This is a genomic window from Mesorhizobium sp. LSHC420B00 (assembly GCF_000503055.1).
Classification (GTDB): Bacteria; Pseudomonadota; Alphaproteobacteria; order Rhizobiales; family Rhizobiaceae; genus Mesorhizobium.
On sequence record NZ_AYVY01000017.1, the window covers coordinates 1 to 57671 of the forward strand.

Genomic DNA, 57671 nt, shown 5'->3' on the forward strand with positions numbered 1-57671 from the left:
CCGCTGCCCGGCACGCCGAAGATCTCCGCGGCCTCGGAGCCGAGCGGGTCGTCGAATCGATCGAGCTCGCCGAAGGACTGTTCTCGCTGATTGCCGAGTCGGTCGGCGGCAATAGCTTCGCCCACGCGATCGAACGGGTGGCGCCCGGCGGGACGATCGTCATGTTCGGCTCGAGCAGCGGCGAACTCACGCCCATCGGCTTCCGCCAGTTCGTTCCGGGTCACGAAGGCGCGCGGCTGCAGACCTTCGCCTACTACGCTTCCGGTCCCGAGGTAGGCGCCGATATCGCCTCGCTGCTCGCGCTGATCGCAGCAGGCCGGCTCGAAACCCGCGTGGTCCTGACCGTGTCGTGGCGGGACGTCGGCCGGGCCCTCGACGCGCTGCGGCAGCGCAGCATCAGCGGCAAGGCAGTGCTTACCATGACCGAATGAGCAGGCGGTGGCCGCCGGACGGAACGGTGTCTGTCTCCCCGGGGCTGCTACGACAACGTGAGCCCGCCCGCGATTGGCCGTTGAAGCCGGCGCCTGCTTCCGCTAAGAAGCCGTGGCTGGCCGGTTACCCGGCTGGTTCGTTTTCCGGATCACCGATCCTGAAAGCACCCGTAGCTCAGCTGGATAGAGCGCTGCCCTCCGAAGGCAGAGGTCACAGGTTCGAATCCTGTCGGGTGCGCCAAGATATCGAACGAGATCAGCGAATTATGGCTTAGAGCTATCGCCCCTCCAATTCTGTCATCCTTCAGGTAAGCGTAGGGTAAGCAGAAACCTAAGTTCGAACCGTCCCTTGGGCGCGCGGGACACTGGGGATCAAATCATAATGCTGTTGGCTATGATCTGGGTGACAATCAGCCCAAAGAAGTAGGGAAGCGAGATCGAGACAACGAAGCTGGTGACCCCTGAAAACCACAAGAAAGCCTCTCGAAAGCGGGCCGGTAGCTCAAAGTGCTCGGCGGCTGCGTGCAGACCGTAGCGTATGTAAGTTCCGATAAATAGGAACGCGCCGCCATAAGCTAACAAGTACAAAACTAACACCGCAGGCGAACCACTCTTTTGCCAGGCTAGTTGTAGTGCGCTCATAATAATCAAGCTTTCGATCGTTACGAAGATGAACTCATGCACCGCTTTGGTGTTGCCGAGCCATTGTTCAAAAAATGATTTCGGCTGATCGAAGTCTCGTAGTGTTCTAAACATGCGAAATAAGATCATCATGCACCTTTTGCTGAGACGCCAACGCGGCCACGGTCCCTCGCCGAATCTTTGCATCCGTGCGCTGCATTAGACAAGCGAGGTATTAGCAACGAGGCCACAAACGTCTTGTTATAATCCCCAACTTAAGCCATCCTGATTATGGGTTTGGGGGATCAATCATGAAAAATTTTGTTACGTCAGTTCTCGGCATCGTCGGCGTCTTTGGCGTGATGGCGATCGGGCTTGGAACGCTCGCGTTCTATACCGTTGCATTCGAAGCTGGTGCTGATGAATGGTTCGGATGGCATGGATGGTGGGTGCCGGTTCTGTTCTTTGTCGCTGTGATCATGTTTCGATCAGGCCTGCTAATCGCCGCCGCAATGGTGATTGGCGGCTACGGAGCATACTATACATGGGAATGGCCGATTTGGATCGTTGTCCCGGTCTTCTTCCCAGCACTTGCGTTCATGCTTGCCGGCTTGCTGGTAGCGGCTGTCGGCGGGGTGACGGAGCGCGTGCGCGGATGATTAGAATTGTCGCGATTTGCGCTGCGGTAGCGCTCACCATCGCAACCCTGTCCTTGCCATACGGGTACTATCAGCTGCTGCGTCTGGGAATTTTCGCTGCCGGCATCTATTGCGGCATTAAGTTGAAATCAGCCGATGACGAGAAACTTGCCTTCTCTCTTTTCGCCGTCGCGCTGGCCTTCAACCCATTCTTGCCGGTATTTCTTTCGCGGGAAATTTGGTTGCCAATTGACCTCATTTGTGCGGCCTTGTTCGGCTTCGTCGCATATCGATGCGGAAAGAAGATCCCGGCAATCGGTTCAAAGTAGCGGAGCCGTCTCGCTACCTTCGCCCCTGTAGCTGGTCGTTCTCTTTCTTCGCGGCCTCGACGCGCTTGTCAATCCAGGCGGCAAGGTGGGGCAGATACACGCCCCTAGCCGCCTTCTGGCTGTTCTCGATCCGCACCACCGGCAAATCGATCTCGCCCTCTGTCGTCTTGCGGATGAACTGTTGAGGCGTGAGGTGGCTGAAAAAGGACGCGCACACCTTCTCGACGGGGATCACAGCTGCGCCGTCGAATTGCGCCATGAGTAAAAAAACGGTGTTCATTGGTCTCCTTTAATGCCGTTGTCTAAGGGCGCGACGAAATCGCCCCACACGAAAGATGCGCGCCATTGGGCCTCCTCGACCCCGCAAACGAACACAAATAAGGCCTTGTCGTCGGCTGGATGGGTTTCCCAATCCGGATCGTTCCCCATGACCTGGACGATCTCCCAGTTATCACACGGCGTAAGCTCGTCGCCGTCTACGGTCCCGTCCGCGGCTGTTCGCCATTTCGCCCAGTAGTAGCCGGGCTCAAGCGGGATCTGCGGTACTCTGTGGCCGTATGGAATGCACATCTGGTGAACCCTAAAGCTGATCGGAATCAAAGCCCGGATGTTCTGCCATCACGACGGCCAAGCCGACACCTGTCAAGTTACCCAGGTTGCGAACAAGAATTCGGTCCCTCTCAATTCAATGTCCCAAGTCCAACGTCCGCCCAGTAGGTTCCGTCGATCCAAGCGGCAGCTGTGGCCTTTATCCGGATTTCCGTTTCGCTCTGCGCCGGCAGAGACGAGATTGTTTCCGCAATGGCGAAGGCCGGCGCGCTCGCAGCGTCGATCGCCGCGAACTCCTCATCAACGCTGATGTCCTCGGGCAACGCGTCGATCTTCGCTTTGGAATAGGTCATAGCCTGATGCAGCAGGATGCCGAGGAAATTCATTTCGCCTTCGAAGACAATGCCGTTGCGGTCCATGATGCCCGTCCTTCCGTTTTGGTTCAGTCAACGGTATCCTTTATAGATATTCCGTTGTCCCTTATGGTCAATGATGCAAAACCAGTTGTCAAGCCATTTCGGATAATCTATTATCTTTTTTAGACACCACGAGGGGAATGCGAGAATGATCAATGCAGAACAGATGCGCGCCGCCAGAGCGCTGCTCGACTGGACCCGTGACGACCTCGCGGAAAAGTCTGGAGTGTCCGCGCCGACAATTAAGCTTATGGAAACGCGAGGCACCGAGCGAAGTGTAATCGCTACGGTGAATGCTGTTCAGACGGCCCTTGAGGTTGGCGGGGTTGCATTCATACCGGAGAACGGCGGAGGCGCTGGAGTGCGCAGGAGGGACAGGAGGGCATGACCTCGCCACTGCGTGAAGTCGTCCCCGCCAAGGATGAGGGATAACTTAGCCCCCAATCCGGCCGAGCAGGTATTCAAGCGGCGAAACGTCCTTGCCCTCCGCTTGTCGCCATGCAGCATCGACAAAGCGATTGATCTGAACAGCCGGCAGGCCGGTAGCGAGGCAGGTCGCGTTGATCACCGCCTTAAGATCAGACGCATTGACCTTCCCATCTTCTAGGAATGGGGCCGTGAGAATATCAGCTACGCCCTTGCCGCCGCGCACCACGTCCTTGACGAAGCTGCCGTATGCTCCTCCCGCCTCAAAGCCCTGCATTGCGCTCACGCTGTCGCGGATGAACGGCAGCGTTCCCATGACGGAAAACGCTGTTTGCTTGGCGAGGAACGCCGCCCATTCATCATCCTTGTCGTCTTCGTCGTCAGGTAGCCGGCCACGGATCGCAGCGCCCACAACTGCCTCAAGCGTGAACAGGAAAGCCATGTCCAGCGTCCAGGACAGAGCCTCTTGTGCCGAGCGCGCGGAAAATCCGTCTTGACCGATTAAACGCTTGGCCTTCGCCGTCCGCTCATAGGCGACATTGAACTTGGCGAACATGTACGAGCCGAGCGCCGTAAACAGCCGTACAACGTCATTCTGGCGCGCGGTGCGTGAGACCGAACCGCGCTCGACCGCCGAGCGATCGGCGAACAGGCCAGACGCCTGGGCGCGCTTCACCACGGCGTCAGCATGCGCCACGGCCTTGGCCTCATCGTTGCCGTATTGCCGCAAGCCCTGCCGATAGCCGGCCAGCCATGTCGGCACATCGGCGAGATACCATTGCACCTTTGTCATTAGCCAGAAGGACATTGGCCCGACGATCTCAGCCTTTATCTCTCCCCAGCGCGAGGCGACCGGCCCCGTCTTCGGATCTGAATAGAAATCGAAGATATCCTTGTTGAACGTGGTCTGACGCGAGGCCATGAACGGCGACTTGGCCGCAATGTCGCGCGCCATGCTGACCGGGTTTTTCGCCGCCTGCATGATGCCGACAGCCATGTCCTTTTTGCCGACAACGACCATGGACTGAGACAAGCCGGTCACCTGCATTGCGACTGTCGAAATGTTGAACGCCAATTTAGCCGCGGTGAAGTTAGATTTCAGTGTGCGCGCCGCCCGGCCGACCAGATCGGCGGATTTCAACTCGCCCTCAGCCACGTCCTTTAGCCAGATTTCCAGCGCGTCAAAATCGGCCTGCTTTCCGGCTTCCATGAACGCCGAACGGATTTCACCGTTTTGGAGAATGCGCCAGGAGTTCGCGACCGGCTCACTAAGCTCCAGGTCATAGATCACCTGATTGACGTGACGGTGCAGGACCGACATATCAAGCTCGACATCGCGGCCAGAGGATCGCACGCGCTCTTTGAGGTGCCCTTGCCGTGTCTGCGCTTTGCCAAACCGGCCGGCCTGGAGCGCCTGGGCGATGTTGTTCGCCTCATCATCGCGAGCAAGCGACGACAGACGCGGATCGTATTTGAGCGGGTAATAGCCGCCCTTCAACGTCTTGCCGGCGATCTCGACCGGCGTTGCCTCGACCCACTCAGGTTCAACGCCCGTGGCGCGGCGCTCGCGAGCCGCGATATCGTCGCGGAACGACCCGACATAATCCCACACCGATTGCACGAAAGCGGCGTCTTTCGCGTCGAGCGTGGCGATCACGGCAGCGATTTGAGCCTCAGTCAAGGATCCTCTAACTTTTGGATCGGTGAGCCTCGCCCGGTTGCCAGCGTTGCCGAGATTGAGCGCAACGGCGATCCGCTCCCACTTCGAAAGCGCATAGCCGAGTTCGGGGATATGATCGCGGACGGCCATGCGACGGCGATCCGCCTTGTCATAGACGGCATACAGGCTTTCGAGATCGCCCGCCGCTTTCAGCTTTCGCACTGTCAGACGATCCATTGCCTCATCGATCGGCGTCTTGATGTTGCGATAGGCCGCGCCCAAGTCCTTGAACCCGTCGATCTCGCGCAGGATCGTGCCGGCGTTCAGCACCAGGTCAAAGAACTGGCGAACCGAATGGCGCAACGCTTCGCCCTTGGTCCCGACGCGGCCGGGCGGGCGCTTCGGCATGTTGGCGTCAAAGGCCGCGACGACATCGGTAACGACCGCCTCAAGCTCGCGCTGCTTTTGCGCGTCGATCAGCTTGTTCCATCGTGTCGCCATGTGCTCCAGGTTCTTGAGGCTGTCGACCACGCCGCGCATTTCTTCGACCGGCAGGGTTTTGTATGGACGCCTCGCCGCGTCACTTAGGACGGCCTCAGGGATGGCAAGCTCATTCTCCCGGCCCGCAGCCGTCATCGCGGCGACGAACGCGTTCAGCGCCCCGCGCCGGCCCTCAGCGGCCCCACTCAGCTTGCGGAAGTCATAGCGCTCAAGGATTTCATCGATAGCGCCGAGATAGTCCACCTGGGCGTTCTCGCGCCGGCCAGCGCCCGCGATCCGTTCGCGCGTCGATTTCTTGCCGAGCTTGGCAACGAAATTCTCCGCCTTCTCGACTTCACCGGCCACATTGCGCGCTTCCATGTAGAGCGCGTGATTGACCAGTTGGCGGCGCTTGGTCTCGACCAGCTTCGCGACCAGATCGTTATAGCCCAGCGATGTTGCGGTGCGCTCGCCGCCCTTGATCGTGAACGCATTGCCCGACTTGCTGACGGCCTCGCGATCAGGGACCGTGAACGTCGATTGCGTCGTTTCGAACTTGGCGTTGTAGGCGTCAATCGCCGTGGCGACGGTATCGGGCGAGGTGCTGCCCTTGGACGCGGATCGAGCTTTTGTTTCGATGCGACGGCGCGAGGCGTCTAGCCAGACCTTTTCACGAGACAACATCGCGCCGAGCTTCGCAGCGTCGTCAGCGGCCTTGCGTTCGGCGGCGAGGAACCGGCTGGAGTTTACGGCATCGCGGACGCGCATGCGGGCAATCGACGCGCGAGCCGACGCGCGAGCCTCTTTCGCGGTCATGCCAAGGCCGGCCCCAGCCACCTCGACAACGGCCTTGAGTTCGGCCGCGATCCATTGCCCGCGCTTGTCGCTGTGCAGCGCATCGAGTGCCGCCGCCTCGACCGAGCCGTCAGTCAGCACGTCGCCATGCCGCTCGCGCATGAGCTTGTCCGTTTCAGCCTCAATGGCTTCCTTGCGCGGCGGAGCCTTTTCGAGAGCCTGGACAAGCTCATCGCCGCTATCGAACCCGAACCAGCCGGCCGCGTCGTCGGGGTCAACGCCGCCCTCGACCGCGTAAATGGTTTGCATGCCGCGCGGCAGCGTCTTCAAGACGCCCTCGCCGTAGCGCTGCACAAGGATTTCCTTGGACAGCCGGATATCGGGCATTCCTTCCGGCTCCGTTTCGGCGTCCCACCAACGGCGGTTGCCCATCCATTCCCATGCGCGATAATAGCGATAGGTGTTGACTTGGCGCTCGACTTCCTCGCGAACCTTGGCGCGTTCTTCCTTGAACCACTTCTCTTGAGCGCGCTTCACCGGAGCCATCGCCTCGCGCAACAGCCGCGCCTTGGCGTCATCCTCAGCCTGATCGCGCAGCTTGAGGAAGGAGGCAAATTCGCCCGGCGTCAGGCCCATTTCGTCAGCCGTGGCGAAGATCGGCCCGCGATCGCCGGCCTGCTCCTTGGCTTTGGCGATCTCATCATCCGAGGCAACCATGCGGTCGAAGACCTCGCGAATGCCGTCCGACACCGTGACGTTGAGGCCAGCCAGCCGGCGATAGACCGAGATCAGCCAAGACCGGAATTTCTCGAATGCGCCGCGCAGTTCGATGGACGGCGCTTTGCCTTCCATCAAATAGGCTTCAAACCCGCGCGCCCATTGCTCTTGCATGCCGACGTCAACCGCCGCGTCCTTCATCAGATCGCCGGTCGTTCCGTTGGCGAGCGCCGCGTTCACATCATCGGCGGTCAAGGTGACATCGGGCATAACGCGCATGCCGTCTTTCGCCACGGCGTCGGCGTTCTCGCCCCACCATGCCTTGACACTTTCCATGTCGCCGGAAGATGACGCCTCGCCCTTGGCCGCGAGATCGCGCAGCACGGTCAGGAAGTAGTGCCCGCTCTCATGCAGGAACGTCGATAGGTCCGCGCCTTCGAACAGGCGAACAACCGTGTCGCCATTGCCGACGCCGCCGCCTGGGAATTGGATTGAGCCGCGCGGGCCGCGCACGTCGCCGGATTGGCCGTACTTCTTCCCCTCATCTGCCTGATCGGCTTGAACGGCAGCACGGATCGCGGCGTCGTCATCATCCAACCCGACGCCCAGGCTCGACAGATACGCCTCGATTTGGTCAAGCTGGGCGGAGTGATCCGCCGCAGCTGCATCAGCCGGAACCGCATAGTCAGCTTCGCCGCGCAATTCGCGGTCGATGGCATCGAGCAACGCGTTACCGATGTTAGGAACCTCGCGACCTTCCTTTACCGCGTTGCGATAGTCGGTCGCGACCGGATCGTTCACCAGATAGCCGGCCTCAATCGCCGCCTGGGCCACATCATCAATGCCGTGCTTCTTGCCGCTCGTCTGCCCGAACATATCGCGCACGCCGTCGACTATGCCGCCGCGCGCCAACTTGAGCGACTTCTTGCCCTTGCGCTTGATCACGGCGGCATCGCGAGCCTTCAAGTTCCCGCCTACGTCATTGATGCCGCCGTAATCGGAAATGAACTCAAGCAGCGATTGCCGCTTGTCGAAACCGGCAGAGCGGCGAGCTCGGGCCTCCGCGAGCGTCCGGTTCAAGGCGTCAACGTCGCGGAACTGCATGCCTTCCGGTATCGATCCGCTCACCTGTGGCAGCGGATAAGCGGCCATGAAGTCTTCGACCGTCTGCCCCGAGCGTTCGGCCATAGTGCGATAGAACGCCGGATAAAGGGTGGCCTCAGTGGTGGCTACATCGGTCGACCGGCCTGCCTCGCGCAACCGCGAAACCATCGTGTCGTAGATTTGCTGTTCGAAGGACCGCGAGCCCTCATCCTCCAGGCGTGCGGTCTCAGCGGCTTGGAATGCTTCATCCATTGCGTCTTGTGCGCGTTCGTTGAACTCCTTGGCCTCCAGCGCCGTGAACTCATTCGGATCGAACCGCATGTTTTCCATGAGGAAAGCGTCGTGTTCGGTGCCGGCGATCTTGGCCGCGTAGGTGGCAGTCGGGATTTGCAGATCGCCGCCGCCCGCAAGCGCAATGTCGAGATCGTCACGGCTCACGCCGTCGAGTTCATCGACCAAGGCGTAAGGATCGACGCCGAGGCTTTGGAAATACGTTGAGAACTGTTCGGCCGGGACATAGACATTCTCCACCGGCCCGTTCGCGGTTGCGGCCTCGACAAACTGGCGGAACTTGTCGGGCGTGCGAGCGCGCACCGCCGACGCCTGGGCGTTGGCGGATATCTCGCCAAGCTGGGCGACCGTTCCCTCAGCGGTCTTGGCCTTGCGCCGATTGGCTGCAAACTCTCGACCGGCCACGCCCATGTCAACGGGAGCGGTGGCGATCTCCGCGACACCCTCCGCAACGATGTCGTTCCAGTCGATTGGCTGACCAGATGCAACCCGAGCGCTGTATTCGCCGGCAGAGCCGAGGATCGCCTGTTGAGCGCTTTGCGCTATCGCTTCGACAATGGGATTGTGAGACGCGGCCTTGCCGGCGAGACCACCGGACAGCAAATCGAAAGCGCCAACGATTGCGCCGCGAATGACGCCGCGCTTTGCCGCTTCCTCCAAAAGTTTCGGATCAGACAGAACGCGCTGCACGTCCTCAGGCTTGCCGAGATCAATCCCCTTTTCGGCCAGGAAATCGGCCGGCGCAGTGTAACGTTCTGTGGCGTAAGAACCGCCGCCGAGAACGCCGACGCCAAGCGCCGGGTTGAACCGGCTAGCAACGAGCGCCGCCGCGAGTTGCGGTGCGCTTTCGCCGGCCGTCTCCATAGCCCACGACAGACCGCCGATAGGGTTCTGTAGGAACGCGGTGCCGAAGTTGGCAATCGCTTGGCCGGCCGTCGCGTCCTTGACGATTGCGGCCTTTTCGAACGACTGTGCGGTCGCTGATTTTGGCGTTGCCGCAAGTCGGTCTTGGCTGGCTTTGACGCCTTCCGCGAATTGCACCGCAGCCGCGTTGTCATCCGCGCCGATCATGTCGGCGTAGCGGGCATCTACCCAGCGTCCGAACGCGCCGAGGTATTCCGCGCCCGTCCAGGTCTCAAGCGGGTTGCCCTGCATATCCTTCAAGCCGGAACTGGTTTTCTCCTCCTGGAGGATTTGCCCGAACAGCTTAGAGCGGTCGCGGTCGCGGCCGGCCGTCTGTTCGAACATGAATTGATTGCCCATCTGGCTAAGGCGATCACCAGAGCGTGACAGCGTGTTCGTCACACCGCGCCCGAAGCCTTCGAACCAGGACAGGTTTTGAAGATCGTCGCGGGCGAGCGCCGCATTGTCGGGGCTGCGCAGCCATTCGGTCAGGCGCGGCTTTGATGATAGGATCGTCTTGTTCTTCTGTTCTTCGATCTTTTGCTGAAAGACGTTCCGGTACTCGCGGACCATTGGCAGCGGCGGAACCGGGTTGCCTGTGGCCTTGCCGAACTCGTTTGCGAGGTTCAGATCGCCGGCTATTTCGTCGGGCTTCTCGTTAACCGAGCCGAGCACGACTTGCGCCGCACCGACGCCGTTCTGTTGCTGCTTATCTTTCCAGGCGTTATAGTCCGCGATTGTATCCAAGATTGATCTCCTTTAGGCGAATTTTTCTATGGGTGCAGAACGAGCCGGAAGCCTTGCCGATAGCCGACTTCGACAACGGAGACGCCGGTGTCCTTCAGTCGAGCGCTCAGGCCGTCAAATGCTTTTCTAAGCGCGCGGTACATGACCGTCGGCGATGGCCCGCCGTCTGGATCGTCGGCGTACAATGCGTCGAAAACTACATGGCTCATCACCGGCATGCCCTTGCCGCGCCAGACAGCTTCAAGAAGGGCAGCGGCGTGGCCGCTGATGCGACGCTCCGCAATCAAGTCGCCAAGTGCCGGGGCAGACACAGACTGGTTGCAGCAGGGGCAGGTCACCGTATCGCCTTCGACTTCCGAGCCTTTGCCCGGCGTGCTGCGGCCTCGCGGATTTCCGGCGCACGGGCAAGCAACGCGTCCTCTAACCGTTGAGGCTTCGGCGGCTGTGGTGGTAGCGTCGAGCGCAGCCATGCGATGTGTTTCACATGGGCCAAGAAGTCATCCAGCGGCCAGTTTAAAGCCGCCTCACCCAGCCCCTCTTTGATGTCGTCAAGCGGCCCAGGCATCAGCGGTATCCCCGACGCTTGGCTTCCTTGATGGCCGCTCGGACCAGTTTCGGGTTATTGCCTGCACCATGGCGCTCCAAGCTTGCGACGACACCAGGACTGACTAGCTCCAGGTCTCGGATGAATTGCCGCGCAATGGTAAGATCGGCGTCTGTTACACCTGCCGATGTCAATTCGGTCATGCTTGCAGCAAAGCCTGCCTCGATCTGTTCGGGTGTTGGCGGCGAGAAGCTATCGGCGCTCTGGCGAACGATAGTGAAAGCTTCCTCAATCGTCGCAGTATCGGTTCCAGACGCGCGGAAATCCTCAGACAGCGCCGCCGTCGCCGCTTTCAAGGCGCTAGCCCGCTCAGTGTCGCCGTCCTTCATTGCGTCAAGCGTGAACTGATCCAGTTCACCGCCAACAGCGCGCTCATAATCTACGTCCTTCCGAGCCGCATCATCCCTGAAAAGGATCGACGCGGCGTCGTCGTCTTTACCGGCAGGAGGCGAGGCCTCGGCCTTGCGCTCGCTCGGAAACATCGCGGCGGCGGCAGGGTCAGGCTTGCCGTGATTTCCCGTCAAGCGCTGTTCCGCAGCTGCATGTTGCGCCTGGGCCCATTCCGGCACCGACGCAGGCTTTGACGGCGCATCATTTGGGAACAGGATGCTTGCGTGATCAATCTCAGCCATCACGCAGTCTCCTGTTCGTTTTCGGCTGCGAGCAAAATGACCCATGCCGAAGTCGCGATTTCTGTCACGGACTTGCCCGGGCCGGAGAGCCGCGCACGGCCATCAGCCAGGCGGATCAGCTTATCGATCGCCATTACTGCGAGACCCATCTGCCCTATGGGTCCGACCGACAAATTGACCTGCGCGCGTCCCAGGTTTTGCCGGATAAGTAGTTCTTCGGCTGCGATCTCAGGCAAGGATGCGGTTATTTCCGCAATCGCCGCATCAATGCGCTTGGTGGCGGCAAGGAGGCGCTTTGCATGGCCTTTCGCGGCGTCGAAGTGTTTCCGGCGCTCAGCTTCCGCCTTGGCCTCGCGAGCGGCGGCTTCGGCCCGCTGCGCTCGTGCCAATGCGCGATTGAGTATCAGGCGATCGACGGCCAACCGTTCGATGCGCTGGTTTATCTCAGCGGCCTTCTTGCCAGCTTCGGGTGCGCCGGCCACGGCGTCGGTCGAAACTTTGCCGAATTCGGCGTCCAGATCAGCAACAAGGATGTCGAGTGCGCCGATCTTCTCCAGGATTTGCGATGACGTGATGGTGGTCATCTTAGGCCACTCCTGCCCAGGCATCGGCAGCAAGCGCCGCGATGGTCCTATCGCCCGCGATCGAGGGCTTGCCCATCTGGTCGAAGGCCACCAACGCAAGGCGCTCTTGGTAGGCGCGGCTTGGTTCCGATACGGGCCGTTGCTGCCTGATTTCGGCCTCAGCGGCGTCGACGGCTGCCTTGGCAGCGCGGACTTGACCAATCAGCGTGTCAAGCTCAGCGGCCTTCGTCTGGATGGTCGCAATATTGGTGGCTATGTCAGTCATCGGTTTCCCTTTCTCTCACGTGTTGCGGCGGACACTCAAAAATCCGTCCTCAGCGTTGTCGTAATCTGTGTCGGCAAAGCCCTGCCGATCCGGGTATTGCAGGATGGGTTGATACGGAGCCGGCAACCTCGGTGCTTCCCAATCGGCCGAGACAGCCGGCGAAGGCGCGGGGGCCTGTTCCGGCTTCGGCGCGACCTTCGTCTTTGGGACAGGTTCGGGCGCTGGAGACACCGGCTTATCTTGAGGCGCATCCGTCGCCGGCACGTCCAAAGCTTGAGCGCGCGATAAGCGCGCAAGCCGATCGGCAAGGCCGTCCAAGCCCTTAACCTCCAGCGTATCGCGGAATGCGGCGACCGATACATGCCGCCCAATCGCCTCTAGGCGGCGCACGCGATCAGAGAGCTTAACTTTCCTGGCTACGCCGATCTGCTTCCGGTCTTCACCTCGACCGTCGAACAATTCCTCAGTCTCGACACCAGCAACTAACCCGCGCCGCCAGACTTCCGGCCATTCGTGGACCGGCAGAAGACTGCCCGTCTCCTCCTCGTAGAGGTCTGCAAGATCGGCCTCGACTTCCTCGTGCAGCCGCTTGAGAAGGTAATCGGCATCGACCCCGACGCGATCAAGCCGCTTTTGCTGTCCTTGCTCAATCGCAGCCAGTATCTCAGGATCGTCCAGGAGCCGAGAGGCCATGGCATGCGCCGACGACGATGCATACCCAGCGCGCAACGCGGCTTCTGTGGCCGTTTCCGACCTCAGATATTCTTGAATGAACCGCCGCTGACGATGCGTGAGTGCCATAAGGCAACGGGTATCAGCGCATGGTTGTTGGCAGTTTCCGCCTTGCACAAATTAGCACTTTTCCGTCTCAGCATGAAAAAGCCCGCCGTCGCGGATTATCGCGAAAGCGGGCAAGGAGGAGAGGCGCGTCAAGGCATCTTCGCCCTGACGCGCTCAACAGCGATTTGCGTTATGCCGCTATATCAACGCGACGCCACGGAAGACGGCTCGGAGATACATTCCGTAGAAAACGGACGATATCCGACCGGCCATAGAGACGATGCCGCTGCGCGCCCAAAAGCACTACAGGCTGACCAAGTCGGAGGCTAAGTGCTCCGATTAGGTCGTCGGCTTCATCGTGGTTTTCAACGACATGATCCCGTACCGAGGCTACGGCAAAGTTCACGCCTTGCTCTTTCACAAGAGCGATCTGCCACTGTCCCATTATGCAGCCCTCCGCTTAGCGGCGGCGAGTGCCTTACTTTCAGGGAAACGATGGCCTTTCAACACTTCATTGACCCGCCCAGGGTTTACCCGGTACGTCGCCGCGATGTTGTGCTGAAATTGTCCATCCCAATGACGAAGCCAAACGTCGATGGCGTCATCAAGGGTTAGTTGGTAGGGTGGTTCATTCTCATTCATCGTATAAGACTTTCTTTATGTCCTACACGGTGGGGACGTTTTTCCCTCTTGACACGCGGACTCTGGATGTCCAATTAATGCCGGAGTGATCACGACCCCACCGCAAGGTGGCTTCAAAAAGGCCCGGTTGGCGTTGACGCGCCTTCCGGGCCGCTCGTTGTCTACCGTTAACTTCCGGTAAACCTTGCGAATTTGGGAGAGCTCGTGCGATTCTGCAAGCCCCCCTATGCAAAATTATTAGAGTTGGCAGACGAAATCGTACGGCGGTGCGAAATTTTGCCGCGATCCGACGGGGCGTCACCAGCCTCCCGTGCCAATCAAAATCCTCGACCAACCACATAGCGATCTGACGAATTGGACGCGCGCAAGCCGCCTTCCGGGCGGCGCGCACCAGCGCGGCGGGGGAGTATGAGGGGGGAGTTCGGGGAGGGAGTTCGGTGGGAGATCGCTGGGAGTTCGGGGAATTCATGCGGGAGATCGGAAGGGAGTTCGGGGGAGATCGGGCCGAGAGATCGGGGGGAGATCGGGACTGTCAGAAATGAATTCGTAGCCTCGACAGCCCCTTGTCGGTAAGCACGAGTTGAGTACTGCCCTTGCCGTTCGCCTCATAGGAGACTGAGGCGATTTCTTCCTTTGTAAACAGCCGCTCCATTGCGCCCTTGAACTTCGCGCGGCTGATTGTTTTGCACATTTCGGCTAGCACTTTCGGCGCATAGTTCGGCCCAGACGACGCATTCGCGCGACGGCCTTCCTTCTCCCGTTTGGAAAGCAGCTGTAGGAATGTGAATTCTATCTCTCGGTCTTGCTGATCGCGGTCGAGGGTCGCAAGGGCTTCCCGGTCCGGTCGGAACATGCCGCGATCCCATCGCAGCACGACCTCAGCGCCGCTAGGTCCGTAGTTCGCTTTCTTGCTTGAGAGGACGCGAATGTCTGGATCAGGGTCAGTGTCGCCCTCTGACTTTGGCGCCGTAAGGTACAATCGCGACCGCACGGAATTGCCCCACCCGGTCGAGCCAGATTGCCCAGAGCCGGACGCCATCCCTGAAACGGACGGGTGCGACAGAAGGACGATCGCCATGTTGTGGGCGATGCACAGTCGCCGCAGCGACCGGACGAACATGCGGACTTGAACGCGAGACAATTCGTTTCCGCCGAACACGTCCGCGCGCGTATCCAGGACGGCGCATTTCGGGCGCAATTGCCGGATCGTCGCCTCGAACCGATGGTGTAGCGCCGTCAATTCGAGGGTGAGTTTGCCCGGCGCTGCCAGTTCAGTGGCATCAGCATCCGTCAGATCAGCCAGATAGAAATTGCGTAAATCGCCGGGCGTTAGCCCCATGCCGGTCAGGACCGCATTGCGCCGCCGAAGTATTTCGTTCGGCTCGTCCTCGCACGAAAGGTACAGAAACCCGCCCGGCTCAGGCATCGTGCCGAGCCAATCACGACCGGCAGTCATGGCGATGCCGAGTTGCAGCGCGAGCAGGGATTTGCCTAAGCCGCCGTCGCCGGAAATGTCTGTTACATTGCGATCAGGGATAAGGTCGGGAACGATCCAGGCGCGCGGTGCGACGTCATCAACGGGCACCGTCGACAGGTTGATTGTGGTGAGCGGCGCGACCGTTTGCCGATTAAACGGCCGGCGCAGCGTCTCACTGGAAGGTGCGAGCGCGGCGGCATGCTCAGCAGGGCCGGCAGGAGGGAGAGGGCCGTCATCGGCCATCCCTGCCCTCTCAGCTGCCTCCGCTTCATATACATCAAGCGGAGGCAGATCACGCACAGCGCGCCGCCCGTCTCGATATGGGGCGCTCTGCACAAGGCGGCAACAGGCCGCGCTGTTCTAATTCGCGGCGACGGCGCAATTCCGGCTCCAACCCATAGCGGGAGATTAGGGCGATCAGCCTCTCGCGGGTTTCGGCGGTATCCTTCGGATGCGTCCACCCATCCCAGAACCAGCGTTGTCGCTTGAAGGTTATCCAATGATCTGGACGGACGATCTCAACCGCGCCGCCTGATCGAACACGGCAGATGGGCCGGTAGGCCCTGTCGAATATCACCGACGCGCCGCCAGCCTCCGTCCATGCTCCATAAGGGAATATTTTCCAGCGCGCGCCGCGCCATAGTATCCGAACGGCTCGGATCGTGTTTTCGTCGGGGAGAAACTCCCCTCGATCAATTTCCGGTGTCATGTTTGCCTTCGTCAATCTTGACGAGGCGGCGATCTGTTGCTAAACCCACAACGTCGATTGTTGCTTAGCTTCGCCGTCTCGAAGTTATTCGAAAGCCCGAGTTGCCGCTCGGGCTTTTCGTTTTTCAGATGTCATCGCCGGGTTCAGGAGGCCCGTCCTCTGCTGGCGTCGGCTGGCATGTCAAAGCCTTGGCGACTTTAACAACGTCCACAGCAACCGGCTTCATGTGAGGAGAAGGGAACGGGATCACGTTATCGCCAACGATCCGGTGCCCGGTCCTCGCGCAGAAAACTATTTCTTCGGCCATGGCGATCACGCGGCGGCGCTGGTCGACGCCATCGGTTCCGAAGTGATGCTGTTCGCCCACCGGTCCAATTCAGAAACGTCATAGACGACACGGCGTGGGCCAGCCTTTCGGAAGGCTGGCCCACCGCCGAGCACGGCGAGCTTTGCNAGCCTTTCGGAAGGCTGGCCCACCGCCGATCACGGCGAGCTTTGCCAGCGTGCCGTTGGATCGGCTGATGCCGTGCCGTTCCCTGAGATAGAGCGAAGCCTCAGCGCGCGTTAGGCGGGGAGGAATATTCGCGAAGGTCAACATTGGTCATGCCTTTCTTTCGATTACCTGACATGACTTTTCGTGACCAATGGTTGCTTCCACCAATCGGAAAACTGCAATAACATCAATGATCGCGAACTAGGCCGATGATTTTTCTCGCATTGATGGATGATCAATTACAATCGCAGTGCGCGCGTCGCCCATCATCCGCGATACTTCATCGGCGACTTTGTCGGCGGCGGCTGTCAGCACGGCATCAACGCGTGCCACGTAGCCGGCTGTGACGCCACCGGCAGAATGACCGAGCAGCGTGGCCACGGTCGGGAGCGTCATGCCCAAGCCGTCCGCTGTCGTCGCAAAGCCATGCCGCAAACCGTGAAGCGTCAGATCGGCCAGCGCATCGCGGTCGGCTTCGCCCAGGTCGGCAGAGCGCACGATCCGCAAATAGGCCTTCGGCAAACCACCAAACGGTGCATCGGCCTTGCGTTCGGCCGGAAGCACAAAGTCGCCCTTCTCTTTGCGTTCGCGGATCGAGCGGAGTAGATCGATAGCGGCCCGGCTCAACGGGCGAACGCTCTCCCCGGTTTTGCTGTCCGTTAGGTGCAGGCAGCGGCCACTCAGATCGACTTCGGCCCAGCACAGGCCTATGACTTCGCCACGCCTCATGCCGGTCAGGGCCGCAAGCCGAACCGCACTGACAGCCTGCCAGGGTTCAGCGTTCGCCTCAGCTACCGCTAGTGCTCTCCCAAGCGCAGCATATTTCGCAGGGAAATCGGAGAGCTTGCGCTTGCCGTCTGCCGGCAGACGAAGCCCGTGCGCCGGGTTCCGCTCAATCAGGCCAAGCGAGACCGCATGAGCGAGGATGCCGGATAGCAAACCGGTAGTCCGCTTCGCCGTGCCCTGCCCTCCGGTGACGATGGCGCGCCCGCGTTTCTTACTGGTCTTCACGTTCGCCGCTGTCTTGCCCGCCTTCACCGATACGAAGAACGCGCGAATGTCCGAGGGCTTCAAATCACGTACGACACGATGCGCTAGCAGAGAAAGAATGTGCCGCTCGATCCGGCCTGCATCGGTCGCTAGCGTTGATGCCCGCTTGGCGGAATGGCGGCGTGTGACGATGTTCCCGGCCTCTGCCTGGGTAAGATAGTCCGCGCACAGGTCTTTCACTGTCCATGCCGTTCGGTCGATGCCCCGTTGGTCGGCGGGATCAGCCCCGCGCGCAGCCGCCGCGAGCATCTGTCGTGCTTCATCGCGCGCTTCGTCTGGCGTCAGCACCCCATAGCGCCCTACCGTCACGCGGCGCGACCGGCCATGTCTGTTGCGGTATTGGACGAGGAAGGACTTCGCACCGGATGGCTTCACCCTCAGCCCGAAGCCGGGCAAGCCATCGTCCCACACAAACACATCGCCGGCAGAAGGCGACACGGCGTCGATGATGCGCTTGGTGAGCTTAGGCATGGAACCAAATTCCCAGGTAAGCAATAGGTCAGCATGGGTAAGCAATCTTGGGTCATGTCAGGTAATGACCGCTGCTTACCAACTACGGGAATTTTGCCGTCTTTACAAGGCCTTGGTTATGTCAATCCACTTGGGGTAAGCTTGGGTAAGAACTCGTCTCCTGCCCTCCGAAGGCAGAGGTCACAGGTTCGAATCCTGTCGGGTGCGCCAACAAAATCGATAGCTTAGTTACACCAACATTCAGTGCGACGCTGCCCCGAATGTATTCGGCAACAGCGTTTTGACAGACCCTTTCTCCCCATGACGTAGCTGCTCTCGCCATTTTGCAAAGAAGGAAACCAAGGGGGTTGAAAAAAATGCCGCGATAAGGGCAACAGAAACCCGCCGGAACAATGACTGTACCGATAGCGCTAGCGCAGTGGGATTTAGTGTGAGATCGAACTGAATCCTTAGTTCAGTATCTGCGACTACAGTATGGGTGGACAGCAAGCCAGACAGGGTCGAGTTGACCTCTACAGCATCATCCGGCACCAAGACATATCGCCAAGGCTTTGAGCCATAAGCTTTTGAGTGATGCTCGGTGGCGATCATGCACCACAGCGTCGCTGCGCGTGCCTTACGCCGAACGTCGGCGTCGTCCATATCCGACCGACGTTTCGTCTCAATGATTAGCTTTTCAGTCTTGGTCTCGACGACGAAATCCGGCTGATAGGCGTGTCCCTCGGAATCGAAAATCTTGAACTGATTGGGTCCCGGCTTCATCCAGAGTTCGACGGAAGGATCCGATTCCAAAAGGACAGCCAACTTGCGCTCGGTGTCGGAATCAAATTTCGCTTGCCAATAGCAGCCGCGCTTAAAGCCGGTGAAAATAAAACGCTTGATCTCACTGAGCCGTTCTGGAGGTGTTCGGAAGTCGCGAATTGCGTCCTTGCCCGATCCGTCGAACGCCTGCGGCTTCAACTCGCCAAAGGCCGCATTCAAGGAGACACGATGCGTGGTTTGCGTCCGCCACATATGCTTGCGCATCTGGACCAGAATAGCCGTGGCCATTTCCTTGCCACGTCCTTGCATGACGTTCCGCACTTCCTCGTCATCCTTCAGGTAGGAGCGGAGCCGGGCCACCACTTGGCCAGCCAGATCGTAGAGAAGCTCAGCATGGGCGTCATAGTCGATCTCGTCGAAGTCAATCAACTTGGAGACCAGATAGTCTTCGAGCCGGGTGGGCCGATGGCCCCCATCGTCCCCGCTGATGACTGTGCGTTTCTCCGTCCTTAGAACCTGTACAAGAAGTTCACGGGAAAGGGGCTGATAGTTCCAACTACCTACATCCAATGTGAACGACCGAAACCCAAATGAAACCTGCTCCTGCGGCGTTAGCGTCAGGCTCGGAATTGCGATGGTACGGGCCACATACGCAGCGCAGAATTCTGTAACGATAGCCTCGGCACGTTCGGGCGTCACGTTTGAGAACAGGCCTTCCTTAGAGCGCTGGATGGCCATCGCGTCGGCAACGATGCGCTTGACGATCTTTTTGTCCTGCAACTGTTGAATGGTCGTGAGCTGCGATTTGATCGACGGAAGAACGTCCGTCAGCACAGTCTGTGCCAACGCCAGTTCCTCGGGTTTGTCGAACGTGAAAGCTGGTGCTGGCGGCTCTGACATGCCCTTCGGCACCGCTTCGGGTGCAAACTCCTGTTCCGGAGTGTCGGGCGTATGGGAGACTTGTTGAAGCATCTGCTGGATGATCGAGGGAGCCTCGACCATAACCGGCTTCCCTGCCGATACATCCCCGCCCTCTCCGATTCTTACCTGCTTGAGTTTGTGGATCACGCCGTCAGCTGTCTTGGCGCGTTCGATCAAATCGTTGAAGCGGTCATGAGCAATCACTGTCAGCGTATCGACCGCCTCGACACCAGTCCGTTTGCCGTAGGGAAGGCGAAGGCCTCGCCCTAGTGTCTGCTCGGTCAATATGTCTGAGGCCGAGGCGCGTAGGGGAACGATGGTGAATAGATTGGAGACGTCCCAACCTTCCTTCAGCTTGTTGACGTGAATCACGACGTCGGTATCGCCGCTTCGCTCGATGTTCAGCAAGCGCTGGGCATTTTCATCGCTTTCCTCGCCGGTTAGCTTGGAATGAATTTCAGCAACGCGGCCTTTATAACGGCCATCGAAGAAGGTTCCAGACTCAACGAATTCGCGTACCTTGCGGGCATGTTCTGTGTCTTGCGTCACCACCAGCATGAAGGGATGTACTGTACGTACCTCGTTCTGCTTAGCGTAAGTCTGGAGCGCGACCTTGACGTGCTCATGGTAGTGAATGCCGTCTTCAAGCTTGATCCGTTCGAGCATGTCCTCACTGACCGACCTCGGATCGAAATTGGCGCGGGTGCCCACCGCTGGCTCTTTGACATAGCCGTCTTCCATGGCACTGGGCAGGTCATAACGATAGACAACATTTTTGAAATCAGCCGATTTTGCCCCCACGCTTTTAGGCGTGGCCGTTACCTCCAGACCGAGAATTGGCTTCAATTCGGCGATAGCAGCAGCGCCCGCCGATCCACGATACCTGTGGGCCTCGTCCATAAGAAGCACGAGATCGTCCAGGCCAGCGAGATACGCAAAGTAACTATCGCCGATATATTCCGATAAGCGCTTCATGCGAGGTGAACGGCCACCTCTCGCCTCCGAGTTGATTTTTGAGATGTTGAAAATGTTAATGATGGCACCTTCCTGCCCCAACATGTCCGTGCCACGCACGCCCCGTCCTTCCTCGTAATTCTCGGCATTGACGATGAGCGGTGGCTGATGAGCGAACGCTTCGACCCCCTTGAAAACATACTTCGGACTAGAGGGTTGGAAGTCGGCCAGAAGCTTCTCATAAATCGTCAGATTCGGCGCCAATACGAAGAAGTTGCGGGATTTGCCGATCATGTATAGGTAGCTAACGAACGCTCCCATCAACCGCGTCTTCCCTACACCAGTTGCTAAAGCGAAGCAGACGCTGGGGAAATCACGCTCGAAGTCGTCGAAATCGGCATCCTCCAGATCGCCATAAGTTGCCCGGATTGCCTCACGCGCAGATTCTATGTCCGTCTCCTTCGTCGGCGCGACAAGGTCCACGATATCAGCCAAGCGTCGTAAGGATTCTGTCTGCGGCCTCCGAAGCGACAGACGCTGGTTAATCTGAGTAAAAGCTCGCTTCGGATCGACAACTAAGGCGCTCAAGCCTCCTCCTCATCGCGGTCAAAGAGGGTCGGTTGGTTAGACACCGAACCGGACCTCCGGCGCGGTGCTTCGTCGACCTCGAGGTCTTCCTCGATCGACGGCAAGCTCTCGATCTTCAGCGAGTAGTCGTCCTTGCCCCACTCGCAGCTGTCGAGGATGGCTCCCGGAATCTTCCGGATGGTTAAGTTATCGAAGCTGTCAGTACTGGCACCTTGAAACGCCTTGCAGCAGATCAAAAGGGTGCGCTCCAGCCCGACATCTTCCGAGATCGCGCGAAGCTGGTCATGGGTCAAACTGTTGGTCGTAACATAGATAAAGTCCGTCTCCGACGAATGGCCGTGCTTCCAGTAATGTTCGGCTGAAGGCGCATAAGTGAAGCCGAAATGCTTGCACATCGCCTCGGCCAGCATCTCAGGATTATAGGATTTTGAAATCACCCATTGGCCGAACTGGTCTTTTTCGAGAAGCGAGGGCGCCAGCGCAAAATACCGGTAGCCACCACCACCCGTCCATCCAGTGATGTCGCTAATGCCGCCGGAATCTTTGCCATCGATCACACTCTTCAGTCGAGGCACGATGTGCGTTTCACAGTGGTCTCCGGCCTCGATCATAATCCACCGCCTCTTCATTTTGTGGGCAACCGCGCCGGTTGTCCCCGATCCGGCAAATGAATCTAGGACGATGTCGTTTGGAGAGTCCGTTATCATCTGGATCACTCGACGTAGCAGAAACTCCGGCTTCTTCCCTGAAGGAAAACTTACGCTCCTTCGCTTTGAACGTTGTTAGTAGGGATGTCGGTCCAAATGTTTGAGACGGGTCGGGCAACGGCCAACTCCCCGTCAACAACTCGTAGTCCCTTCCCCAGAAAATAAACTTGCCTGCCCCTATAGAGGTATAGCGGTTCGCCGGTTTCGCGATCCAATTTGATAACGTGTTCGGACTCGCGTGAGCGGGTGATGGGTTTGTGAAGCCATCGAGCAGGCTTCTGAAACGTTTTAGTCTCGAACACACGAAATGCGTTCTTTATTGCAAACTCGTTTGCGAGCCCTGAAACCCGCTCCGTCGCCTCTTCGGCACCAAGTTTCTTCCTTGCTAAAGACCACTGCTCGTTTGGAGTAGCGCCTTCGAACCCCAACTGTTGAAGGATATATGAGTTGATACTCTTAAATCGCCATTTCGAGCAGTCTTCCTCAAAATTCTCTATAAACCTTGAAAAATGAGCCAGATCAACTTCGGCCTCACCTAAATATGGCGGGTGATATTTAAACAAGTCTTTGTTCTTTGCATATAAAAATAAGAAATTCGAAACCTGGGTAGGACCCGAATTAACTGTCTTAAAGCTCGAAATTGTCGATGATTCGACGGTGATCGTCGTGATATAGTTTTTTCTTCCAAAAACCTCATCCATAAGAACCTTGCAGTACGCTGCCTCTGTGTCATCGAGCTGTACGATGATCGCGCCGTCCTCCGCCATCAGTTCTCGAATTATCGACAGCCGCGAGTGCATCATATGGAGCCATATCGAATGCTCCAGATTATCGTCGTAGTACTCGAACGCGGACCCTGTATTGAATGGGGGGTCGAGATAGACGCATTTAACTAGCCCTGAGTGGGTGTCCGTAAGCGCTCGCAGAGCGAGAAGATTGTCACCTTTGATTAGTATATTGTCGAACACGTCCCCCTCACGGCGCTTCCGGGCGTGGTGTGAATAGCTGTCATTTGCGATCAGAATTCTCGGCTCGAGTCGTGGGCGATCATTTTTGCCGATCCACGTCAGTTCGAGCTTGGTTTTTGCAGCCATCAGGCAAGACTCCATCGGATCGTGAAAAGCGTTGTCATCTCGGGCGTCAGGCTTAACTTTTCGGCTATTTCGTCGAGCATGCGTTCGCGCTCTTCGTCAATCTCCTTCAGCCGAGTATATAACTGGTGCTGGAGGTCGTCGGCCCGCCGTTTGAGCGCCGATGCTTCCCGCTGCAACTCGACCTTCTCCTGAAGATTCTGGACCGCGCGGGCGACCTTCTTTTTTTCGTTGGCTTCCTTCGTGAGAACCTTGATCTGCTGATCGTAAGAGACGCGGGCATCGTCGCGCCAGCTATCAAGGCGCTCTTCTTCCTCGTTTAGGAATTCTCCAAGGCGCTGTTGCGCACGCCCGACGACCTCAGTCCTGCTGGCCTCTAGAACCTTGGTCAGGTCGGTTTCCGGCGCTGTCCCGACCGTAGCTCCGATCACGGTCGCGGGCACCGTCAGCATGCGGCCAGCAGTTTCGGCATGCACGGGGGTGCCGTCATCCGTAAACGCTACACAGATCAATTCGTCGAATGCTCGCGCCGGTGTGATCAGCTTCAGGCGAGCAACCCTCAGCCAACCGCTGTTTCCGCGCAGTGGTGCAACATCGCCAAGATTCCCGGCGTAGGCGCTGTAGTCGAACCTCATTTCCGCAGCGTCTAATTCCCGTGCCTTTGCAACTGTGACAATCTGATCTGCCAGGCCGTCATCCGCCAACCTGAAGAATTGCCATCCCCGCACATCAGCTTCGGGCCACTCCGACGAGTACGTTTTACCATCGTAGTCGAAGCGTTCGACATGGTCGGCATGAAACCGAGCGTCCGGCAGTTCCGCCCGTGCGAGGCTGAGCAGAGCGCGTTTGAACTCGTCGAGAGAAGACGCGACCGCGTCCTTGCGCAAGTGCAGGCGAGAGATGACCTTGTCGTCCATCTCGGCAAGTAGTTTGTTGCGAGCCGCCATCTTGGCTTCGTCGATTTCAAACGCGAACTCTCGCTGGAGGGCATCGAACGCGGCGTTGATCTGATCATTGTTGCGGCATGACTGCACGATGTCGAGGATGCGACGCTCAATATCCACACCGGACTCGATCGCGCCAAGCACCTCGTCCGAGGAGCCAAACACGCCATCGAAAAGCTTGAACTTTTGCTCAAGCAACTGAACGATCCGAGCTTCAGCCTGGTTTCTCCGGTTCATGAAGTTGATGACGGTCACGTCGATCTTCTGGCCGTAGCGATGGCAACGTCCGATGCGCTGCTCGACTCGCTGTGGGTTCCAGGGAAGGTCATAGTTAATCAACAGCGAGCAGAACTGAAGGTTAATGCCTTCAGCGCCCGATTCCGTTGCGATGAGGATGGTGCGGTCGTTGCGAAACGCATCCACGATGGCGGCCTTCATATCCGCCGTCTTCGAACCGGAAACGACATCTGTCCCGTGATGCGTCTCCAGCCATGCCTTGTATATGATATTGCTGTCCTTGTCGGAATTTGAGCCGTTCAGAACAACAGTCTGCCCCTTGAAGCCGTGCGCTTCCAGCAGCTCGCGCAGATAGGTCTGCGTGCGAACGGACTCGGTGAAGATCACAGCTTTGCGCTGGCCATGTTTGGCAACAATCTCGTTGAGAACTTCCGGCAGGCTATCGAGTAGCGCCTTACCCTTTGCATTCGTCTGAATCGAACCGGCGAGGTCGCGGTAGCGCTTTAGTTCATTGATCTCGGCCTGAAGGTGTTTGGGGTCGATAGATCGGAAGAGCGTCGTGTAGGGAAAGNCTTGCAGCCCGTCTATATCGTCTAATGCCTCTTCGTTCACAGGCAGCTTGCGCTCCAGACGATTGACCATCTTGTCAAGTGTTGCCGCCACGGCGAAAGATGACGAACCAAGAATTTTGCGCAGCACCAAGGTGACAAGGTGGCGACCGTTCTGACCCACCGCCAACGTGTCGTCGCGCTGCAGATAGCGCGACATATGCTCGTACAGGTCGGTTTCCAGCTTGTCCGGCGTGAAGTCAAATGTCCTTGCCAGCCGATTGGTATAATTGATCAGCCCTGCCTTCTGAACCTGGCGGCGCAAGGTGCGTTTGCAGATCGGCTCCAACCGACGCGCCAGCAGCGCCTGTGAGGTACGATCCTCGCGACCACCAAACTCGGCTCGGAATGCCTGTTCGGAGCCGAAATACGTGTCATCGATGATGGTGACGAGGCCGTACAGTTCCATAAGGTTGTTCTGCAGTGGCGTGGCGGTGAGGAGTAGCTTCTGGCGACCTGCGAGCGCGTCCCGGAGGACAGCAGCCCGCGATGTCTCGGTAGCGCGATAGACGTTTCGCAGCTTGTGCGCCTCGTCGAAGACCACGAGGCTCCATCCGATACCACGAAGCTGATCCGCGATCCTAGCGGCGTACTCATAGGAAAGGATGATAATCCCTTCGCCGCGTCCGAGCGGGTTCGGCTTTCCCGCCTTGGCGAGGTCTTTCGCACGCTTCGCGTCGAGAATGACTGACGGCACCGAGAATTTTTCGCGAAGCTCGGTGGCCCATTGTTTCCGAAGCGAGGCGGGCACGATCAGTAGAAGCTGCCGCTGCCGTTCCCACCAACGCTGGCTGAGCACCAGTGCGGCCTCAATTGTCTTTCCCAAACCGACCTCATCGGCCAGCAGTACGCCTTTTGACAGCGGGGACCGCAGAGCGAACATCGCTGCATCCACCTGATGCGGGTTGAGGTCCACGCGAGCCGATGACAGCGATTGTGTCAGTCCATCCTCTGCAGCCAAGCTTTCGCGAGTCAAAAAGTGCGCGAAATACTTGGCCTGATGCGGTGTAAAGGTCGCTACAGATTGACCCGAATCGCTCAATTCAAAATCCTCAAAAATTTCCCCAATGCGTTTATCACTGTTCCCGATTGGCGCCATTCCAAAGTTCCATGCCGCTCCCGTTCAGGCGCAACGGCGGTGAAGCGCGTCTGCGTGAGATATCCTTGCGATACAGCCACCCTTGGGCACTGAGCTCATTAGTCACCATTCGCTTCACGGCAACTTGCAGCGACTCTCGTCACGGATTGACCGACTTGTTCGATTGGATAGCGGTCGGGAGGTGCCCGAATGTCCTGCTCGTTCCTGACAATACCTTCGATCTCACCGATCGCCTGGAACTCAATCGGTCTCCAATGATTTGTTCGTGAGATAGATTTGAGGAGACGCCCCGTGCCTGCACCGCCCGAAATGGACGTCGTCCTCGAACAGTTGCCGTTGAGGATTGGCGCCTACATACCCGACGACTTGCTGGAGGACTGGTTTGCGCCGGGAACGGGCATGAACCCGGTCAGCAAGGAGGCGCTTGCCGCTGCCAAGAATTACGGCTGGCGCTTCGAATGCGACTTCAAGCACTACCCCGAGCGCAAGGAGGGCGTGTTCTGGAAGTGGGTGCCGGCGATCTGACCGGCGCTTATCAGCCTATCGGCGTCGTCACCTTGCCGGTTCCGCCGCATTCGGGGCAGGTCCGGCCGTCGATCATGCCTGACCCTGCACAGCGGCGGCAAATGTTCTCGCCAGCGCCGGGAACGCCTGCCGGAATCTCGTCCATGTTGGTTTGAGCGGCTTGCCGGGGCTTGCCCTGCAGCTTGTTTCTCAACCGGGCGACCCAGCCTTCGTCGACCTCGAGCGGCCTGCTGCTATCGTCCGGCAGGCCTTCGCCGGATTGGCCGATGGTTTCATTGCGCGGCCGGTCATTCATGCCTGTCGTGATCTTCTGAGCCATTGCCGTTGCCTTTACGCCTTGCAATTTTTCGAACGCCTCAGCTCCGCGGAGGTTCCGGTTGCGGCCAGCCGCCTTCAGCCGGGTTTTGTCCGCGCCGGCCGGCGGCCGCGGCTGGCGAGGATGGCGGGAAGCGTGACCGGACGAAAATCCCAGCTGTCGACACCGACGTCATACTGGCGCGTGACCGGGGTGAGCCGGCCGTGCGAATGGCCATGCAGGTCGATCGACCTCCGGCCGATCTGGTTCCAGGTGCGAAAAGGATAGTGGCAAAGGATCAGCAGACTGCCGTCGAGGCTCAGCTCCTTGTAATGTTGCGTGCTCGCCCAACCCGTCGCGTCAATGGTGGTCGCAGCATCGTTGTTGCCGATGATCAAGTGCTTGCTGCCATGAAGAGACAACAGCAGCGACGACACGAAGGACGCCGAGCCCTTGGCAAAATCGCCGAGGTGCCAGACCTCGTCGTCCGGGCCGACAGTCTCGTTCCAGAACGCAATGAGCGCCCGGTCATGCTCCGCCAGCGAGCCGAACGGGCGGCGGTCGATGCGCAGAATGCGCGGGTCGCTGAAATGCGTGTCGGCGGTGAAGTAGATCATGCGCGCTCGTTGGGGCCTGTTGTCGAACTGCCGCGCATGTAGGCGCGTGGCGCACCAAGTCCATCTTGCTCTCCCCAATGCTTGCTCAACCCGCTCGATCGTCGGTTGTTCCTGTAAACAGGCCTGGGCGGCTTCCGCTCGTTGGAACATTAAGAAGGGGGAACTTTAAGAAGGGGGAACTTTTGAAACGTGGGAACTTTGAAATGAGACGCAGGTTAGAATGCTTGAGGCCGATGCTCTGAAAGGACCTCGACGATGACCGACGCAGCACCTGTTGGGCGAAGCCCGGCTCAAGCGCGGGGCGATATCGACGCCGGGCGCGGAGGGGATAAGACACCGGGGATCGACCCAGCCGCGGCTCCCATGGAGACGGACGCGGAATCGGCCGGCAGCGTTCCGGCAAAGGATCGGTCTGCGCCTCATGAAAAGCCGGAGTTCACCAACCAGGCGAGCTATGCCAATGCGATGCGTCCGCTGAAGGATGAGCCCGACGTCCAACCGAGTAGATATGGGCCAGTCATGGTGATTGCCGCCATCGTCGTGCTGGCCGCGGCGGTTTTCATCGGCGCAGCCCTGCTGCGCTGAATATCGCATATCCGAGAGCAGTGGCTGGACATTTCGTGTCCGGTCCAGGAACTTGCTGCCGCGCCAGGTTGAGGCGCGATCCGTCCGGTGCACTTTGACCACGAACCATCAATTCTTTGCCCGAGACGCCACCATCGTGGCGCGTGACATGATTGGCGCCACGCTGCTTTTGCACGGCGTTGGCGGCATCATCGTCGAGACCGAAGCCTATCGTCCGGATGACCCGGCTTCGCATGCTTTCGGTGGCAGGACGGTGCGCAATGGCGCAATGTTCGGCGCCCCGGGCAGCGCCTATGTCTATCGCTCCTATGGCCTGCATTGGTGCCTCAATGCCGTCTGCCTGCCCGGCAGTGCCGTGCTTATCCGCGCAATCGAACCGCAATCCGGGCTGGAGGTGATGCGGGCCAATCGCGGCCTTGACGATCCCGGGCTGCTTTGTTCGGGACCGGGTCGCCTTTGCCAGGCGCTGGCAATCGACAAATCCCATGACGGGCTGCCGCTGGACGTGCCGCCATTCGAATTCAGGCGGCCGGGCGACGCCAGCGCCATTCTTACAGGCCGCCGGATCGGCATTTCCAAGGCTGTCGATGCGGAGTGGCGGTTCGGCCTTCGTGGCTCGGATTATTTGAGCCGTAAGTTCTGACGCCTGCGGCAGCGGCAGAGCAGCTGCCTGGCATCACTCGTCGGGTTTGCCGAGATGCATAGGCGTTCTCTGTTGGCGGGCTTCGCTGGTCACCTCGTCGGCTCCGGCAGGTGAAATCCCTCGCAACGCCTTCGCGGCTTCGATCAGGCGCCCGCGATCATTGCCGAAGCTCTTGATCAGCTGGCGGACCTGGTCGGCGGTGATGCCGTTCTGTTGGGCAAAATACTCGACTTCACGTTCATCTTCCGCGGAAACGCGATCGCGGTCGCGGAAATCTCGCTTGCTCTTATCGTCAGCCATTTTTTCCTCCTGGTGGAGCTTCGCATCAATGGCAACGTGGGCAAGCCGCTTTCGTTGCCGCGATCGGGCGGACTTTTGTGCGGCCGTGCCGACTGCCCAGGAACCATGAGGCGAGCAGCCGGTTTGGCTTGGATGCAGCAGCCACCAATTCATACCGATGGAGATTACGATGACGCTCGCAAGCAAAACCACAGTAGTTGCCGCGGCGCTGGCTATGTTGGCCGCGCCGGCATTCGGCCAGACGAGCCCACCTGCGCCCGCAACGCCGGCACCGGATCGTGGCGCCGAACAGTCGCCCGGAATGAACGGGCAGAGCAAGGATGCCATGCGCGATATGATGCGCCAGATGATGACCGAGATGCTGGAGGAGAGAATGCAAGAGGATCGCGCGCCCCGGGCGGAACGGCGCGGTCGCGACCGCTGGCATCGCGACTACAGGATGGGCCCGCCTGACCGAGGCTGGGAGACGGGTGGCCGCGGTGGCATGGGACGGGGGATGCATGGCGCGAGGATGCGAATGATGTTCGCCATAGTCGATGCCGACGGCGACGGCGCGCTTTCTCAGAGCGAAGTCCAGGATTTCGTCGGGCGGATATTCAACGCCGTCGATGAGGACGGCGACGACAGCGTCGACATGCAGGAAATCCGATCCTTCTTCCATGGAGGGGGCGCCGAGGATCAGGAGTAAGTCTCCTAGCGGTCGGCAAGGGCTGAGGCGGCGCCCCCAACGTCGACTGGGAAGGGCGAAAACCGTCGCTGGCAGATGCATTGCTTGGCTGGCCTTGCCAAGCCGAATGCCGGGTCGGAACGATTCGAGACAGCAGCAATTCAATGGCTATGACAGAGAAAACCCCGACCATCGCCCGTGTCTGGCGTGGCAGAACCTTGCCTGAGAAGGCAGACGCCTATGAAAGCTACAATTATGAAGCCGGCATCAAGCCGCTGGTCGAGAAGGCGCTGGGCGTGCAGACCTTTCGCGAGGACACGCCGACCCATTCGGAATTCGTGACGATTTCCTATTGGGAAAATGTCGAGGCGATGGCGGCGTTCACCGGCGGCGATCCGACAAAAATCCACCATCTCGAGCGGGACGAAGAGTTCCTGATCGAGTTGCCGTCGCGGGTGCAGGTGTTGCGCATCCGCTCCAGTCACGGCCGCCTGCAATAGCTCTGAGGAGAGCCGCCCGGTTCGGCTCGACCTAATAAATCGCCGTCAAGTCGATCTCGGTAATGTGCCAGCGGCCGAGATTTGAGGTGTAGAGCCTGTCGCCCTTGAAGGCGATGTTGGTGGGATGGGCGAGCGTCGTTGCCGCCGGATCCTCGATCAGCACTTCGAGCCCGCTATCTTTTCGCCAACGATAAATGCGGCTCGGCTCGTAGCATGAGATGAACAGCGAACCGTCCGGCGCGAAGGCAACGCCATCGGGGACGTTGTTCACGCCGTCCACGACGAGCTGGCGAGGTCCTGCCGTGCCGTCGGCATGGATCGGCACATAGCTGACGCAGGCCGCATGGCTTTCCACGACGTAAAGCCCATTCCCACCCGGCGCCATCGCCATGCCGTTGGCGAAGGCCAGGGTCTCGCTACACCACAGGCGGCCTTCGCCGGTCTTCAACTCGTAGCGAAAAATGCCGGAGCGGCTGTCTTCGCCGAGGCTGTCGGAAACGTAGAGCCAGCCTCGTGCCTCGTCGACGATCGGATAGTTCGGCACGCGGATGCCAGCCGAGGCGAAGCGCTCCATATGACCCGTTCCGGCATTCCAGCGAAAGATCGCCGAATGCCTGAGATCGCAAGCGAAGCAGTTGTCCGCGCTATCGAAGGCGATGCCGAGCAGAAAGCCCTCCGTGCCGCCCATGTGCTCGACCGAGCTGCCATCGGCGGCGAGGCGCAGCAGGTCGCCGGTTTCGGTGCCGCACCAGATCGAGCCGTCGCGATGGATGGCCACGCCTTCCGGATGGGCGACGCGCGGGCTGGTGAAGATGCCGTCGAAGAAGACCTTCGCGGCCGACATTTCGAGCAACGGCTTTGCCATGCGCCACCCCTCTTCAGCCTGTTGCGGTATGCGACCGCTGCACGGCAATACAGCGCTCGACCATCAGCCGGTCGGCCGCCAGGATCTCGGCGATAAGCGCGCCACGCTCCTTGGCGCTGACGAATTCGAGACGCCGCAGGCCAAGCGGGTCGATGCGGTTTCGCAGGATGTCGAGCGTCTCGTTCGAGGGCAGCGGAACCTCGCGGCAATCGGCATCGAATGTCAGGGCGAAGCCGGTGGCATCCTGGATCTGCTGGCGCGTCACGCCCGGCATGGTCTCGACGATAACCAATTGCCGGCTCTCCCGGTCGAGCCGAAAGATGCAAAGGTCGGTGAACACCAGCGCCGCCCCGGTCCGATAGCCCATCGGGTCGCGTTCGGCCTCTGTCAGCAAGCCGCGCGCGGAGCTGGCGATCCCGACGGTGTCGACCAGCGACTGCGGGGAGTGGCGCGGGATGTAGAGCAGATAATCGCGATGCATGTTGGCGACATCAGCCATGCCGCCCTGCCCGGGCAGCCGGATGAGGCTGCCGTCGCGCTTGCGCAGCGCAATGGTGTTGACGCGCCCGCGTCGGTCGACCTGCGCGGCACCGACGATCTCATGCGTCACGGCGCCGGCCTGATAATAGGTCGAATAGGTGTCGTCGCCGCCGGCATGGGCCACCGCCGTCTCGCAATCGAGGCTTTCGATCAGCGACAGGATCATCGGGCTCGGCGCTATGTCGAGATGGCCGCAACTCATCGTCGCGATGATCATGTCCGGCGCGTGCGTCGCCTTGGCCAGCCGGTAGGCGACATTGGCCAGCGGCGACACGGCGCCGGCGCTGGCAAAGCTGTCATTGTCGAGCTCGGCGGCGATGCGGGCAGCAATGATCTGGTCGATGGATGCTTTCTTTTCGCCGTGCACGAGCCCGGGCATTGCGAGGACTGTTTCAGCGCGGACTTTCGCAGCGTCTTGAACCCGCTCCGGCACACCCTCCGAAGGCACGCTCAGGCTGTCCGCCAAAGGTATCTCCTTGGCCGCCAACGCTGCCGCCAAGGCTTGATAATCCGTCACATAGAATGGCAGGCAGGAGGTGGGATAGGCGCCGCCTGGCGCCAGCGCTATGGCCGACACCTGGTTGCGGGTCAAAATGCTTTGGCGGCCGTCATGGCGCAGCGCTCCGACAGGGACGATCTCCTCGACCGTGACCAGCACCTGGCGCGCCGCGCCGGCCATGGCGAAGTCCAGCGCCCGTGGTCCGATGATCTGGACATTGCCGCTCTGGTCGGCACGCTGAGCATGGACGACGAACGTATCGAGCCGCAAGGCCGGGATGACCCCGGTCGTGATTCCGTCGACCGGATCGGGCGCGGCGATCGCGCCGGGCACGCGAGCCAGCATATCCGAACCCTGCGGAAGCTGAAACGGCATCGACGGCAGGTTCTGCTGCGCTGCCCGCAACGCCTGGATCATGGCCAGCGCGGTCCAGTCGCGAACCGGCACGGCATTCGTCTCGGCAGCCGCGCGGAAGCGGGGCGGCAGGCCGAAAATATCGAGGCTGGAAAAGCAGAGGTCGATTTCCGCCACGGCATTCGCTTCGAGAAGCAGCTCGAGCGGCAGGCCGCCGGCCCAGCAGACGTAGCGCAAATCCCGTACGCCCAACCGCGCGATGGCGCGCAGCAGGGCGATCGGCAGCCGGGCAAAATGATGGCCGCCGACGCCGAAGACGTCGCCGCCGCCGACCATCGCGGCCAGGCCCTCGACATCGGTGAAGCGCGGCCGGTTTTGCTTGACCAGGGACGTCATTTCGCAGCCTTGGCCCGTGCCGCGCTCTTTTCAGCAAATTCCCTGACGCGCCGCTGGCCGATCTCGCTGCGGTAGAGGCTGCCCAGTATGTCGCGCTCCATGGCAAGGCCGCCGGCCAGATTGCCCGACACGGCATGCGCTGTCAGCGCTTTCAGCCCGTCGATCGCTGCGGCCGGTTCGGCGGCGATCATCTCGGCGAGTTCCAGCGCCCGCGGCATCAGCCTTTCGGCATCGACGATCTCGTTGACCAGACCGGCGCCGACGAACTCGGAAGCCGGCACGATGGCGCCGGTCATCAGCAGCAGATTGGCGCGGTTGCGGCCGAGCTTCTGGACGCTGCGCTGGGTGCCGCCGCCGCCGGGCACCAGCCCGAGCTTGATCTCGGGCAGGCCGAGCTTCGCGAACTGGTTGGCGATGACGATGTCGCAGCACAGCACCAGCTCCATGCCGCCGCCGAGCGCAAAGCCGTTGACCGCCGCGATGACCGGCTGGCGGTTGTTCTCGACCGCCGCATACATGCGCGTGCCCGCCATCTGGAAGGCGTCGAACTCGGCAGCTGTCTGGGCGGCGTATTCCTTGATGTCGGCGCCGGCCATAAAGCCGCGCCCCTCGCCGGTCACCACGATCGCGCCGATACCGTCATCCTGCGACAGCGCCTCGAAAACCTCGGTGATCTCGCTTTGCATCAGCCGGTTCATGGCGTTGAGCTGATCGGCGCGCCGGAAGGTGACGACCGCGACGCGCCCGGATATTTCCAAGGTGAGTGTCTGGTAACCGCTCATCGTCAGGCAGCATCCACGGTCATGTCGCCGGACGCCTCAAGCGCTGCAATCTCATCGCTGGAGAGGCCGAACTCGGCCAGTATCTCGCGGCCATGCTGGCCGACCAGCGGCGCCGGCCGTTCTATGGTAGCCGGCGTCTCGCTCATCTTGACCGCCGGCGCGACCACCCTGACCTTGCCGCCGCGCGGATGATCGTAGCTGGTGATCATGCCCAGGTGCTTCACCTGCGGGTCTTCGGCTGCGCGGCGGATGTCTTTCACCTCGGCACACCAGATGTCGGCCGCCAGCAGCCGCGCCAGCAGATCCTGCGTGGCAAACTTCCTGGTTTCGGCGTTGACCTTGTCGAACACCTCGTCGCGCTTGTCGAACAGCGTCTTCAGATCGTCGTAAACAGCAAGCTGCGGCGCCTCCAGCACTTCATACAGCGTCTTGAACGGGCTCATGGCGATCGACACATAGCCGCCGTCCTTCGCTTCGTAGATACCGAACGGCGCCTGCATGCCGGGGTGGCCGATGCCTGAATTCGGGCGCACGAAATCCTCGCCGAGATTGAGCACGGCGACATATTCCTGATTGAGATGCGCCAGCATGCCGGCCAGCAGATTGACCTCGATCTTCTGGCCCTTGCCGGTCTTCTCGCGATAGTAGAGCGCCGACAGGATGCCGTAAACCATGTTCATGGCGCCGATCTGGTCGGCGAGGCCGGCGCCGGCCGGAACAGGAGCCTGATCGCCGCGGCCGGTGTTGGAGATCAGCCCGGACAATCCCTGGATCAGCATGTCCTGGCCGGGACGCTCGACATAGGGGCCTTCCTCGCCATAGCCGGAGCCCGAGCAATAGATGATGGCGGGATTGACCGCCTTAAAGTCCTTGTAGCCATAGCCGAGCCTGGCGAGCACGCCAGGGCGGAAATTCTGCACCACCACATCGGCCTTCTTGGCCATGTCCATGATGATGGCATGCACCTTGCGGCTCTTCAGATTGAGCGCGATGGAGCGCTTGTTGCGGTTCCAGGCGAGGAAATTCGGGCTTTCGGAGCCGCCGACCCATTTGGCGAAGAAGGTCATGCCGCGGAACATGTCGCCGGCGCCGGCACGCTCGATCTTGATGACGTCGGCGCCCATGTCGCCGAGCAGCTGCGTGGCGAACGGCCCTTGCAGCAGATGGCTGAAATCGAGAATGCGGACGCCTTCGAGGGCCTTGTTCATTTTTGTCTCGTTTGTTGTCAAAGCAGGTCGGGTACGTAGCGGGGTGCTGCGGTGAGGCCGCCGTCGACGCGCAGGTCGGTACCGGTGGTGAAGCCAGCGGCGTCGGAGGCGAGATAGACGGCGGCTTCGGCCACTTCGGACGGTTTGCCGATGCGGCCGAGCGGATGCATCTTCACCCAGGCCTTGGCGAGGTTGCCGCCGATCTCTTTGACCAGTTTGTCGTTCATTGGCGTGTTGATGGTGCCGGGCGAGATCGAGTTGACGCGAATGTTGAGCGGGCCGAACTCGACCGCCATCTGGCGCGTCATCGCCATCACCGCACCCTTGGCGCCGGCATAGGCGGTCCAGCCGTCGAGCCCGATATGACCTTGCGCCGAGGCCATGTTGATGATCGAGCCGGATTTCTGCGCGATCATGTGCGGCAGCGCATATTTGCAGCCGCGGAACACGCTGGTCAGGTTGACCGCGATCAGCCGGTGCCACTGCTCGTCGGTCATTTCGTGAACCGGCATGCCGCCGATGGCGATAGCGGCATTGTTGACCAGAATATCGAGATGGCCGGTCTTGGCGACGGCTGCGTCGATCAGGGCGGCGATGTCGGCCTCCTCCGCCACGTCGCAATGGACGTAGTCGGCGCGATGGCCGGCGGCGCGCAGTTCCGCGGCGAATTTTTCACCCTTCTCGTCGGCGATGTCGCCGAGGAAGACGTGCGCGCCTTCCCTTGCCATCGCCTCGCCGATCGCATGGCCGATGCCGTCGGCGGCGCCGGTAACGGTTGCGGTTTTCCCTTTGAGACGATCCATATCAGCCTCCAATGGCGCGCCGGCGCTTTGCTTCGTCGAAGGCGACGGCGGCAATGATGATCATGCCGGTGATGACCAGTTGCCACTCGGTCGGCAGGCCGAGACCGCGCAGCCCGTTGGACAGGAATTGCAGGATCAGCACGCCAAGCGCCATGCCGGTCAGGCTGCCGACGCCGCCGGCAAGGCTCACGCCGCCGAGCACGGTGGCAGCGACGACCTGGAACTCGAAATTCAGCCCGGCCGTATGCTGGGCCGAACCGACGCGGGCGGCCAGGATGATGCCGGCAACCGTTGCAAGCAGCGCGCTGATGATGAAGCAGATGAATTTGACGCGGCGCACGTCGTAGCCTGCCAGCCGTGCCACTTCCGGATTGCCACCGACGGCATAGATCTGCCGTCCGAACGGACGATGCTGCATCATGTAGGCGAAGACGGCGAGCAGGACGATGGCGATGACCGCCGAATACGGAATGACATTGAACAGGCGGCCGTCCGACAGCGCAATGAAGCTGTCGAGCGCGGCATCGTCGGGGATGGCGCGCTGGCCGGTGTAGAGATAGACGCCGCCGCGCATGATGAACATCGTGCCCAGCGTCACGATCAGCGAGTTGATGCCGGCATAGGCGGTCAGATAGCCGTTCACCACGCCGATGATCAGCCCGAACAGCAGCGCACCACTGATGCCGAGCAGCAGCGAGTTGGTTTCGTTCATGATGATGATCAGCGGCAGGGCGATGGTCGCCAGCAGCGACCCTATCGAGATGTCGACCTCGCCGGACATGAAGACGATGGCGCAGCCGATGCCGGCGGTGAGCGCCAGCGACGCCTGACCGAGCACATTGGTGATGTTGCGCACCGAGAAGAAGTTCTCCGCCGTCAGGGAAAAGAACGCAATCACCAGGATCAGGCAAAGCAGCAGGGCGAGCTCCTGCCGCGCCAGCAGCCGTGCCAGCATGGACGGGCCGGCTTTGGTGGAGTGGCTGGCTGCAAGGCTCATCGCTTGCTCCCTTTGCGAAGCGTCATCATCTTAGCCGATCGCCGCATTGAGGATGTTCTCCTGCGTGGCCTCGTCGCGGGGCATGATCGCGGTGAGGCGGCCTTCGCACATCACCGCGACGCGGTCGGCAAGGCCCAGCAGTTCGGGCATTTCGGACGTCATCATGACGACCGCCAGGCCTTCGCCGGCGAGCCGGTCGATGAGCGCGAAAATCTCCGACTTGGCGCCGACGTCGATGCCGCGGGTCGGCTCGTCGACGACGATTACCTTGAGACCGCGCATCAGCCAGCGCGAGATCAGCACTTTCTGCTGATTGCCGCCGGACAGATTCTTGACCTGCTGAAACAGGCTGGGCGTCCTGATGCGAAAACGGTCGACATAGAGATCGGAAGAGCACACGTCTNCGAGGCTGGCATTCTGGTAGACCGGCAGCTCGCCCATCAGCCCTTCGCTCTTGCGATCCTCGGTGAGCAGTCCGATGCCGAGCCGGACGCCGGTGTGGGTGTCGTGCGGCAGCAGCCGGCTGCCATCGACCGAAATGGCGCCGGAAGTGATCGGGTCGTAACCGACGATGGCCTTGGCGAGCTCCGTCCGGCCGGCCCCCATGAGGCCGAAGAAGCCGAGGACCTCGCCGGCATGCGCCTCGAACGATACGTCCTTCAGTTTCTTGGCGGTGCTGAGCCCTTCAACGGAAAGCGCTACCTTGCTGCCCGGCGCACTGCGCTTGCGCGGGAACAGGTTCTCGATGCGCCGGCCGATCATGTCCTGGATCAGCGTGTCGTTGGTGTGCTCGCCGATCGGCCTGGTCGAGACGTGACGGCCATCGCGCAGCACGGTAACGGTGTCGGCGATCTCGAAGACCTCGTCGAGCTTGTGGCTGACATAGAGCACCGCGATGCCGAGAGCGGCCAACCGGCGGATGACGGTGAACAGCAGCGAAACCTCGTTCGGCGTCAGCGAGGAGGTCGGCTCGTCCATCACCACGACGCGAGCTTCATGGGCGAGCGCGCGGGCGATCTCGACCATTTGCTGCTGGCTGACCGGCAGCGATCCCGTGCGCGCCGCCGGGTCGACGTTGAAGCCGATGCGCTTGAACAAGGCGGCCGCATCGGCACGGATCTTCTTCCAGTCGATCGAGCCGCCTTTGCCGGTCGGATAGCCTTCGAGGAAGATGTTTTCGGCGACGCTGAATTCGGCGATCAGCGCGATCTCCTGGAACACCACCTTGATGCCTTCCTTCAGGCTGTCGTGCGGCGACTTGATGTCGGCCTCGCGGCCGCGCAGGCGGACGGTGCCGGCATCCTTGCCATAGACCCCGGCCATGATCTTGATCAGCGTTGACTTGCCGGCCCCGTTCTCGCCCATCAGGGCGTGGATTTTGCCGGGTTCCAGGGTCAGATCGACATTGTCCAGCGCCATCACGCCGGGAAAGCGCTTGCCGATGCCGCGCATCTCCAGCGCCGGCACGCTTTTGTCGACGGCCGCGGTTTTGCCGGGATGAAGGAAGTCAACCGACATTGGCTCTGTTCCGGACGATGTCGAGATAGGTCGCCAGGATGATGACGATGCCCGGCACCACCATCTGCAGGTCCTGGTTCCAGCCGAGGATGATGATGCCGTTGTCGATGACCTTCAGCACCAGCACGCCCAGCAACGTGCCGAGCAGCGAGCCGCGGCCGCCAAGCAGGCTGGTGCCGCCGAGGATGACGGCGGCAATCACAGTCAGCTCGAAGCCGCGGCCGGCGGTCGGCTGGCCCGCATTCATCAGCGACGACAGGATCATGCCGGCAATGCCGACGCAAAGGCCGGTGACGACGAAGGCGAACAGTTTCAGGCGTTGCGAGCGCACGCCGGAGAGGCGAACCGCTCGCTCGTTGGCGCCGACCGCGTAAAGATAGCGGCCGAGCGTGGTGAAGCGCAGCGTTGCCGCGGCCAGCGCGAAAATCAGCGCGGCAATCACCACCGGCAGCGGGATCGCGCCGATATAGCCGGCGCCGAGATCGGTGAAGCTTGCAAGCCGGTGGTGGTTCTGCACCGCTTCGCGGGTGAACAGATAGACGCCGCCCTGCAGCATCATCATGGTGCCGATGGTGGCGATCAGCGAGTTCACCTTGAGCCTGGTGACAACCAGCCCGTTGAACAGGCCGACCGCACCGGAAAAGGCGAGCGCCGCCAGCAGGCCGAGCGTCAGGCTGTGCGTTGAATTGAGTACGGCCATGCCGATGCAGCCGACAAAGGCCAGCGACGCACCGACCGACAGGTCGACTTCCGCGGTGATGATCAGCATCGTCATGCCCGAGGCGACGATCAGCACCAGCGCGCATTGGCGCAGGATGGCGATGATGTTGGCCTCGGAATAGAATTGCGGCGCCGCAATCGAAATGGCGATGCAGAGCACGGCCAGGATCACGCCGAGCACCAGCTGGCTGCTGCCCAGCAGCTGGCCGCCGATGAAACGCCTTGGCGCGGAGGATTGCGTAAGCTCGCTCATGTCCATTTCATTTTCGGGCAGCGTCGCCGTTTGGAACTTGCCGGCCAAAACAGGGCGGTTGACCTGTTTTCCCGTCTGCATCCGGTCCGATGCCCTTCCCGCCGCGCGGGAAGGGCTACCCGGAATCCTTACTTCTTCAGGTCAGCGGAAGTTTTCATGCATTTTTCCGGTGGCTGGAGCGCATTGACGGCATCCCATTTGATCGTTCGTGTGGTGCCGTCGTAGTCGTAGAACTTCTTCCAGTCGTCGCCGTTCATCGGCGCGGTCGGGCTGACGATGTGTTCCGGCACCTCTTCGCCGTTGAAGAGCTTAACCGCTGCATCGATGGCGGTGTAGCCTTCCTTTTCCGGGAACATCGCGGCTTCGATGCGATAGGACGGCTCGTTCTGCATGGCATTGATGAAGGCAAGGCCTTCGCCGCCGGTGCCGACCGTCAACAGGCCATCCTGCGACTTGCCGGCCGCTTTCCAGGCCTGGAGGCCGCCGAGCGACGAGGAATCGTTGATGCCGTAGATGATGTTGATGTCGGCGTTCTTGGCAAGTGCCGCCGAAGAGACTTCGAGCGCGCGGTCCGGATTGCCGCCGCCGTCGAGGTCGTGGACCATGACCGCGTCGGGGACGATGGTCTTCAGGCCGTCCATGAAACCCTGCGAACGCAGCACCGTGGCGGACAGCAGCGGCAGGCCGACATTCATCACCTTGGCTTTGCCTTCGAGCTTTTCCTTGGCGTATTTGCCGGCTTCAACGCCGGCGGTGTAGCCGGTGTCGTAGTCGCAGATCGCGACCATGGTGGTCATGCCCTTGACCGGATTGCCTTCGAGCACGACCGGAACGTTGTTGGATTTCGCCTGGCGCAGTAGCGGCACGACGCCTTCCTCGTTGACGGGCGTGACAATCAGCACGTCGACGCCTTTGGCCATGAAGTCTTCGGCGGCGGAAACCTCCTTGGCGATGTCGAGATTGGCGTCCTGCACCTCGAGTTCGATGCCGAGTTCCTTGGCGCGGGCCTGCATGCCCTTGATGACGTTCTGATACCACTCATGCGTGGCGTAATTGGTGACGTAGCCGATGCGCTTCGGCATGTTTTCGGCGTGTGCCGCGGCGGCGCTCAGAGCCAGCGCGGCCGCCGAGACAAACAGCATTGATTTGGACCAGTTCATGTTTCTTCTCCCTGTATTTCTTGTCAGTTGCTGAACGGATAGTCCCGCCGTTCCGGGTCGGCACGTGGAGAGTTGGCAGCTTCGCCCGCGCCCAGCGCCGCCGATATCGTCTCGGCCGCCGCCTTAGTCCGTTCAAAGACGGTGCTGCGATCGAAGCGGGCGGCCTTTTGCGGCAGGAACGGGACAGTGAGCGCGGCAATGACCGCGCCGGTATGGTCGCGCACCGGCATCGAGATGTTGGTGCAGCCCTCGACAGCCAGCGAAGCGCGCATTTCATAGCCGAGCCTTGCGACGTCGTTCAGCCGCGCTTCGATTTCCGCCCGGCTGCCTTGGCCTTCGCCCGCAGCGACGATCCGCTCGACGATACGGTCGCGCTCGGCGCGGCTCGAATGCGCGAGCAGCACCGCGCCGGAGCTCGTCTCGAGGATCGGGAAATGCGAGCCGAGGGCAACCGAATAACGCATCGGCAAAGGCGAATCGATCTGCAGCACGACCAGCGCGCTCTCACCTTCGCGCACGACCAGATGGCAGCTCTGGTCGGCATTGGCGGCGAGGCCGCGCATCACCGGCAGCGCGCATTCGACCAGGCGGTTTACCGGCGGATGCATATGCGCCAGCTCGAATAGCTTCAGCGACAGGCGGAAGCGGTCCGATAGCGTCCGGAAAATGTAGCCGCGCTTCTCCAGCAGCAGCAGGATGCGGTAGATCTCGTGAATGGAGCGCCCCATTCCGGTGGCGATCTCTGTCTGGGTCAGCGGCTCGCCGCTGGCAGCCATGAATTCCAGGATATCGAGCGCCTTCTCCACCGCCGGCACGCGATAGCCGTTGCGGCCGCTTTCGCCTTCGTCGACGATCTGGGCAATATCGGTGGCCATTACGCGACGCTCCGTTGCGGCTGGCCATGCCTGGTCTCGCGATAGAGCCGGTTCAGCCGATCCGCGAGCTCGGCCGCCGGCAATTCGCCGGCGATGGCCGCGGCAGCATGAGGGGCGCATTGGCGGAAGAAGCTGATGAAGCCCGTATGGGTCGGGCGCAGATAGGAGGCTTCGATCGTCGCCAGCGTCGAGGCGAAGAAGCCGCCCGAGAGCGCGTTGACCTCGGCATCCTGCCACGCCGCCAGCGATCCCGGCTGTCCGCCGGATTTCACATAGTCGCCGCGCTGATAGCCGGGCGAGCACAGAAACAGCGCGTAATCGATGGCTGCCTGCTTGTGTTTCGATTGGGCGCTGACGCCGATGCCGGCGCCGCCGAGCAAGGCGCCGGCGGATCGCGGCGTCGGCACATCGGCGAAGCGCAGATACGGCCTGTCTGCCTTGAAGGCATAGTTCACATAGCCGAAGGCGAACGGCACGTAGACCACATCGTCATGCGCGATCATATGATCGTAGCAGCGGATCGGGTTCCATTTCGGCGAATCCGGATGCGACAGCGCCGCAAGCTGGCGCAATTGCCCAACGGCCTGCTCGATTTTTTCCCTGGCAATGAACTCGTCGCCGTCTTCCCGCGGTTCGCCCAGCGTCAAAAGCAGGCACATGGCGTCAGTCGGCACCAACGGCAGCCCAAGCCATTTGCCGCCCTTCAAGGCGCGCCGGCCGAGCTCCAGCACCTCGTCATGGCTGCGCGGCAGCGGCCCGTAGCGCTCCAGGAGATCGGGGCGATACGAGGCAACCTGGCAGGCAGCATCGATCGGCAACGCCCATTGGCGCCCGTCCCTTGCGTAGGATTGCCAGGATGCGCCGACCGAATCCCGTTCGAAGCCGCGGCGCTGCTCAGCCGACAAATCGAACGGCACCATCAGCCCGCCTTCGGCAATATCGCCGATGAACGGATGGTCGAACACGACAAGATCATAGGCGCCGAGCACCGGACCAAGCGCGCCCTCGCCGAACTCGTAGAGGCTGCGGCGGTCCCATTCGATCTCAAGACCGGGATTGGCGGCACAATACGGCCCGATGCTGGCGTCGAGCGGACCCCAGCAGCGTCGGTGATCCCACGCGAGACCGCGCAGTCTTGTCATGCCCGAAATTCCTCCCTGAACCGCCCAGCCGATTAGTAGCAACTATTTTCACCTAGACAAGTAGTTTTTACATACGCAACCAGTCTCGACTTCGTTTGGCAGGGAAACCGCCCCAACCGCCGCTGGTGCGCATCGCATTGTCGCCGGCCTTCAACCAAAGGCTGCGACGGGTCTGGCTTTTTGGAACTTTCGCGACGAACATACGTTCGGTTGGCGCAACCATCTTGAGCAGCATCATTGGGCAGCGTCACTGGATTCAGCGCCGAGTCGTAGGGAGCGGACGAAATGGCCCAACTGTGGGCGCGGCCGTGAACCGGTTTGCCGCCTTGGCATTCGCCACGTTTCTGGCGATAACGTCGATCTGGGTACTGTTTCTGGTTTCTTAAGATTTGGCTTTGGTTGCGTGGGATTTGCCGCTGGTTTGTTAGGATTTGGAGGGGTTCTCGACAGGTTGACCGCTTAACGACATCCACGGCATGTGGTTCTGCCAGCCGGAGCCGCGTGCGTGAAGAAACTGTCGCCAGGAGCACACCGGCGCGCACATTCGGGGTTGGCAGCCACGCTGCCTGCAACGTTCCAATCGGTTTTCAGGAAACGGCGAGATCTCATGTTGCTGAGGGCGATCGTTCGAAACTGTGCCGTTCTTGGCCGCGTCGGCGCGACGACGCTACTTGCCGGGCTGCTTGCCGGCTGCCAGGGCGGCGTGCTCGACCCTCACGGGCCAGTCGGCGCGGCGCAGCGCACGATCCTGCTCAATTCGGTTGCCATCATGCTGGCCATCGTCATCCCGACGATCGTGGCGACGCTCGGCTTTGCCTGGTGGTTCCGGGAAACCAACACAAGAGCGCGGTATCTGCCGGAATGGGCCTATTCCGGACGCATCGAACTGGTGGTCTGGTCGATCCCCATCCTCGTCATCCTGTTTCTGAGCGGCATCATCTGGATCGGGTCGCATGACCTCGATCCAATGAAGCCGCTGGATTCCCAGCAACAGCCGCTTGAGGTGCAGGTCGTCTCGCTCGACTGGAAATGGCTGTTCATCTACCCCGAGCAGAATGTCGCGAGCATCAACCGGCTCGTGGTGCCGGCGGGCAGGCCGGTGCATTTCTCGCTTACCTCGGCAAGTGTCATGAATGCGTTCTTCGTGCCTCAGCTTGGCGGCATGATCTACACGATGAACGGCATGACGACGCAGCTTCACCTGCAGGCGGATCAGCAGGGCGAATTTTATGGGCGGTCGGCCCACTTCAGCGGCGACGGTTTTCCAGGCATGCAATTCGTGCTGCATGCTGTCGCGGTCGACGCCTTCGACGCGTTCGTCAATTCGGCGCGAAGCCAAGGACAGGCACTCGACAGGGCCAGCTACCAGGAACTGGCCAGACAGAGCCTGGACGTGCCGCCTTCGACCTATCGCTCGGTCGAGCCGGACCTTTTCCATGAGATCGCGACGCAGGGCGTTCCGCCCGCGCCCGGCCCCCAGGCCGGTCGCCCCGAGCCGAGCGTATCGCCCAAGACAGGAGGCTGACAATGCTCGGAAAATTGAGCTGGGACGTCATCCCGTTCGATCAGCCTCTGCCGATGATCGCCTCGGCGGTCGTCGCCCTGGCAATCCTCGGCGTGCTGGCCTGGGTCTTCCTGGCCGGCCATTTCCCCTATCTGTGGCGCGAATGGATCACAAGCGTCGATCACAAGCGGATCGGCGTCATGTACACGCTGCTGGCGCTGCTGATGCTGCTGCGCGGCTTCAGCGACGCCGTCATGATGCGGTCCCAGCAAGCCCTCGCCTTCCAGGCGCCCGGCTATCTGCCGCCCGACCACTTCAACCAGGTCTTTTCCGCCCACGGCACCATCATGATCTTTTTCGGGGCGATGCCGTTCGTCATCGGCCTGATGAACCTGGTCGTGCCGCTGCAGCTCGGCGTCCGCGACGTTGCCTTTCCGACGCTCAACTCGGTGAGTTTCTGGCTCACCGCCACCGGTGCGTTGCTGGTCAACATCTCGCTGGTGATCGGCGAATTCGCGCGTACCGGATGGCTGCCCTATCCGCCGCTCAGCGAGACCGCCTACTCGCCGGGCGTCGGCGTCGATTATTATCTGTGGGCGGTGCAGATAGCGGGCGTCGGAACGCTGCTCACCGGCATCAATTTCGTCACCACGATCCTGAAGATGCGGGCGCCTGGCATGAGCTACCTCAGCATGTCGATGTTCTGCTGGACTTCACTCGCCGCCAGCCTGCTCATCGTCGCCGCCTTCCCGATCCTCACCGCCACGCTCGCGATGCTGACGCTCGACCGCTATTTCGGCTTTCATTTCTTCACCAACGAAGCCGGCGGCAACATGCTGATGTTCGTGAACCTGATCTGGGCCTGGGGCCATCCCGAGGTCTACATCCTCGTCCTGCCGGCATTCGGCATCTTCTCGGAGGTCATCTCCACCTTCTCCAGCAAGCCGCTGTTCGGCTACCGCTCGATGGTGGCCGCGACGCTCTTCATCTGCATCGTCTCCTTCATGGTGTGGCTGCACCACTTTTTCACCATGGGCGCCGGCGCCGACGTCAACGCCGCGTTCGGCATTGCCACCAGCATCATCGCTGTCGGTACCGGCGTGAAGATCTACAACTGGATGTTCACCATGTATGGCGGCCGCATCCGCTTCGCGACGCCGATGCTGTGGTCGCTTGGCTTCATGGTGACGTTCGTCATCGGTGGCATGACGGGCGTGTTGCTGGCCGTGCCGCCAGCCGATTTCCTGCTTCACAACAGCCTGTTCCTGGTGGCGCATTTTCACAACGTCATCATCGGCGGTGTGCTGTTCGGCGCCTTCGCGGGATATACCTACTGGTTTCCCAAGGCATTCGGATTCCGGCTGCACGAGGGCTGGGGCAAGCTGGCCTTCTGGCTGACGCTGATCGGCTTCTACGCCACCTTCGTGCCGCTCTACACCGTCGGCCTGCTCGGCATGACCCGCCGCATGCAGCATTTCGACGTGCCGGCCTGGTATCCCTGGGTGCTGGTTGCCGGCGCCGGCATGTTAATCACCACCGCCGGCGTGGTCGCCCAGATCATTCAGCTCGTCGTCAGCATCCGACAGCGCGCGGCGCTTCGCGATGTCACCGGGGATCCCTGGGACGGGCGTTCGTTGGAATGGGCCACACCCTCGCCGCCGCCGGTCTTCAACTTCGCCGCGCTTCCGCATGTCGAGGGCGAAGAGCCCTACTGGAGCATCAAGCAGCGGGCACGCGAGCAAAACCGGCTGCGCGACGAGCCTGAATACGAGCCGATCGAGATGCCGCGCAACAGTCCCACCGGGTTCATCTGCGCCTTCTTTGCGACCGTGATGGGTTTCGCCCTCATCTGGCACATCTGGTGGATGGTGGCGCTCGGCGCGCTCGGTGCTTTCGCCACCTTCGTCGTATTCGCGTGGCGCGACATACCCGAATACGTCATTCCTGCCGCCGAAGTCGCCCGGATCGACCGCGCCAACCGAAGTGCCCGCCGCGAGGCGCTGGCCACGTATACGGGGCCAAGGCCATGACCGCGATCGACGTTCGAGAGCGTGACCCCTACCACCTCGGCCATCGCGGGCACGGCCATGCCCCCGGCCATGGCGACGGCGGACCGGCACCGATCCGGATCGTCGTCGGCTACGGCTTCTGGATCTTCCTTCTGAGCGACATCGTGATGTTCTCGGCCTTCTTTGCGGCCTACGCTGTGCTGGCGGGCAAGACGGCGGGCGGACCAAGCGGAGCCGAGCTGTTCGACCTGCGCAACGTCGCGATCGAGACGGCGGCCCTGCTGTTGTCGAGCTTTACCTGCGGTCTCGCCAGCCTCGCCGTGACCGCGCGGCGAAGCTCCTGGTTCTATGTTGCGATGGCTCTCACTTTCGTGCTCGGCGCCAGCTTCATCCTGCTCGAGCTGCGCGAGTTCGCGCATATGATTGCCCGCGATGCCGGACCGACGCGCAGTGCTTTCCTGTCGGCGTTCTTCACGCTGGTGGGATGCCATGGCCTGCACGTGACGGCGGGGCTGCTGTGGCTGCTCACGATGATGGCGCAGATCTTCGCCAAGGGATTCCGCGACGATATTCTTCGGCGTTTCATGTGCTTCAGCCTGTTCTGGCACGCCCTCGACATCATCTGGGTCGCCCTGTTCACGGTGGTCTATCTCCTGGGAGCAAGTCGATGAGCAATGCTGACGACCGCCATGCGCAAAGGCGCGACACCGATGGCCTGGAGCGCTACGACATCGATACGGCGCCGGGTGACGAATACCTCGGCGACGCCGAGGTCGGATCCGGGTTACGCGGCTATGTGATCGGCCTCGGGCTGGCAACGCTGTTGACCATCGCCTCGTTCTGGTTGCTCGGAACCAACCTTATATGGGCACCGGGCATCCCGGTGGCGCTGATTGTGCTGGCGATCGCGCAGATGGGCGTGCATCTCGTCTTCTTCCTGCATATCACGACGGGGCCGGACAACACCAACAACGCCCTGGCGCTTGCCTTCGGCGTGCTGATCGTCGTCCTGGTGATCGGCGGCTCGATCTGGATCATGGCCAACCTCGACCACAATTTGATGCCGACGAATGCGATCATGAACATGAACCGCTAGTGACAGTTCCGGCCGTTGGCCGCAGTTCATGCGACAGCCAGCTCGGTCTCAAGCCCGTTCGAATGTGTCGACGACCTCGGCCGCTCCCAGGGCGCGGGGCGCGGCCTCCTTGAGCACATCCATCACCCTGTCTGAGGCTCCCGCATAAAAACCATGAGCCGCCGATGTTCCGATCGCCGCAACTCGGTCAAACCGGATAGCGCGCCGTTGCCCGGAACATTCGCCGAGGAAGCGGGTTTTTCGGTTCGGACGCATCGCCGCGGAATAACGGCAATGGGCCCGGCAATGGACGAAGGGCGGCGCGACATGACCGGGCTAAGCGGCACACAATCGGGCGGAGCAAAAGGTGTTGTGGTCGCGTTCTCCGCGCCGGGCGGCGAGACCATCTATGCCCACGAATGGGAGACCGTCGCTGCCGTCGCGCGCACGATTGCGGCGTTGAAGGGATTTTCCTTCCGCCAGGGCCTGCGTGACTGGGGCGGTGACAACGGCGGGCTGTATTTCGTGCCGGACGACAGCCTGCTTGCCGCCGATGCGGTCCAACTGGGCATCAACGGGCCCGACGACCTCTTCGGCGGTGTGGTGCCCTGGCGCCTCGCAACCACCAAGGCCATAACCCACGAGCTGGTGGACGGGTCGGCGGCACGGCCAAAAGATTGGCCAACCGGCTTCGGCAGCGCCGTCGGCGCGGCCGTACTGCCAGGCTACACCGCATTTTCACGCGATGACGCGCTGCGCGCAGCGGAACGTCTGCTGCAGCTCGGGCTGGTCCGGTTCAAGCCACCGCGCGCTTCGCGGGGCCGCGACCAGCACACCGCCGCGACGGTCGCCGATATCGAAAGGCTGCTGGAACGATATCCATCCTCCGACCTAAGCGAATACGGGCTTGTTCTCGAAACGGAGCTTCGCGACATTGTCACGCTGAGCATTGGCAGAACCGCGATCGACGGAACATCGGTCAGCTATTACGGCGTGCAGCGGATGACCGCCGACAATGCCGGACAGCCCGTTTACGGCGGATCCGATCTGGTCGTCGTGCGCGGCGGATGGGAAGCGCTCGACAGGCTGCAGCTGTCTCCGGCGCTGACTTTGGCTGTGGCGCAGGCGAGGACCTACGACGCGGCGATGCTTGGCCATCCCGGATTCTTCGCCTCGAGGCGCAACTACGACATCGGCCAAGGTGTCGATTCCTCGGGCATCTGGCGATCGGGTGTGCTGGAAGCCAGCTGGCGGATCGGCGGCAGCAGCACGGCAGAGCTTGCGGCAATGGAGGCCATGACGCGTGACCCCGACGTACAGCTCGTGCATGCGTGCGCGGTCAAGCAATTCGGCAACACCGCGCAGATGCCGCTGAATGCAGAAATCCACTTCCACGGAGAGGACCCCGTGGAGGGCCAAATCACGCGTTATACCGTCGTCACGCAGGCGATCCGAGGACCGGTCAGGAAGCCAGCCGATCGTCATTTTAGGTCGAAGTGAAACACGCTTTTGGCAGGGAACATCCGCGAATGGCCCGAGTTTGTTTCAGGCAGCCAGCCAATCCCGGCCATCGAAGCGAAACTGAGCGACCACAAGGACATCGGCGTCCTGACTGACCTTACCGATTTCGAAGACATGACGGCTGGCGCCTTGCGGTGCGACCTGCAGTATGGGTTGCGCAAACTTGCCGAGCTCCACCGCTTCAAACGTGCCGCCGTGATTTCCGACAAGCAGGGGATCAAGGCAGCAACGGAAATGACGGACGCACTGTTTCCGCAAATCGAGGCGCGGGTGTTCCCGGAGGACGAGAAGGCCCAGGCCCTGAAATGGGTAGCGGCCGTACAATAGCGGCGTTGCCTGCAGGAGTGATTACGGAAATGGCCTTGCCAACCGTTTACGACAAACGACAGGATCCGGAAGGCCTTTGGGAGGTCTATGACAGCGAGAGTGACGAGGCCGTCGTGGTCGGCGGATTTGCCGCTTTCCGATCTCGACGAAAGCGAAGCCGGTGAAGCGATTGAAAAGCTCAATCGGGGCGAGCTGACGTCGGACAACATCCCCGAGACGGTTCGGTCGGGGTGGCCTCCGATCAAGGACGGATTGTGATGACAACCGGACGGACGTCACCGAGGGTCGCGGATCTACGGCGAGGCCTTGACGCCTAGCTCGTGGGCCTTGTCCTCGAAATCGTCGCGAATGTCCTCGATCGTCGGCAGATGCAGGCGCGCAACTGGGCGTGCAACTTTTGGCAGCGTCGGAATTCAGGTCGCGCTTGAAATTGGTCGCGGCCTCCTCGGCCGAGCTGTAGCCGCGATAACGCTCAATCTCGGCCTTCGTGGCCTGCTGGACATGTTCGAGCGTCTTGCGCTCGGCATCGGGTTTTCCGTCGGGTTTGGCCCGCATGACCGGATTGAAGGCTTTGCTGATAACGAATTCGACGAGTTCCTGCTGGGCGTGAGCCATGCTTGTTCTCCCTCGAAGAAGGCCTGTCCGGGCATGGAACGGTTTCGCGGAAACGCTGAACCGCTTAATCTCTTTGTTTTGACGCAATTCCGAACGGAAAATCGTTCCACGCTTTTCCTGGAATTGCTCTAACCGCGGCGGCAATTGACGGTTCCGTAGCTTCGTTACCGCTACAGGTCACGGGCGAAGGTCACAGCCGCGCTTTGGTGGTGCGCGGCGTTGCCAGGAGCAGGCTTATTTCGCTGCCGGTAATTCCGGGGATCAGGCGGATACGTCTCAGCACCGCATCGAACTCGCTCAGCGTCTGGGTTCCGAGTTCTATCACCAGATCCCAACGGCCATTGGTGGTGTGGATCGTCGAGACCTCGGAGAAGCCGCCCAGCGCCCGGATGACGCGATCTGCGGCATGGCCTTCGATTTCGATCATCATGATGCCACGCACCCGCTGATCGACTGCGTCGGCGCGTAGAATGACTGTGTAGCCGACGATGACGCCGTCTCTTTCAAGTCGCTCGATCCGGGACCTTACCGTTGCCCGGGAGACACCCAGGCTAACGGCAAGGTCGGAAATGCTGCGCCGGCGTCATGCCGCAAAGAGGTGATGATCTGCTCGTCGAGCCGGTCCATGATTGCTCACAACGGAAGTAGATGCTGCCACTATGATAAGGCACTTCAACAAATTTGCCAATTTGACATGTTCATTCTGCCAGCGATGCGGGCTTCACTAAAGCATCGCAATTTGGTGGGGTATGAGAATGCATTGCACGATCGTTGGGGCTCCGATCCAGGCGGGCTCAGGCAGGATGGGCTGCGAGATGGGGCCGAGCGCGCTGCGCACGGCCGGTCTGGCCGGCGCGCTGACCGAGCTTGGCCATACGCTGACCGACCTCGGAACGATTGTCCCTGCCGACATGCGCCCTGTCGTACACGGCAACGCGGTGGTGAAGGCGCTGCCGGAAATCGCCGCCTGGACGGCAGCGATCAGCGAAAGCGCCTATGCCGCGAGCGCCGACGCAATGCCGATCTTTCTCGGCGGCGACCACAGCATTTCGGCCGGCACGCTCGCCGGCATTGCTCGCCGGGCGGCGAAGGCCGGCCGGCCGCTCTTCGTGCTGTGGCTCGACGCCCACCCCGATTTTCATACGCTCGACACGACGACCAGCGGCAATCTGCATGGCGTGCCGCTGGCCTATGCCAGCGGGCAGCCCGGCTTCGAGGGCTATTTCCCCCGCCTCGCGGCGCAGGTGGACCCGGCTCGCATATGCGCGCTGGGAATCCGCAGCGTGGACCTGGCGGAACGGGATGCGTTGCGCAGAGCCGGCGTGACGGTCCACGACATGCGTTCGATCGACGAGCACGGCATCGCGCAACTGCTTCGCGCCTTTCTCGAACGGGTGAGCGCCGCCAACGGCATGCTCCATGTCAGCCTCGATGTCGATTTTCTCGACCCGTCGATCGCGCCGGCGGTGGGCACCACCGTTCCCGGCGGCGCCACCTTCCGCGAGGCGCATCTGGCGATGGAAATGCTGCATGACAGCGGGCTCGTCACCAGTCTCGACCTGGTCGAACTCAACCCTTTTCTCGACGAGCGCGGCCGCACCGCCACGCTTTTGGTCGACCTGACCGCAAGCCTGATGGGCCGGCGGATCATGGATCGCCCGACGAGGGGGTTCTGAGCGATGACCGTCAATTTGAACATCGTTCCGTTCGTCAGCGTCGACCGCATGATGAAGCTGGTGCTTGCCATCGGCATCGAGCGCTTCCTGGTCGAGCTTGCCGCCTATATCGAAGAGGATTTCAGGCGTTGGGAGCTGTTCGACAAGACGCCGCGCGTCGCCTCGCACAGCATTGACGGCGTCATCGAGCTGATGCCGACCAGCGACGGGCAGCTTTACGGCTTCAAATACGTCAACGGGCATCCGAAGAACACGCGTGACGGCCGCCAGACCGTGACCGCTTTCGGCGTGCTTGCCGATGTCGGCAACGGCTATCCGATGCTGCTTTCGGAAATGACCATCCTGACTGCCCTGCGAACGGCGGCCAGCTCGGCGGTCGCGGCGAAATACCTCGCTCCCGGGGCCGCCAGATGCATGGCGATCATCGGCAACGGCGCGCAATCGGAATTTCAGGCTATTGCGTTCAAGGCGCTGCTTGGCGTCGACAGGCTGCGCCTCTACGATATCGACCCGGCGGCCTCGACCAAATGCATGAAGAACCTTGCCGGCATGGGTTTCGACATCAAGCTCTGCGCGTCGGCGCAGGAGGCCGTTGAAGGTGCACAGATCATCACCACGGTAACCGCCGACAAGCGATCGGCAACAATCCTGACCGACAACATGGTCGGGTCCGGCGTGCACATCAACGCGGTCGGCGGCGACTGCCCGGGCAAGACCGAGCTGCATCGCGACATTCTGCTGCGCTCGGATATTTTCGTCGAATATCCGCCGCAGACGCGCATCGAAGGCGAGAGCCAGCAGCTCGATGCGGACCATCCGATCACCGAATTGTGGCAGGTGATGACAGGAAAGGCAGCAGGCCGGACGGACGCCGGACAGATCACGCTGTTTGATTCCGTCGGCTTTGCGATCGAGGATTTTTCCGCGCTACGCTACGTCCGCGATCAGCTTCAGCGGACCGGCCTTTACGAGGAACTAGACCTTCTGGCCGATCCCGATGAGCCGCGTGACCTGTTCGGCATGCTGCTGCGCGCCGAAAAAGTGGCCGGGCTGGCGGTTGCCCGCAGCTGAGCTGCGATCCCGTCGGTCAGTCCTTCTTTTCCTGGTACAGGCGCTCGGTCGCGCGCTCGCTTTCCCTGCGCTCCGCCGGGCCGCGACGGCGCTGGGTGAGCAGGGCGTAGGCGATCAGGATTGCCAGCAGCAGTGGACCGCCTGCAACAACGAGCAACCACAAACTAGTCTCAAACATCGAACCGTCTCCTTTCCCTCACAACCGGGAAGGACCAGAACCGTTCCTCCGTCTTGTCGGAGGTCGCCCGCACCGCGTGGCGTGATTCAGGATTTTGTGCCTCGAGCAGGACGTTCCACGCCTTGTCGGCATGCAGGATGCTCTTATCTAGAGTCTTATCATTCGGTCACAGGCACTCTCTGCAAAGTGAAGGGAACCACAAGGGCTTTCCGACATTTGGTTGTTCAAGAGACAAACGTGCAGCCACACCGGCTCCGGGGCTAGGAATACCATGCGTGAGAATCAATCCGACGTCTTCGATCTGTTTTCCGAGGTTTACAAGAATGCGGCGCAGGAGGAGATAAGCCTCCAGCAATATCTGCTTGCCTGCCGCGAGGACAAGTCGATGTACGCCTCGGCGCCCGAGCGGATGGTCGAGGCGATCGGCGAGCCGACCTTTGTCGATACCAGCAAGGACGAGCGGCTCGGCCGTATTTTTTCGAACCGGACGATCAAGATCTATCCGACCTTCGCCGATTTTTACGGCATGGAGGATACGATCGAACGTATCGCCGGTTATTTCCGCTATGCCTCGCAAGGACTTGAGGAACGCAAGCAGATCCTCTATCTCCTCGGCCCGGTCGGCGGCGGCAAGTCCTCGCTTGCGGAGCAGTTGAAAAGGCTGATGGAGCAGCGTCCGATCTATACGCTGAAGGTCGGCGGCCAGGTCAGCCCGGTCTTCGAATCGCCGCTCGGGCTGTTCGACCCCGACCGCATGGGCGACCTTTTGGAGGACAAATACGGCATCGCCCGGCGGCGGCTGAACGGCCTGATCTCGCCCTGGGCGGCCAAGCGCCTCGACGAATTGTCCGGCGACATCTCCAAATTCAGCGTCGTCAAGCTGATGCCGTCCAGGCTTCGCCAGATCGGCATCGCCAAGACCGAGCCGGGCGACGAGAACAACCAGGACGTTTCGGCCCTGGTCGGCAAGGTCGACATCAGGCAGCTGGAAAACTTCAGCCAGTCCGATCCGGACGCCTATTCCTATAGCGGCGGCCTGAACCGGACGACGCAAGGACTGCTCGAATTCGTCGAGATGTTCAAGGCGCCGATCAAGGTGCTGCATCCGCTGCTGACCGCGACCCAGGAAGGCAGCTACAACGGCACCGAGAATTTCGGCGCTTTCCCCTATCAGGGCATCATCGTTGCCCATTCCAACGAATCGGAATGGCTGCAGTTCAAGAACAACAAGAACAACGAGGCGTTCCTCGACCGCATCCTGGTGGTCAAGGTGCCGTATTGCCTGCGCGTCACCGAAGAGCGGCAGATCTACGAGAAGCTGTTGCGCGAAAGCGAATTGGCCTCCAGCCCCTGCGCTCCGGAAGTGCTCGATATCCTCAGCCGGTTCACCGTTTCGACCCGCCTGGCCGAACACGACAATTCGCCGCTCTACACCAAGATGCGCGTCTATGACGGCGAGAACCTCAAGGAAACCGATCCCAAGGCGAAGTCGGTCCAGGAGTACCGAAACGCGGCCGGTGTCGATGAAGGCATGACCGGCGTCAGCACCCGCTTTGCCTTCAAAATCCTGTCGCAGACCTTCAACTACGACACCGAAGAGGTCGCCGCCGATCCGGTGCATCTGATGTACATCCTGGAAGAGGCGATCAAGCGCGAGCAGTTCCCGAAGGAAACCGAGGCGGACTATCTCGATTTCATAAAGTCGGAGCTCGCCACCCGTTATGCCGAGTTCATCGGCCACGAGATCCAGAAGGCCTATCTGGAATCCTACAGCGAATACGGCCAGAACCTGTTCGACCGCTACATCGCCTATGCCGATGCCTGGATCGAGGATCAGGACTTCAAGGATACCGATACCGGCCAGATCCTCAATCGCGAGGTTTTGGACAACGAACTGTCGCAGGTCGAAAAGCCGGCCGGCATCGCCAATCCCAAGGACTTCCGCAACGAAGTGGTGAAGTTCACGCTGCGCGCGCGGGCCAGAAACCACGGCCGTAACCCGTCATGGACAAGCTATGAAAAGCTGCGCGAAGTCATCGAGAAGCGGATGTTCGGGCAGGTCGAAGATCTGCTGCCGGTGATCAGCTTCGGCTCCAAGCAGGACAGCGTGACGGAGAAGCGGCATACCGAATTCGTGCAGCGGATGATCCAGCGCGGTTACACCGAGCGCCAGGTCCGCCGGCTGGTGGACTGGTACATGCGGGTGAACAAGGCGGGTTGAAGCCAGCCCGGGGTAACATATGCCGATCTTCATCGATCGCCGACTGAACCCGAAGGACAAAAGCCTCGGCAACCGGCAGCGTTTCCTGCGGCGGGCGCGCGAAGAGTTGAAGCGCACCATCCGCGATCAGATCCGCACCGGCAAGATCGCCGACGTGGACGCCGAGCATGCCGTTTCGATGCCGGCGCGAGGCACCGGCGAGCCGAGCTTCAACGATGCCCGGAACAGCGGCAGCCGCCAGCACGTCCTGCCCGGCAACAAGCATTTTGCCCCAGGCGACCGGCTGCCCAAGCCGGGCCAGGGCGGCGGCATGGGATCCGCCCCGGGGAGAACCGAATCGGAGGACGATTTCCGTTTCGTGCTGTCGCGCGAAGAGGTGCTCGACCTCTTCTTCGAAGACCTCGAACTGCCTGATATGGTCAAGCTCAACCTCAAGGAGATCCTCGCCTTCAAGCCGCGCCGGGCCGGCTTCGCCGCGACCGGCTCGCCGACCAACATCAATGTCGGACGCACGATGCGCAACAGCCATGGCCGCCGCATAGCGCTCAGGCGTCCCAAGCAGGAGGCGGTCGACGCTGTCGCGCAGGAGATCGCGACGCTGGAGGCCAAGCCGCAAAACGCCGAGATGCGGCAGCGCATCGTGGCGCTGCAGGAAGAGCTTGAGCGGCTGGAGCGCCGCCGCAAGCGGATCGCCTTTGTCGATCCGGTCGATATCCGCTTCAACCGCTTCGACGCCCAGCCGGTGCCGAACGCCAATGCGGTGATGTTCTGCCTGATGGACGTGTCCGGTTCGATGGGCGAACGCGAGAAGGATCTGGCCAAGCGCTTCTTCGTGCTGCTGCACCTGTTCCTGAAGCGGCGCTATGACCGGACCGAGGTCGTCTTCATCCGCCACACGCACGAGGCGCAGGAGGTGGACGAGGAAACCTTCTTCTACAACACCCAGAGCGGCGGCACGGTGGTTTCCACGGCGCTCGAGGAGATGCACCGCATCGTCGAGCAACGCTATCCCAGCCGCGAATGGAACATCTATGTCGCCCAGGCCTCGGACGGCGACAATTTCGTCACCGATTCCGAGCGCTGCATCGCCCTTCTCGACGAACAGATCATGCGGCTTTGCCAGTATTTTGCCTATGTCGAGATCCTCGACGAGCGTGAGAGCCACATCTTCGGCGCCACCGACAACGGCACGTCGCTGTGGCGTGCCTACAGTGCGGTCAAGTTGAGATGGTCGAACTTCCAGATGAGCCGCATCGCCACGGCGGCCGACATCTACCCGGTTTTCCGCCAACTCTTCGCCAGACAGCCGGGTTATCAAAAGAGCGGTGAAAGAGGGGGCTGATGGCGAGCAAATCCGGATTGCTGTTTTCCGGTTCCGACTGGGATTTCAGGACGCTGTCGCGCGCCTACGAGACCATCGAGGCGGTCGCCACCGAAGAGCTCCACCTCGACGTCTATCCGGTGCAGATGGAGATCATCTCGTCCGAACAGATGCTCGACGCCTATTCCTCTGTCGGCATGCCGCTGATGTACCGGCATTGGTCGTTCGGCAAGCACTACCTCTACCAGGAATTGCTCTACCGCAAAGGTGGGCGAGGGCTGGCCTACGAACTCGTTATCAATTCCAATCCCTGCATCGTCTATCTGATGGAGGAAAACACCATGGCCCTGCAGGCGCTGGTGACGGCGCACGCGGCGCTCGGCCATAACCATTTCTTCAAGAACAATTATCTTTTCCGGCAGTGGACGGACGCCGGCGCCATCCTCAGCTATCTCGACTTTGCCAAGGGCTATATTGCCCGCTGCGAAGAGCGGCACGGCGTCGATGCGGTGGAAGAGATCCTCGATGCCGCACATGCGCTGATGGAACAGGGCGTGTTCAGATATCACCGGCCGCCGAAGCTGTCGTCGGAAAAGCAGCGCGAGGGGATTCGCGAGCGCCTGGAATACGAGGAACGTTCCTACAACGATCTGTGGCGCACGCTGCCGCCTTCCAAGGACGGCACCAAGGTCCGCGAAACGGATACCATGACGGAGCGCAAGAAATCGCTCAAGCTGCCCGAGGAGAACCTGCTTTATTTCCTGGAGAAGAACAGCCTGATCCTGGAACCGTGGCAGCGTGAGGTCATCCGGATCGTCCGCGTGATCGCGCAGTATTTCTATCCCCAGCGGCAAACGCAGGTGATGAACGAGGGCTGCGCCACCTTCGTGCATTACACGCTGATGAACCTTTTGTTCGACCGCGGCCTGATCGGCGAAGGTGCCATGCTGGAAATCCTGCGCAACCATTCGAACGTGATCTTCCAGCCAGGGTTCGACGATCCGCGCTTTTCCGGTATCAATCCTTACGCGCTGGGTCTCGACATGATGCAGGACATCCAGCGCATCTCGACCGCGCCGACGGCTGAGGACCGCGACTGGTTTCCCGATATCGCCGGCAATGGCGACTGGCGCCAGACCTTGCTGGACGCCTGGGCCAACCATCGCGACGAGTCCTTCATCCGCCAGTATCTGAGCCCTACCCTGATACGGAAATGGCGGTTCTTTGTCCTTGCCGATGCCGCCAACGACCCGCATTACGAAGTCGCCTCGATACACAATGAGCGCGGCTACGAGAGCGTCCGCGCCGCACTCGCCCACAGCTACGACATCGGCGCCAGCCGGCCGGACATCCAGGTGGTGGACGTGGACCTGCTCGGCGACCGGCATCTGCGCCTGCAGCACAAGGTCAAGGACGGCATCGTGCTGGAAGGCGGCAGCCGTGACGCCACGCTGCGCCATATCCGCAAGCTCTGGGGCTACGAGGTCAGCATGGTCGCGGTCGACGCGCAGACCGGCGCCACACTCCACGAACGGTCGACCAGCCAGATCGGGGAATGACCGAACCGGCCTGCAGGGAAGTCGGGTGGCGTCGCCTTTACCGGATCACCAACCACGCTGTGGTCAGGGAGCAGGAACATGCGCGTATTGATGATCGCCGCCTTCTTCTGGTCGCTGTCANTTCAGACGTGTGCTCTTCCGATCTGGAGCAGGAACATGCGCGTATTGATGATCGCCGCCTTCTTCTGGTCGCTGTCACGATGGCGCTGTCGCTTGCGCACGCTTTGGAGTTGCCGGGCAAGTTGCGCCTCAAGGAGGCTACCTACAAATCAGTGCAGGCGATCTACTATCCCGGCTTCACGATCGGCGGGTTTGCCGAGATCGGCGGCATCATTGCACTCGCCATCCTGCTCTACCTGACGCCTTATCCAAGCGCTCGATTCTGGTGGACCTTGGCGGCGCTTGTCTTCCTGCTGGCGGAACATGCGACCTATTGGTTGGTCACGCATCCCGTCAATAATTTCTGGGTGCAAGACGTTGCCATGCCGCAATCAGCCGCGACGTTTTTTTCAATGTTTTCTCGAAAGCAGACCGGCGACTGGAGAGATTTGCGCAACGTCTGGGAGACTTCGCATGTCGCCAGGGCAGGCCTGGCGATGCTGAGCCTCGTCTCAATTGCTGTCGC

General features: G+C 60.9%; 53 protein-coding genes, 1 tRNA gene and 2 pseudogenes. 22 read left to right on the top strand and 34 right to left on the bottom strand.

Features of this window, described 5'->3' with window-relative positions; translation table 11 throughout:
• Both X760_RS60930 and X760_RS60935 read left to right on the top strand, forming a co-directional pair.
• A partial coding sequence (locus tag X760_RS60930; protein ID WP_023720455.1) for a zinc-binding dehydrogenase occupies nt 1-431 on the top strand: 431 nt, incomplete at its 5' end.
• A 164-nt stretch (nt 432-595) separates the two neighbouring features.
• Nucleotides 596-672: transfer RNA gene (locus X760_RS60935), tRNA-Arg, on the top strand.
• A gap of 131 nt (nt 673-803) precedes the next feature.
• On the opposite strand, the gene X760_RS60940 is transcribed toward X760_RS60935, so the two are convergent.
• On the bottom strand, nt 804-1205 hold the full coding sequence (locus X760_RS60940; protein WP_023720456.1) for a hypothetical protein: 402 nt from the start codon (nt 1203-1205) through the stop codon (nt 804-806).
• Nucleotides 1206-1363: 158 nt separating this feature from the next.
• On the opposite strand from X760_RS60940, the gene X760_RS60945 reads away from it, so the two are divergent.
• On the top strand, nt 1364-1711 hold the full coding sequence (locus X760_RS60945) for a hypothetical protein (protein ID WP_023720457.1): 348 nt from the start codon (nt 1364-1366) through the stop codon (nt 1709-1711).
• Nucleotides 1708-2019 carry a DUF6804 family protein gene (locus X760_RS60950; RefSeq protein ID WP_023720458.1) on the top strand — a complete coding sequence of 104 codons (312 nt, stop codon included), beginning with the start codon at nt 1708-1710 and terminating at the stop codon, nt 2017-2019. The genes X760_RS60945 and X760_RS60950 overlap by 4 nt, the downstream gene beginning before the upstream one ends.
• A 13-nt stretch (nt 2020-2032) precedes the next feature.
• On the opposite strand, the gene X760_RS60955 is transcribed toward X760_RS60950, so the two are convergent.
• From X760_RS60955 to X760_RS60965, 3 genes are all read right to left on the bottom strand, one after another.
• Nucleotides 2033-2299 (bottom strand): pyocin activator PrtN family protein, encoded by a 267-nt coding sequence (locus X760_RS60955; RefSeq protein ID WP_023720459.1) that lies wholly within the window; start codon nt 2297-2299, stop codon nt 2033-2035.
• A complete protein-coding gene (locus tag X760_RS60960; protein WP_156948129.1) occupies nt 2296-2589 on the bottom strand; it encodes a hypothetical protein in 294 nt (97 codons plus the stop codon). The genes X760_RS60955 and X760_RS60960 overlap by 4 nt, the downstream gene beginning before the upstream one ends.
• 110 nt (nt 2590-2699) lie before the next feature.
• Nucleotides 2700-2987 (bottom strand): hypothetical protein, encoded by a 288-nt coding sequence (locus X760_RS60965; protein WP_023720461.1) that lies wholly within the window; start codon nt 2985-2987, stop codon nt 2700-2702.
• Between the two features lie 145 nt (nt 2988-3132).
• Between X760_RS60965 and X760_RS60970 the strand changes: the two genes are divergently transcribed.
• A complete protein-coding gene (locus X760_RS60970) occupies nt 3133-3372 on the top strand; it encodes a helix-turn-helix domain-containing protein (RefSeq protein ID WP_023720462.1) in 240 nt (79 codons plus the stop codon).
• A 45-nt stretch (nt 3373-3417) separates the two neighbouring features.
• On the opposite strand, the gene X760_RS60975 is transcribed toward X760_RS60970, so the two are convergent.
• From X760_RS60975 to X760_RS0138625, 13 genes and pseudogenes are all read right to left on the bottom strand, one after another.
• The gene (locus X760_RS60975) at nt 3418-10107 is read right to left on the bottom strand and encodes a hypothetical protein (RefSeq protein WP_023720463.1); all 6690 of its coding nucleotides are present in this window, start codon (nt 10105-10107) and stop codon (nt 3418-3420) included.
• 26 nt (nt 10108-10133) lie between these two features.
• Nucleotides 10134-10418 carry a hypothetical protein gene (locus X760_RS60980; RefSeq protein ID WP_156948132.1) on the bottom strand — a complete coding sequence of 95 codons (285 nt, stop codon included), beginning with the start codon at nt 10416-10418 and terminating at the stop codon, nt 10134-10136.
• Between the two features lie 23 nt (nt 10419-10441).
• Nucleotides 10442-10672 (bottom strand): hypothetical protein, encoded by a 231-nt coding sequence (locus tag X760_RS73785; protein ID WP_051409706.1) that lies wholly within the window; start codon nt 10670-10672, stop codon nt 10442-10444.
• Entirely contained in the window at nt 10672-11343 is a 672-nt protein-coding gene (locus X760_RS60985; protein WP_023720465.1) for a hypothetical protein, read from the bottom strand. Before X760_RS60985 ends, X760_RS73785 begins: the two co-directional genes overlap by 1 nt.
• Nucleotides 11343-11927 (bottom strand): hypothetical protein, encoded by a 585-nt coding sequence (locus X760_RS60990; protein ID WP_023720466.1) that lies wholly within the window; start codon nt 11925-11927, stop codon nt 11343-11345. Before X760_RS60990 ends, X760_RS60985 begins: the two co-directional genes overlap by 1 nt.
• Before the next feature lies 1 nt (nt 11928).
• Nucleotides 11929-12192 (bottom strand): hypothetical protein, encoded by a 264-nt coding sequence (locus X760_RS60995; protein WP_023720467.1) that lies wholly within the window; start codon nt 12190-12192, stop codon nt 11929-11931.
• Between the two features lie 15 nt (nt 12193-12207).
• Entirely contained in the window at nt 12208-12993 is a 786-nt protein-coding gene (locus X760_RS0138615; RefSeq protein ID WP_023720468.1) for a terminase small subunit, read from the bottom strand.
• Nucleotides 12994-14146: 1153 nt separating this feature from the next.
• A complete protein-coding gene (locus X760_RS61000; protein ID WP_023720469.1) occupies nt 14147-15334 on the bottom strand; it encodes an AAA family ATPase in 1188 nt (395 codons plus the stop codon).
• A 590-nt stretch (nt 15335-15924) separates the two neighbouring features.
• A complete protein-coding gene (locus X760_RS76500) occupies nt 15925-16167 on the bottom strand; it encodes a hypothetical protein (RefSeq protein ID WP_156948134.1) in 243 nt (80 codons plus the stop codon).
• Nucleotides 16168-16494: 327 nt separating this feature from the next.
• Nucleotides 16495-17814: a site-specific integrase gene (locus X760_RS61005; protein WP_023720471.1), complete on the bottom strand. Its 1320-nt coding sequence runs from the start codon at nt 17812-17814 to the stop codon at nt 16495-16497.
• A 240-nt stretch (nt 17815-18054) separates the two neighbouring features.
• Nucleotides 18055-21039: a DEAD/DEAH box helicase family protein gene (locus tag X760_RS61015; protein WP_084642824.1), complete on the bottom strand. Its 2985-nt coding sequence runs from the start codon at nt 21037-21039 to the stop codon at nt 18055-18057.
• Nucleotides 21036-21770, bottom strand: a pseudogene (locus X760_RS0138620) (site-specific DNA-methyltransferase); the annotation flags it as partial. The pseudogene X760_RS0138620 and the gene X760_RS61015, both read right to left, overlap by 4 nt.
• A gap of 26 nt (nt 21771-21796) precedes the next feature.
• Nucleotides 21797-22840: a site-specific DNA-methyltransferase gene (locus X760_RS0138625; RefSeq protein ID WP_031194440.1), complete on the bottom strand. Its 1044-nt coding sequence runs from the start codon at nt 22838-22840 to the stop codon at nt 21797-21799.
• A gap of 3176 nt (nt 22841-26016) precedes the next feature.
• Between X760_RS0138625 and X760_RS61025 the strand changes: the two genes are divergently transcribed.
• Nucleotides 26017-26250 carry a hypothetical protein gene (locus X760_RS61025; RefSeq protein WP_023720474.1) on the top strand — a complete coding sequence of 78 codons (234 nt, stop codon included), beginning with the start codon at nt 26017-26019 and terminating at the stop codon, nt 26248-26250.
• Between the two features lie 10 nt (nt 26251-26260).
• Here X760_RS61025 and X760_RS61030 read toward each other — a convergent pair whose 3' ends face one another.
• Together X760_RS61030 and X760_RS61035 are read right to left on the bottom strand one after the other, a co-directional pair.
• Nucleotides 26261-26569: a hypothetical protein gene (locus tag X760_RS61030; RefSeq protein WP_036245199.1), complete on the bottom strand. Its 309-nt coding sequence runs from the start codon at nt 26567-26569 to the stop codon at nt 26261-26263.
• 74 nt (nt 26570-26643) lie between these two features.
• Nucleotides 26644-27162: a hydrolase gene (locus X760_RS61035; protein ID WP_023720475.1), complete on the bottom strand. Its 519-nt coding sequence runs from the start codon at nt 27160-27162 to the stop codon at nt 26644-26646.
• Between the two features lie 255 nt (nt 27163-27417).
• Here X760_RS61035 and X760_RS61040 point away from each other — a divergent pair, with 255 nt between their 5' ends.
• Together X760_RS61040 and X760_RS61045 are read left to right on the top strand one after the other, a co-directional pair.
• Nucleotides 27418-27747, top strand: a complete 330-nt coding sequence (locus X760_RS61040; protein ID WP_023720476.1) for a hypothetical protein — start codon at nt 27418-27420, stop codon at nt 27745-27747.
• A 94-nt stretch (nt 27748-27841) separates the two neighbouring features.
• Entirely contained in the window at nt 27842-28390 is a 549-nt protein-coding gene (locus tag X760_RS61045; protein WP_023720477.1) for a DNA-3-methyladenine glycosylase, read from the top strand.
• A gap of 33 nt (nt 28391-28423) precedes the next feature.
• Here the strand turns inward: X760_RS61045 and X760_RS79150 are convergent, their stop codons facing one another.
• Nucleotides 28424-28882 carry a DUF3606 domain-containing protein gene (locus X760_RS79150; RefSeq protein ID WP_348633239.1) on the bottom strand — a complete coding sequence of 153 codons (459 nt, stop codon included), beginning with the start codon at nt 28880-28882 and terminating at the stop codon, nt 28424-28426.
• Between X760_RS79150 and X760_RS61050 the strand changes: the two genes are divergently transcribed.
• Complete coding sequence (locus tag X760_RS61050; protein ID WP_031194443.1) at nt 28860-29378, top strand: EF-hand domain-containing protein; 519 nt, start codon at nt 28860-28862, stop codon at nt 29376-29378. The genes X760_RS79150 and X760_RS61050 overlap by 23 nt on opposite strands.
• A 149-nt stretch (nt 29379-29527) precedes the next feature.
• On the top strand, nt 29528-29857 hold the full coding sequence (locus X760_RS61055; protein ID WP_023720480.1) for a hypothetical protein: 330 nt from the start codon (nt 29528-29530) through the stop codon (nt 29855-29857).
• A 31-nt stretch (nt 29858-29888) separates the two neighbouring features.
• On the opposite strand, the gene X760_RS61060 is transcribed toward X760_RS61055, so the two are convergent.
• From X760_RS61060 to X760_RS76505, 12 genes are all read right to left on the bottom strand, one after another.
• Entirely contained in the window at nt 29889-30722 is an 834-nt protein-coding gene (locus tag X760_RS61060) for an SMP-30/gluconolactonase/LRE family protein (RefSeq protein WP_023720481.1), read from the bottom strand.
• A gap of 13 nt (nt 30723-30735) precedes the next feature.
• Nucleotides 30736-32511, bottom strand: a complete 1776-nt coding sequence (locus tag X760_RS61065; RefSeq protein WP_023720482.1) for a CoA-transferase — start codon at nt 32509-32511, stop codon at nt 30736-30738.
• Nucleotides 32508-33293 (bottom strand): enoyl-CoA hydratase/isomerase family protein, encoded by a 786-nt coding sequence (locus tag X760_RS61070; protein ID WP_023720483.1) that lies wholly within the window; start codon nt 33291-33293, stop codon nt 32508-32510. The genes X760_RS61065 and X760_RS61070 overlap by 4 nt, the downstream gene beginning before the upstream one ends.
• A gap of 2 nt (nt 33294-33295) precedes the next feature.
• Complete coding sequence (locus X760_RS61075; RefSeq protein WP_023720484.1) at nt 33296-34501, bottom strand: CaiB/BaiF CoA-transferase family protein; 1206 nt, start codon at nt 34499-34501, stop codon at nt 33296-33298.
• 17 nt (nt 34502-34518) lie between these two features.
• Nucleotides 34519-35304 (bottom strand): SDR family NAD(P)-dependent oxidoreductase, encoded by a 786-nt coding sequence (locus X760_RS61080; protein WP_023720485.1) that lies wholly within the window; start codon nt 35302-35304, stop codon nt 34519-34521.
• Nucleotide 35305: 1 nt separating this feature from the next.
• Entirely contained in the window at nt 35306-36301 is a 996-nt protein-coding gene (locus X760_RS61085; protein ID WP_023720486.1) for an ABC transporter permease, read from the bottom strand.
• Nucleotides 36302-36331: 30 nt separating this feature from the next.
• Complete coding sequence (locus X760_RS61090; RefSeq protein ID WP_023720487.1) at nt 36332-37819, bottom strand: sugar ABC transporter ATP-binding protein; 1488 nt, start codon at nt 37817-37819, stop codon at nt 36332-36334.
• Nucleotides 37809-38792: an ABC transporter permease gene (locus tag X760_RS61095; RefSeq protein ID WP_023720488.1), complete on the bottom strand. Its 984-nt coding sequence runs from the start codon at nt 38790-38792 to the stop codon at nt 37809-37811. The genes X760_RS61090 and X760_RS61095 overlap by 11 nt, the downstream gene beginning before the upstream one ends.
• Before the next feature lie 128 nt (nt 38793-38920).
• Nucleotides 38921-39952 carry a sugar ABC transporter substrate-binding protein gene (locus tag X760_RS61100; RefSeq protein ID WP_023720489.1) on the bottom strand — a complete coding sequence of 344 codons (1032 nt, stop codon included), beginning with the start codon at nt 39950-39952 and terminating at the stop codon, nt 38921-38923.
• Between the two features lie 23 nt (nt 39953-39975).
• Nucleotides 39976-40827, bottom strand: coding sequence for an IclR family transcriptional regulator (locus X760_RS61105; protein WP_023720490.1), 852 nt, complete (start codon nt 40825-40827; stop codon nt 39976-39978).
• Nucleotides 40827-41969, bottom strand: a complete 1143-nt coding sequence (locus X760_RS61110) for an extracellular solute-binding protein (protein WP_031194444.1) — start codon at nt 41967-41969, stop codon at nt 40827-40829. Before X760_RS61110 ends, X760_RS61105 begins: the two co-directional genes overlap by 1 nt.
• A gap of 67 nt (nt 41970-42036) precedes the next feature.
• Nucleotides 42037-42207, bottom strand: a complete 171-nt coding sequence (locus tag X760_RS76505; RefSeq protein ID WP_023720492.1) for a hypothetical protein — start codon at nt 42205-42207, stop codon at nt 42037-42039.
• Nucleotides 42208-42576: 369 nt separating this feature from the next.
• On the opposite strand from X760_RS76505, the gene cyoA reads away from it, so the two are divergent.
• The 7 genes from cyoA to X760_RS76510 all read left to right on the top strand — a co-directional run bounded on the left by cyoA (nt 42577) and on the right by X760_RS76510 (nt 49152).
• Entirely contained in the window at nt 42577-43494 is a 918-nt protein-coding gene (gene cyoA / locus X760_RS61115; protein WP_084642829.1) for a ubiquinol oxidase subunit II, read from the top strand.
• 2 nt (nt 43495-43496) lie between these two features.
• Nucleotides 43497-45503 carry a cytochrome o ubiquinol oxidase subunit I gene (gene cyoB / locus X760_RS61120; RefSeq protein WP_023720494.1) on the top strand — a complete coding sequence of 669 codons (2007 nt, stop codon included), beginning with the start codon at nt 43497-43499 and terminating at the stop codon, nt 45501-45503.
• A complete protein-coding gene (gene cyoC / locus X760_RS61125) occupies nt 45500-46153 on the top strand; it encodes a cytochrome o ubiquinol oxidase subunit III (protein WP_023720495.1) in 654 nt (217 codons plus the stop codon). The genes cyoB and cyoC overlap by 4 nt, the downstream gene beginning before the upstream one ends.
• Nucleotides 46150-46578 (top strand): cytochrome o ubiquinol oxidase subunit IV, encoded by a 429-nt coding sequence (gene cyoD / locus X760_RS61130; RefSeq protein WP_023720496.1) that lies wholly within the window; start codon nt 46150-46152, stop codon nt 46576-46578. Before cyoC ends, cyoD begins: the two co-directional genes overlap by 4 nt.
• Nucleotides 46579-46851: 273 nt before the next feature.
• Nucleotides 46852-48057, top strand: coding sequence for a DUF3182 family protein (locus tag X760_RS61135; protein ID WP_023720497.1), 1206 nt, complete (start codon nt 46852-46854; stop codon nt 48055-48057).
• A gap of 9 nt (nt 48058-48066) precedes the next feature.
• Nucleotides 48067-48405, top strand: coding sequence for an STAS/SEC14 domain-containing protein (locus tag X760_RS61140; RefSeq protein WP_023720498.1), 339 nt, complete (start codon nt 48067-48069; stop codon nt 48403-48405).
• A 348-nt stretch (nt 48406-48753) separates the two neighbouring features.
• Nucleotides 48754-49152: a hypothetical protein gene (locus tag X760_RS76510; RefSeq protein ID WP_023720500.1), complete on the top strand. Its 399-nt coding sequence runs from the start codon at nt 48754-48756 to the stop codon at nt 49150-49152.
• A 58-nt stretch (nt 49153-49210) separates the two neighbouring features.
• Here X760_RS76510 and X760_RS61150 read toward each other — a convergent pair.
• Nucleotides 49211-49647, bottom strand: a pseudogene (locus tag X760_RS61150) (Lrp/AsnC family transcriptional regulator).
• A 128-nt stretch (nt 49648-49775) separates the two neighbouring features.
• Here X760_RS61150 and rocF point away from each other — a divergent pair.
• Nucleotides 49776-50696 (top strand): arginase, encoded by a 921-nt coding sequence (gene rocF / locus X760_RS61155; protein ID WP_023720501.1) that lies wholly within the window; start codon nt 49776-49778, stop codon nt 50694-50696.
• 3 nt (nt 50697-50699) lie between these two features.
• Nucleotides 50700-51767, top strand: coding sequence for an ornithine cyclodeaminase (locus X760_RS61160; RefSeq protein WP_023720502.1), 1068 nt, complete (start codon nt 50700-50702; stop codon nt 51765-51767).
• 16 nt (nt 51768-51783) lie between these two features.
• On the opposite strand, the gene X760_RS77285 is transcribed toward X760_RS61160, so the two are convergent.
• Nucleotides 51784-51945, bottom strand: coding sequence for a hypothetical protein (locus tag X760_RS77285; RefSeq protein WP_023720503.1), 162 nt, complete (start codon nt 51943-51945; stop codon nt 51784-51786).
• A 271-nt stretch (nt 51946-52216) separates the two neighbouring features.
• On the opposite strand from X760_RS77285, the gene X760_RS61165 reads away from it, so the two are divergent.
• The 3 genes from X760_RS61165 to X760_RS61175 are packed head-to-tail and all read left to right on the top strand — an operon-like array spanning nt 52217 to nt 57046.
• Nucleotides 52217-54166 carry a PrkA family serine protein kinase gene (locus X760_RS61165; RefSeq protein ID WP_023720504.1) on the top strand — a complete coding sequence of 650 codons (1950 nt, stop codon included), beginning with the start codon at nt 52217-52219 and terminating at the stop codon, nt 54164-54166.
• A gap of 19 nt (nt 54167-54185) precedes the next feature.
• Complete coding sequence (locus tag X760_RS61170) at nt 54186-55508, top strand: YeaH/YhbH family protein (RefSeq protein WP_023720505.1); 1323 nt, start codon at nt 54186-54188, stop codon at nt 55506-55508.
• A complete protein-coding gene (locus tag X760_RS61175) occupies nt 55508-57046 on the top strand; it encodes a SpoVR family protein (protein ID WP_023720506.1) in 1539 nt (512 codons plus the stop codon). The genes X760_RS61170 and X760_RS61175 overlap by 1 nt, the downstream gene beginning before the upstream one ends.
• The last annotated feature ends 625 nt before the right edge of the window (nt 57047-57671 follow it).

Bases quoted from the DNA above. Each gene is read 5' to 3' on its own strand.
- X760_RS61000 (WP_023720469.1), bottom strand. From the start codon at position 15,334: ATGGCCGATGACGGCCCTCTCCCTCCTGCCGGCCCTGCTGAGCATGCC.
- X760_RS61030 (WP_036245199.1), bottom strand. From the start codon at position 26,569: ATGGCTCAGAAGATCACGACAGGCATGAATGACCGGCCGCGCAATGAA.
- cyoB (WP_023720494.1), top strand. From the start codon at position 43,497: ATGCTCGGAAAATTGAGCTGGGACGTCATCCCGTTCGATCAGCCTCTG.
- X760_RS61105 (WP_023720490.1), bottom strand. From the start codon at position 40,827: ATGGCCACCGATATTGCCCAGATCGTCGACGAAGGCGAAAGCGGCCGC.
- X760_RS61165 (WP_023720504.1), top strand. From the start codon at position 52,217: ATGCGTGAGAATCAATCCGACGTCTTCGATCTGTTTTCCGAGGTTTAC.
- X760_RS60985 (WP_023720465.1), bottom strand. From the start codon at position 11,343: ATGGCTGAGATTGATCACGCAAGCATCCTGTTCCCAAATGATGCGCCG.
- cyoC (WP_023720495.1), top strand. From the start codon at position 45,500: ATGACCGCGATCGACGTTCGAGAGCGTGACCCCTACCACCTCGGCCAT.
- X760_RS61035 (WP_023720475.1), bottom strand. From the start codon at position 27,162: ATGATCTACTTCACCGCCGACACGCATTTCAGCGACCCGCGCATTCTG.
- X760_RS61080 (WP_023720485.1), bottom strand. From the start codon at position 35,304: ATGGATCGTCTCAAAGGGAAAACCGCAACCGTTACCGGCGCCGCCGAC.
- X760_RS60995 (WP_023720467.1), bottom strand. From the start codon at position 12,192: ATGACTGACATAGCCACCAATATTGCGACCATCCAGACGAAGGCCGCT.
- X760_RS60945 (WP_023720457.1), top strand. From the start codon at position 1,364: ATGAAAAATTTTGTTACGTCAGTTCTCGGCATCGTCGGCGTCTTTGGC.
- X760_RS61110 (WP_031194444.1), bottom strand. From the start codon at position 41,969: ATGACAAGACTGCGCGGTCTCGCGTGGGATCACCGACGCTGCTGGGGT.
- X760_RS76510 (WP_023720500.1), top strand. From the start codon at position 48,754: ATGTCCTCGATCGTCGGCAGATGCAGGCGCGCAACTGGGCGTGCAACT.
- X760_RS61160 (WP_023720502.1), top strand. From the start codon at position 50,700: ATGACCGTCAATTTGAACATCGTTCCGTTCGTCAGCGTCGACCGCATG.
- rocF (WP_023720501.1), top strand. From the start codon at position 49,776: ATGCATTGCACGATCGTTGGGGCTCCGATCCAGGCGGGCTCAGGCAGG.
- X760_RS76505 (WP_023720492.1), bottom strand. From the start codon at position 42,207: ATGATGCTGCTCAAGATGGTTGCGCCAACCGAACGTATGTTCGTCGCG.
- X760_RS61050 (WP_031194443.1), top strand. From the start codon at position 28,860: ATGACGCTCGCAAGCAAAACCACAGTAGTTGCCGCGGCGCTGGCTATG.
- X760_RS61040 (WP_023720476.1), top strand. From the start codon at position 27,418: ATGACCGACGCAGCACCTGTTGGGCGAAGCCCGGCTCAAGCGCGGGGC.
- X760_RS61100 (WP_023720489.1), bottom strand. From the start codon at position 39,952: ATGAACTGGTCCAAATCAATGCTGTTTGTCTCGGCGGCCGCGCTGGCT.
- X760_RS61065 (WP_023720482.1), bottom strand. From the start codon at position 32,511: ATGACGTCCCTGGTCAAGCAAAACCGGCCGCGCTTCACCGATGTCGAG.
- X760_RS60955 (WP_023720459.1), bottom strand. From the start codon at position 2,299: ATGAACACCGTTTTTTTACTCATGGCGCAATTCGACGGCGCAGCTGTG.
- cyoD (WP_023720496.1), top strand. From the start codon at position 46,150: ATGAGCAATGCTGACGACCGCCATGCGCAAAGGCGCGACACCGATGGC.
- X760_RS60940 (WP_023720456.1), bottom strand. From the start codon at position 1,205: ATGATGATCTTATTTCGCATGTTTAGAACACTACGAGACTTCGATCAG.
- X760_RS61170 (WP_023720505.1), top strand. From the start codon at position 54,186: ATGCCGATCTTCATCGATCGCCGACTGAACCCGAAGGACAAAAGCCTC.
- X760_RS60990 (WP_023720466.1), bottom strand. From the start codon at position 11,927: ATGACCACCATCACGTCATCGCAAATCCTGGAGAAGATCGGCGCACTC.
- X760_RS61075 (WP_023720484.1), bottom strand. From the start codon at position 34,501: ATGAACAAGGCCCTCGAAGGCGTCCGCATTCTCGATTTCAGCCATCTG.
- X760_RS60960 (WP_156948129.1), bottom strand. From the start codon at position 2,589: ATGTGCATTCCATACGGCCACAGAGTACCGCAGATCCCGCTTGAGCCC.
- X760_RS61085 (WP_023720486.1), bottom strand. From the start codon at position 36,301: ATGAGCCTTGCAGCCAGCCACTCCACCAAAGCCGGCCCGTCCATGCTG.
- X760_RS60970 (WP_023720462.1), top strand. From the start codon at position 3,133: ATGATCAATGCAGAACAGATGCGCGCCGCCAGAGCGCTGCTCGACTGG.
- X760_RS61070 (WP_023720483.1), bottom strand. From the start codon at position 33,293: ATGAGCGGTTACCAGACACTCACCTTGGAAATATCCGGGCGCGTCGCG.
- cyoA (WP_084642829.1), top strand. From the start codon at position 42,577: ATGTTGCTGAGGGCGATCGTTCGAAACTGTGCCGTTCTTGGCCGCGTC.
- X760_RS0138615 (WP_023720468.1), bottom strand. From the start codon at position 12,993: ATGGCACTCACGCATCGTCAGCGGCGGTTCATTCAAGAATATCTGAGG.
- X760_RS61060 (WP_023720481.1), bottom strand. From the start codon at position 30,722: ATGGCAAAGCCGTTGCTCGAAATGTCGGCCGCGAAGGTCTTCTTCGAC.
- X760_RS60965 (WP_023720461.1), bottom strand. From the start codon at position 2,987: ATGGACCGCAACGGCATTGTCTTCGAAGGCGAAATGAATTTCCTCGGC.
- X760_RS61095 (WP_023720488.1), bottom strand. From the start codon at position 38,792: ATGAGCGAGCTTACGCAATCCTCCGCGCCAAGGCGTTTCATCGGCGGC.
- X760_RS77285 (WP_023720503.1), bottom strand. From the start codon at position 51,945: ATGTTTGAGACTAGTTTGTGGTTGCTCGTTGTTGCAGGCGGTCCACTG.
- X760_RS61005 (WP_023720471.1), bottom strand. From the start codon at position 17,814: ATGCCTAAGCTCACCAAGCGCATCATCGACGCCGTGTCGCCTTCTGCC.
- X760_RS61055 (WP_023720480.1), top strand. From the start codon at position 29,528: ATGACAGAGAAAACCCCGACCATCGCCCGTGTCTGGCGTGGCAGAACC.
- X760_RS0138625 (WP_031194440.1), bottom strand. From the start codon at position 22,840: ATGGCTGCAAAAACCAAGCTCGAACTGACGTGGATCGGCAAAAATGAT.
- X760_RS73785 (WP_051409706.1), bottom strand. From the start codon at position 10,672: ATGCCTGGGCCGCTTGACGACATCAAAGAGGGGCTGGGTGAGGCGGCT.
- X760_RS60950 (WP_023720458.1), top strand. From the start codon at position 1,708: ATGATTAGAATTGTCGCGATTTGCGCTGCGGTAGCGCTCACCATCGCA.
- X760_RS61135 (WP_023720497.1), top strand. From the start codon at position 46,852: ATGGGCCCGGCAATGGACGAAGGGCGGCGCGACATGACCGGGCTAAGC.
- X760_RS61175 (WP_023720506.1), top strand. From the start codon at position 55,508: ATGGCGAGCAAATCCGGATTGCTGTTTTCCGGTTCCGACTGGGATTTC.